We start from the raw sequence: 57,671 nt of genomic DNA on the forward strand, positions 1-57,671 counted from the left end.
AGGAATGTCATGGCTGATAATCAGGTTACTAAGGCTGAACTAGCAAGAAGACTGGGTGTTAGGCCTCAAAGTGTCGATTATATGTTGACACGGAAAAGTATTGATACAGATACGTTGTACAATGTTTCAAGGGCATTGAATTATGATTTTGCCATGCTATACTCTTTGCGTGAAGGACAGACAAATTGTGATGTGAAAGAATCCGTATATAATGTTGCTACCGCTAAAATACTGGTGGAGTTGGAATTGAAACCGGAAGACTTGGCGAGGTTGAATTTGAAAAAAAGAATCTCCGATGTGTTGAAATGATTCATGGATATATTTATAAATTTGTCTCAAAAGAATTTATTGGTTTTGATATAAGGTTGTAACGGTTTGCGGAGACAGGACGGCATATTCCTTTTGCATCTCTTGCATTTCTTCGTTGGTTGCATATACAAATACACACTTGCTATTGCCGGGATGTGTATTTCTTTTATACGTCCGTCCCAAGTGCGCCGAACCGAAGTCGCCGGAACGTAAGTGATAAATCCTTGCCGTTCCAGTTTCTTTTGGGTACTGAGTTCGGCGTGCGGGGCGGTCAGTACGATATACCACAAATGCGGTTTATTCAAATGGTTGATAATATATTGGAAAGTCATGGTTAGTTAGCTGTTACAACAAAGTTGAATATATGGAAGAACTGCGGTTGATTGCCGATACCGATTGGTAAAACGATATTGACGGAAGTCCGTCCGCCTCTCTTCAGATTTCGTTTACTGTATATTTTATTGACTTTTTTCCCTTTTATTAAGTTGGATGCAGTGACAGTCCGGGTTATTTCGGATTTTTCTTTGATAACATCCGTAGGGGTGCTATCGGCTGTAACAGAGTAGAAACCGACACCGGACGCTTTTCCATTAATGATAAAGCTGGCTTTTTCCCAGTTTATCCGTATATCCTTATTAGTATTGTTTTTGATGGTTATTTTCCACGCATTGCTTTCCGGGGTGAAACGGTAAATTATGCCGTCTTGGGTATATTCCAGTTTACCTGGCTGGTTTGCATACGATGAAAATGAGATTTTGCACTGTGCTTTGTCCGTATATTGTGCATACGACAATATCGGATAAAAAAGAAGTATCAGGAGTATAAAATGATTCTTGCGTTTATATTTCCAATAATCGAAATACAGCCATAGAATGATAGCCAGCAGACATACCGGTATCGCAATAAGAATGTACGTTATTAATGCCATACACTATTTATTATTTTTGTTTGTTGCAGTGGCAAAAATATTATAAAATAATTGATAAAACAACAATATCGTAAAAACAAATATACAAATTACTGTTAACGCGAAGTATATAAGACAATTGACTGAAGATGATTGGTTACGGATTATACGTTTCCGGCTTTTATACTGCCTATCTTTGTAAATGTATGATTTCTGCTAATTCCTGAACATTTTATTCTTTGCTCTATTATCATTTCGTGTATTTTTGCATCCGTAAAAGAGGTGACAGCCACCTGAAATTAACCTAATTCGATACAAATAGCGTATGAAACTTATTCTGCTTTCTCTTGTGTTCCTTTGTACGTTCCCTTTGGGGGCGCAGCAAGTCATTGGTTTTGAAGACCGGGTTCCCGAGGGTTTTACCTCTCCCGACAGGAAATCCCTTTCTTTATCAAACCGTTATTATAAAGAAGGTAAGAAAAGTCTTGAATGGAATTTCGGTCCCGGCTCGGTAATGAACATTGCGTTGGACGCTCCGCTGGCTTTGAACAATAAGACAGAGGCCACACATGGTATCACGCTGTGGATTTACAACGAGAAGTCACAGCCGGATTCATTACGCTTTGAGTTTCTCGATGCCGAGGGCAAAGTGTCCTATTGGTTTACGTATCGGTTGCAATCGCCCGGATGGCGTGCCTGCTGGATTGGATTCAAGAGCATGCGCGGCGATAAGGCGGACAAGTCAATCACCTCTTACCGTATAGTGGCTCCCAACCGTAAAAGCCGGGTGTTCTTCGACCGCTGGAAATTCCCGGAAAAGGCGATGAACCTGCGTACTACCCCCGATATGCAGATAGATTACAACAGCCTTGCCGTAGGGCGCGACCTTTGGCACTGGTGCCGCGTATGGGAGTGGAAGCAGTACGAATATGACATTCCCCGTCCGGCCAAGCTTACGGAACAACAACGCCGGGACCTTAAAACGATAGAAGAACGACTGAATGAGGCTCTGACACCGCCGGCCGCTTCTGCCGTGGCTGCCGCAGTGAAAAAAGCCGTGGCTACTTATGCAAAGGCCGATATCTATCCGTCGGGTTCGGGCTTTACGGGCGCGCCTTTACTGGCTCCCGACGAGCTGCATCGTGATAAAGGCGAACTTTCTTGGAATGACCTTGAAGCCATGCTTGCCGGATTTGCCTACGATGCTTATTGCAACAAATCCTATGAGGCCGAAAGCAATTACTTTGCCGTATGGGAGTATGCGATAGACCAGGGCTTTGCCTATGGCAGCGGTATGGGTACCAACCATCACTACGGCTACCAGATACGTAAGATATATACCACGGCTTGGTTGATGCGTAAAGCCATTCTGAAGTCTTCACGCCGCGACGACATTCTCAAAACACTGCTTTTTTGGTCTGCCCTGCAGGAGACGAGGCTCCCTTGCGCCGAGATACGCGATGAAATGCTCGACTCTTGGAACACCTTGTTGCAGCCCAAGTTGATTGCTGCCATGATGATTCCCGATGAATGCGGACGCGTACAGGCTTTGCGCGGTTTGTCCCGCTGGGTGTCCGGTTCGGTAAATTGTACGCCGGGTACGATTGGCGGTATCAAAGTGGACGGTACGACTTTTCATCATGGCGGTTTCTATCCTGCTTATACTACCGGAGCACTTGCTACGGTGAGCGATTATATTGCCATGACCGGTGGAACGGAATTTGTACCTTCGCTCGAAGCCCGTCGTCTTTTGGCGGGCGCCTTTACCGCCATGCGCAATTATTCCAATCTTACAGAGTGGAGTACCGGGCTTGGCGGACGCCATCCTTTCGGCGGCAAAATGGGTGGGGCGGACATCAAAGCGTTTGCGCAACTGGCTCTTTCCGGCGACTTATCCGGACAGGGCGGTGAGTTCGACCATGCGCTGGCTGCCGACTATCTTCGTTTGATGAATGGTAAGAACAGTCCGGAAGCCCGCTTCTTTAAGGAAAAAGACATTCAACCGGCCAAAGCTCCGCAAGGATTCTTTGTTTATAACTATGGCGCTGCCGGTATTCACCGCCGTGCCGATTGGATGGTGACGCTCAAAGGATTCAATACCAATGTGTGGGGTTCGGAGATTTATACGAAAGACAACCGTTACGGACGCTACCAAAGCTACGGTTCCGTTCAGATAATGGGTTATCCCTCACGTAAGGCGAGCGGGTATGTGGAAGAGGGGTGGGACTGGAACCGCCTGCCGGGTACGACAACCATCCATCTGCCCTTGGAATTGCTGGACAATCCCCGTACCGGTACTCTAATGGCGCGTTCTACCGAGAACTTTGCCGGAACTTCCTCTTTGGAGGGACGTCACGGTATGTTTGCGATGAAGTTGAAAGAGGCCGATTATAAGAATTTCACTCCAGACTTTGTGGCACGCAAGTCCGCTTTCTGTTTCGATAATCGTATCGTTTGCCTGGGTACGGGCATCAGTAACAGTAATGCGCAGTATCCTACGGAAACCACCCTTTTTCAGAGTGAATACCGTCCGGGCAAGGCGGCCATCTCCGTGATGGGAAAGGAGATAGACAAACCGTCATTCGGCGCAAAACTGGCGGGTAATCCCAATTGCTGGTTGCGTGACGGATACGGCAATCATTATCTTGTACCGGAAGGCCTTGTACGTGTGCAGATAGCCGAACAACAGAGTGCCAAAGATACGGATAAATCTCCGACAAAGGGCACATTTGCCAGTGCCTATATAGTACATGGCCTGGCTCCCCAAGACGCTGCCTATGCTTACAGCATTCTCATTCAGCCCACTGCCGGGGAACTTGCCGCAGCGCAAAAGGAGCCCGGTTATTCCATTCTCCGTCGTGACCGGCAGGCGCATATCGTTTTCGACCGTGCTTCGGGGGTAACGGGGTATGCCGCTTTTGAGGCTGTCAGTTTGCCGGAAGATGAAGTTGTTGCGGATATTGCTTCCGAAACAATGGTAATGCGCCGTACGGCAGAGGACGGAACGCTGATTGTCAGCGTTTGTGACCCTGACCTGCACATCAAGGAAAAAACATATACTACTCCCGAGCCCAGTGCGTCGTCTTTCAAAACTTTGCATCTGAGAGGCGCGTGGAGTTTGGCTGTACCCAATGAAAAGGTAAAAGTACAGTCGGCAGGAGATGTTACGGAAATAACCGTTACCTGCCGGCACGGACAGCCGGTGGAATTCCGATTGAAGAAATAACGGGTTTTCTTTAGGTATTTTGTTCACCCCTTTCGTTCTTCCTGTTTCTTTATTGATGCAAAACAGGATGCGAAAGGGGTGTTTACATTTTATCCCTTTTGCCCTTCACCTTTCACAACTCCCTGTTCATGCGGGATAGCGGGTGAACCCTTTGATTTTGTCCATTCACAATTTCCTCACAGCCTGTTGTCCAAGAATGCCACACCTTAGTAACCCAAACACCTCACCTTAACTCCTCGAATTGCAGGGGTTTGCTCCCCAAACCTTAGGGCTTTGGTGTGTTATGCTGTGGCGTTTCAGTTGCTAAGGTGTGGTGTTTGGGGTGTTAAAGTGAGGTCTTTTGATAACAACAAATGTCTCGTAAGATGAATAGATTCGTTTCATGTGGGAAATAATTTCGTCTCGTGAGATGAATAATTTTATATCGTGAGACAAATAGTTTCATCTCGTGAAGTCGATTTGTTTTTTAAGGGAGAGTTGTCGAACTGATTGGTGTCATTGGGTATTTACAGAATGTATTTCACTTCCTTCACCCGTTATCCCGTATGAATAGGGAGTTGTGAAAGGTGAAGGGGTAATCTGCAAAAAGGAAAAAAGAGGTTGTTTCTTCCGATGATAGTATCTTATCTTATGAGGATATTACTTTTTTGGAACAGGATAGATAACAAGAAGAGGCTGACCGTTATGTCAGCCTCTTCTGTTCTGATATTATAACCTTAAAAAGAATTTATTATTTCAATGCCGTAAGCCAAGCGGGTACATAACCCAAACGGCGGCGGAGTTGCGCCTCATAGAGAGAATAAGGCTCTACGCGACTGCCTTGGCTTTCGATACGTTTGTTTTGTGGTACATCACTGATGAATGTTTCGGCAAAATTGATAGAAGCGCCGTGGAAACCGACGATAACGGGCGGTACTGTTTTGCTCCATGCAGAATTTTTATCCCACCATACAAACTGATTGTTCCAATTGCTTTCATAGCCCGTGCGGGTAGCATTCATATTCCAAATGATTAAATCCCCTAAATGATTAGGAACTTCGTATCGGTCTCCACCTTGACGGCTGGGAATGAAAGCGCCTGTACAGCGGTCTATCAATGTGGCACGCGGTTGTGATGCGTGAGCTTCGTAGCAAGCATCATCTCCCCATTGTACATTCCAGATAACGGCTCCCATGCTTGGTTTGGATACGCCACAACCGTGATACTGTCCGGCATTTTCCATCCATTCAGCCAACTCTCCGGCTTTAGGAATTCGATAACCGCTACTATGGTCGTATACTTTACCTATAAATACGCGTGAAGAAGAGTTGGAGCGTACGGCTGAATGTCCGCGATTGCCACTGATTTCTATGTCATAGGCCGACACATTGGCGCAACTAACCAAAGAGGCTGCTTCACTGACACTGATAAAATTAACACGACGCATCCATGAGTCGGTCAGGCGTACTAAGTCTATAAGCTTGTATTCGCTGTCATAAGAACCATTGTTACTGCTACTTTCATGGTGCTGGAATCTCTCTTCCGCTTTTCCTTCAAAAGCGATGTCTTCCACCCCTACATTTTCATAATGTTTGTATTCTTTGATAACCCAATTATATTTGGCTTCCACTTCGTGCATGATAGGCTCTTTGAAAGTAACCTTATTACCATTGACAGAAACCACTTGATGTAAATCATATATCTCCGCTCCATCTTTCACGATTGAAGTTGCAGCGTTCAAATCGCTGATGGGGTGAGGGGCTATTTCTTTGGCAACAAATTCCGGGTCATTGTTTTTCACGTAGAGACATACCCAGTCACCCGCCTTGATTTTAGAAGCACTACCCACGGTTATTTCAAACCCGCCTTTGGGAGTATCGGCGGTAACCTCGGTAATGTCGGATTTCATGTCAACACCGGAATAGTTCTTTATTTCAATCATCGTGGGACACGTCCACATATCACCGGGAGTAGCCATTGTGTTTTTAGCATTCATCTTGAGCGTAGTAAGATTTCTACCTGCTCCTTTGATAAGGAAACCGCCCATAGTAAGGCTGATGCTCTGATTTACCTCTTCTTCGGTCTGTAAAATGTAATTTCCTTTCGGGAAATAGATAATGGCGTTCAGAGGCTTCTCACCTTGTACCTGCATACGAATGGTGGAAAAATCCGGATTTTTTTCATTGATGTTGAGCGTACGTTTTGCCCCTGCTGCTTCCAAAGCCTTTAAGAATGCTTCCCGATCTGACTTGTCATCATCAGGTATGGCACCATAATGGGTTACATCAAACACTTTATATCCGCGAGCTATCAGCTCCTCCATTTCCGGTGGCGCTACTTCTCCGTGCATATATCCCGCATACGAAAAGTCGAGCAGTACATTGTTCTCCGAACCGGACACAAACTCTTTCCATGCATTGCAATAGTCGGCGTCAAAAGTCGTGTTCAGCAACTTGGCTTCCAGTGTCACTGTACGTTGGTATTGCTTGGAAGACGTAATGATAATGTTAATATTCTGTGTCTTTGTGGCAGATGTTGTGGCCGGAGCCTTGATTGATAATTCATCGTTTTCCAGTGTCACCGTCCAGCCGTCGGGAGCTTTTATTCTGGTTCTCACTACATCGCTTGTCTCCACTTCGTACTTGCGTTCTTCGTTAAGGAAGAACGTCAGCCCGTCTTCTGCTTCGCTGCCTTTTACTTTGAGGTAGAAGTTACTGATGACAGGGAAATCCTTTAATCCTTTGTCCGCTCCCAAAGTAAGGGATAGCTTACCGGCAGTTTCGTTATAAACGATGTCACTGAAGAGCGAGCTTACTCCTGCGCCTTTACCGCCGAATGCAGCGATGCGGCTGCGTGAGGTATCGGACAGATAGGCATAAGTGGTACCGCCGTCACAGGTTATTTTCCAGAAGCCTTCGTTGTCAATCTGCAATTGAGGAGAACGGTAAGCGGCTTCTATATCTTCCAGCGAGTAGGCATTCAGCGTTTTGCCGGATGGGTCGGTGAAGTCGAGATAATTACTGCCGTCGAAGCTATAAGCCCAGTTACCCTTTTCGGAGATTGTGATAAGGGGGAAGAAAGCGTCTACCTCTTCTCCGGCGCCGATATTGTAGGCGTTACCACCGGAAAGTTCTACTTTATAGCCTGTTTCGATGGGAGTGATACCTACGGGAATCTCGCCGGACAGCAGACTTTGGTAGCAAAGAATGGAGGCATTCAGTCGGTCGACCGTACCTTCAAAGGCGGCTACCTGCTCTTTCATATACTCGGCCTGTGCTTGTTTGTCGGCATCGTCGTCGCACGACTGCAGCGGCAGTAGCAGCAGGCTGCAAACGGCGGGAAGTAAAAGTTGTTTGATGTTCATTTTTCTCATACTTATGTGTTAGATTTGGTTTTTTATTTCTTTTCGATAAAGTTGAGGTAACGGGGGAAACCATCTTCCAGCACTACTGTTACACGGGTTTGCCCGTCGGTGTGAGTTATGGACAGGGTTTCCGCAGCGCTTGTCTCATCCAAAGTCCATGTTCCGTGGAAAGTCAGTGTAGCGGTGGTGGGGGAGGATACCCAACCGAAGTATTTATCGGACTGCGGACGCAGGTCGGGGTTGCAGACAGCTATTGAAAGCTGCTTGCCTGTGATGCGCTCCAATAGCAGCAGCTCCGTGTCCGAGGCGAGCAGCGCACCTTCATTCAGCCCTGTGGCAGGGGCAAACAAAGCGTATGCGGTTGTGTGCGAAGGTGTGTGCTTCACGATGTGCAGTGAATCTTGCTGCTGTTTTACTTCGAAGATACCGCCTTTGCGTACAAAACGTTTGGCGTCGGCGCGCATGCGTTCGGCCGTAGTGGCAGGTACTACAAGGAACTGATATTTCTTTTGTGCGGGCTTCGCGCCGTGCAGAAGATATGCTTTGGCGGCTGTCATTGTTCCCATTCCTTGCTCGGTAAGGCCGAAAGAGGATGGAGTGGTCTGCTTGCCGTAGCGAACGATAAGCGGGTCGTTTCCGGCAGGGATGAAGTATCCGGTAGAGCATGGATTTACAATCCAAGTATCTTTGGAAGAGGCGATGCTCAGTGAATCGCCCTCTGCCAACGGTTTGCCGTTGACTATCGTTGAGGCCTTGCCGTCCGTAACGCTTTGAAACAAGTTGGTGGCTGTAATCCATTCGTCAGGATATTCACCTTGTGCGCTTACGCCGCTGCCCATGCTGAACAACATGCCGTCGATGGCAAAGACTGACTTGCAGAAAGAGAGGTGAGTGGGAACGAAACGTTGGCTGCCCCATTTGTCGTCCTGGTCGAAGGCGGCGGCGAACAGACCGCAATCACCCCATGCCAATGCACCTGCAAAGTTGGTGGTGTGCGACCATTGGTCGAAACGGTCGGCGTTGTTGCCGTTGGGCAACATTGATTTCCAGTCGGTGTAGTGTACGGTGGTGGTACCGGGCATTACGTTCCAGTCCCATCCGCCTTTTTCAGCGCTTTTCTTGTCCTTGTAAGGGTAGCCGGAAGCCGCTAAAGAGCCTTCATATAATACTTCCAATGTACCGTGCGATTGGTAACGTCCGAAGCGGTTGGTCTTGTTATAGATTTCGCCACCCCAGAAACGGGTGGTGGGGCAGCGCATGGTGGCTACCCAATTCGCCTGACGATAGACGCCGGCCGGACTGTAGTTGAATTGATAAAAGCCGTCCAGTTTTCGGGGAGTGACGCCTTTGTAATGGTCGGTTTTGAAGAAGGCGTTGTAATAGGCGGCAAGTTCCGGGTCGAATTCTTTGCCGTCCATATCTCCGCCAATCTCTACCAGTTCGCGGAAAAGAGCTTTGGAAAAGTTCACGTCCAGCCCGTAGAGCGGGTGACGTCCGGCGAGGCTGTTGGCGTAGAAATGTTCCGTATCGGATGCGGAAGACGTAGCCATAAGGTATACGCTTACGATTGCCTTACTCATGCGTTGGTATGCATCGCGGGTGATACGGAAAGCAGTGCCTTTCAGCCGTCCCATATATTCCACCCATGTGCGGTAGGAGTACATATAGCCGTTGTAATGTGTTTTGTGGTGGAAACCTGTACCGTCGGGTTTCAGGATGTCTTTTTCACCGGGTACATATTGCGTACATGCCGAGAGATAACGTGAGAATGAACGTAGGTCTTCCGCTGCTTGTGCATTGTCCGGGTTATGGAGTGCGCATACAAACAGATGCGGAAGCACGTTGTACAGATAGTCGGAGTTGACGGTACGTTTCAGGATAGCGTCTTTCTGGTTGAGTTTATAAAACTCCATCAGTCCTTTTACCGATTCAATCAGTCGTCCCTGTTGTTCGGGAGTACAAACCGGCAGGGCGGAAAGAAAATCGACGGGAACGACACGTACGTCTGTGTACGAGTTGTATGGAAATGCGGGAATGCGTTCTATTACTCCGTCGTTCAGTACTTTATCCAGGTAAGGAGAAAATTCGGAACCTTCGGGCAGGTTCTCTTGTGCAGCGTATGCCAATGCACGTATGGCGGCGGCGAGTTTGCGGGTATCTTCAATCTTTACCGTTTCCATTTTGGTGGTATCAAAGGTTTTTATGAAGTCGATAGCACGCTGTACTTCTGCCTTGGTGGCTTTTGCCGGTTTCAAGGGATATTTTTTACGTAATTTCAGCAAGTCTTCGATAGAGGTATCGGAGATATTGCCGGATTGGTGGGTAACGGCGGATGGGATACTGTTGTCGGTTGCTTCTGATGCCTGGGCATGTGGTTGTCCTGCCAGGGACAGAAGTAAAAATAAGCCAAGAAAATTCTTCATAATATCAGTCTTTTAATTTTGGTTGCTAAATTCGGCATTTTGAGGGATATGTGAGGTATAAAAAAATACAGAAAAGGGGAGATTATTGTTCAAGGGGGAGTCTGATTTTGTAAAGCCCTGCTTGAGCTTTGTAAAATGGCACTTTGATATTACAGAGTGACACCTTACGGGGCTAAAGTGGTACTTTGTATTGCGTATGGTTATGGCTTGTTTTTTGATGTTAGTGTAAGCAATGAGAACTGATTGTATTCTGTTATGTATCAGCTTTCATCCGGTATAAGTCATTCAGAGCGTATCGAAGAATCTCTTCTCCAAATATATGCCAAGAGAGCAGATTCTGCGCTACGCTCTGAATGACAGAATTTGAATGGGGAAGTTAAGGATAAATGTATATAAAAGTGATTATTTTATCGTAGGATAAGGGGATAACTTCTTTGAGTATGTGTGACAAAGAGGTATGAAGCTAAAAAATCCCTTGCCATGGGGGCGGCAAGGGATTTTGGTTAAGAGCTATAGCTCTTGGATAGAGATTTGATTAAGGTTGAATTATATTTGAGGTCTTTGTTGCTCAGGTATTTCTTCAAAAGCAATCGGTTCTAATTTTACGTCTTTAATATGGAAATTTACGGGATTTATACCTGTATTTTTATTCGACACAAATTTTAATTCCAATTGTTCGTAGGCCTCTGATATATCTGCTATTTCTTTAATATCTGCAGCGCTCGGGCTTCCGGCTGTACTTGTAGTTGCCTTAGTAAAATCAAAGAAAATTTCTTGGTCTATCCATTTTTGTTCATCAACATCTGTTTGGGTAGGCTTTGTCGCTCCTAAATTAGCACTCTTTCCCAATGAGTTACAGAAGAATAAATTACCATCATTTTTTGAATATGTTCTAATGAAAATACGCATTTCACCTCCAACTTTGTCTGCTCTTAATTTAAAGGTTAGTTTGTGGTAAGTTGGCTGAAACTTCTGTTTGTGATGATATCCAATACTGCTTTTGAACCAACTACCTGATGGAGTGCCTAGAGTTGTAAATGAAATATAGTTTTCGCCGTTCTCATTTACAAGTGTTGCTTGAATTTCAGCTTCTGTATTGTTAAGAGCATACCAAAAATCACCATCTTGGAAATAGTCTATGCTGGTTACAGTCTGAAAATCATTACTAGTTAAATCTGCAATAGATTTTGTGATAAGATTTTCTTTCAGTTCTTCTCCTTCTAAATCAATACCAGGTGTTGGTGCCCATGGATCAATATCGCCCTTAGGGAATTTGATACCTGCATTATTCTGACCGATAGTTACTTCCATTCTGAAATATTTACCCTGGGGATATGTTATATCTTTAGGGGCTTTAAACATATAATTTTTACCACTATTGACTCCATAAACTTCTAACAATGTACTACCTTGTGTCATTATTTGTTCGGGAACAATAGCACGGTAAAGATAAGTTCCTGTGTTTTCTGTATTTGCTACATAGGACATAATTACATCTTGTTTGTTGGTAGTATTTGTTATTATTTGTGTAGTAAGGTCAATGTTGGCATCGGTGATTACATTCTTTAAAACTACTTTTTGAGGAGCTGTATCACCTACTTTATCTCCAGCTATAAGTACCTCTACCATAGCATAAGCATGACTATAATTCAGAGTGATGGGATCACCGTTATAGGTACTTTCATTTACCTTTGAAATAAGTACGTCGCTTAAATCATAGCTACTGTTACCTTCACCTTGAGTAGACTGGTCGGGTAACACATTCAGACTAGCAGCTGCTGCTGTTATATTTGCTGTATAAGGATAATATGCATAAAAGGTATAATCAGTTCCTTCTGTTAATGTAATTGCATCGCTTACGCTAACAGCTTTCCATTCATTATTATTATAGGTGTATTTACGATTACTCTGTGTACCATCACTACTAACAGCAAAGATACCAACTTCATCGCCCTCTCTCCAGGAGATTGTACGGTTTTCTTCATTATGGGTAGTTATAGTACGTGTACCTGTTCCACCATTTATAGTCATTGTAAACTCGGCAGGCGTACCTTTCTTTACAGTTGTTTGAGGTTCATTATCTTCTTGACTGCAACCGGTAGCTATAAATGCCGCTGCAAGGCAAAATGTTAAATGTTTTAAAGTTCTCATATTATTAAATTATTTTTGGTAGTTAATTAATACTTTTGGTGATATGTGTAATGTGAATGAAGTATGAAGTCTTACTTAGAATACACTAAGATTGTGCTTCTTCACCTTCACCACTAATTTTATCTCCTTCTTCCCAACCTGCGATAGGTGAGGAAGAACTATCGATAGTATAGCCGGTGTTGCTGACAGTAACATCGAATACATACTGCATCCCACGCTCAAAACTACCTATGCTGCTACCGATAGTATAAGTCTTCTTCTTCAGCGCATCAGGCAACTTGTTTGCATTGATAGTGGCTACATATCCCTGTGTACTGCCGAGAGGCATAACAAATGCTTCTGTGGTGCGTGCCACGGTGGCATCGGTAGACGAGGAAGTACGCATACGGAACGAGGCTACACTTTCTGTATCGGCACTGAAACGTCCCTCGACAACATTGAAACTACCGATGGTAGGTAGGCCGTTAAGGTCTACTGTCACATTATCGAGCTGTTCCGCCGTTATATCTCCCTCCGCACGGAAGTAAAATACCAAACGGCTCAGGGCGGGAGCAAGGCGCATGGAAGCCACCGTATTCTCTTTAGTGAGCGAGTTGGCACGTCCATACAATAGGGAAGATGCTTTCATGTCTCCCTGTTTGTCCAACTTCAGAGGCACCATACCTTCGGTTTCGAATGTTTCCTGACGCGGATAGTAGATGGCTACATCCCATACATCCTCACCTGTTGTAGGAAAGTAGGGAATGGCGTCTACTTGGTCGGGCTGGAAATAGTCGTCATACGAAGTCGGTGTAGGGCTGTAACTGAGATTAGCGTGCGGACTCACCACTTCGCTGCTGCCGCTTTTCAGCACATATACGCCGATTTTGTCCTCGGGCTTGGTCCAGGTAGTTCCTTCCTGCTGGGTGTCATAGTTGGTGTACACCTTTGCTTCGATAATGAGAGGGTATGCCTTAGGGTCTGCGGCAGGTGCTTCATCATCGCTGCAGGCGGTCAATAAAGCCCCTGCAAGGAAAAGAAATATGAGTTTGTTTTTTATCATAACGGATACCGTTTCTTTATTTGATTGCGTGTTATTCTTCTATTTTCTTCAGTGATACGCCGTCTATCAGGACACTTGACGGTTCGGATGCACTGTTTTGGAAACAGATAGAGAAGTTCTTCAAGTCTGTGGGAGTAGCATCCTCCGTATCGTTCATGCTGAACTGGTAGATGCTGTTGGCCACTTTACCGAAGTTGAAGTCGAGCGTGTAGTAGGTCCACTTACCCGAAGGGTTCGCCTTGCCGAAACCACCGTAGAATTTGCGATCCGCTTTCTTAGGCTGGCTTTGTGTGCACACAAAGAAACGTTGCAGGTCTTTACCGTTGGCATCACGCAGACGGATGAATACTTTTACTTGTCCCATGTCTTCGGACTTAGCCCAGAAACCCAATTTATACATACCCGGTTCTACGCTGCCTTCGTAACGTTGTGCCACGAACGACTTGTACCAGGTAGTCAGTTTGGGGTCTACGGAAAATTCCAATACTTTGCCGCGCTGCTTGTCGTTGATGATGCGGAAAGAAGCTGCGGTTTCATCGTTTACGGCGCACCAAGTACCGAATGTCACGTTGTCTTTGCTGCCATATTCTGTAGTGAGGTCGGCGTTGTCGAATTCATTGTCCTTTATCAATTCTTGTGCTTGCAGTCCGGCTGCCATAACCAGCATACCGAAAACGCTTAAAATAATCTTTTTCATGATAATAATTATTTTTAGTGGTTAATAAAACGCTTGTTTGAATTATTGTGCGGGTTTCACTTCAACGGTTACTTCACGTACTGTCTGTTCCGAATTCCATTTGTTGGCATTGGTAACGATGAAAGTGGCGGTATAGGTACCCGGTTCGCTGTAAGTGTGCTGATAGATGCCGAGACGGGCGTTTGTTCCCTTGATAGGAGTACCACGGTCGGGCTCTACGCTATGCGGCGACAGCTTCTGGCTTACCATCCATACATCGATGTCGTAATCCTGGGATTCGTTGACTGTTATTTTTCCATCCGTTACGACGTATTCTTGCGGTTGGAACATCATACTGTAGTTGCTGACAGTGAAGTTGTTCTGTACCTTGGAGGTGACAAAATGCGGCGTGAAAACGAACTCTCTTACCATGTCTTCCACTACAATCAGGTTTTTGTCCGGTTCGCGCTTCACGAGTTTAAGTTCGGTGATGTCGATGCGGGGGCGGTTGTCGTAGCTATATGTCTTTGTAGGGTTGTTCGGAAGAGTATGTCCTTCGCTTTTTATTCCTGTGTGAGGCTCCGCCAGATAACGGAAAGCAAGGTAGAAATCCTTATCTTTGTATTGGCTGAGATTGACAGCGGCATACGGCAGTTTGGCTGTGGTACTGGTTTCCAAGATAACACTTTTCAGGTATTCTTCATTGACAGCCGGATCCGGATCGGTAAGGTCGTGCCATTCTTCGGGGTTGATTTCTCCCGAACCGTCGTAAGTATCGGAAATCATGACGCGCAGGATACGGTCGCCCAAATAGTCATAATTTTCGGCATATTGCATCTTGGCGGAGTATGAAAGTCCGAGACTGTCTACTTCGGGCAGCGTGGTACGGTCTCTGTTGGCATAACGGTCGTTTTTCTCGCCGGAGTAGAAAGCTATGTAGTCGGGATTTCCGTCGAATTCGAAGGTGACAGGCTGACCGGCATACACTGCATCGGGTGTTTGGACGTTTACACCGAATTCTACACTTTCGGTTCCATCGCGATCGCATGAGGAAAAAGTAGCGAGCAGGCATAACGCCAGCAGTTGCGCAAGGCGTTTACCGGAAGTGGGATTATTATTTGTTTTCATATCGTTATGAACTGTTATTTATCGTTTCTATTATATACTTTAATCGGGTTACCAGCGTTCGTTCTGCTTACAGATGGTATTGGTGCTTAACTCGCACTGCGGTATGGGCAGATACAAATTACGCTCGGATATATTGTAGGCAGGAACGGAACGTACGTCGCTACGCTCATAACCCACTGTGGCGCTGGAAGCACCGCAATTAGGGTTCTCTGGAGCGGTTTGGTCGTAGAGCATACGTATGCGGTCGAAATAGAACTGTTCGCCGCGGCGGCGCAATTCCATGTGCCGGGGCACTTCAAAGCAGAGTTCGCGTGTCTGTTCTCTGAACAGTAATTGCCGCATGTTCTCCTTGTTGTCGGTTCTACCGGCTTCTCCTTGTAGGAGAGTTCGTGCATTGGAACGTTCGCGTACGCGGTTGAGGGCTTTTATACACTCATCTGTGGGGCCGTTCAGTTCGTTTTCGGCTTCGGCAAACATCAGTAATACGTCGGCAAAACGCATGATGGGGAAGTTGATGGACGAATTGTTACGTGCCCACGGACGTACGGGGTCGTATTCGGCACGCCATTTGCCGGGGTTGCCGGTGCGGCCGTAGTTGTTGGCGCTTGTCAGGTTGGCATCGGTCAGGTAGTTCTTTTCTATTTTTCCGGTCTTGTCATTGGCTTTATAAGTGTAGTCGGCGAAAGTCCACCAACGACGCTGGTCGCCTTTGTCTTTGGCTACATTTACTTTGTATTCTCTTTCCGCATCTCTGTCACTTTCCAGACCGTCTTCCAAGTAGAGGCGGTATAGTATCTTGGTAGCATCGTACCAGGCGTATGCGTAAGGTACATCAGGGTCGGTGGTGACACCTTGCGATATACCGATGTACAAACCTACTTTACCGCATTCGTTACTGCGGTCCATGCCATTGCCGTAGAACTCCACCTCGAACATGCTTTCGCGGGCTTCGAGGTCGTAACGATTGGAACACATATTGATGAAAAGGTCGCGATAGCCTTGGTGAGCAGGGTCTGTTTCTCCGTAAAGGTGATGCAGATTGCTGTCTATAACTTTCTTGGCATAGGTACGGGCTTCTTCCCAAGTATCGGCATAAACAGGATAACCGGACTGCCAGATATAGGCACGCGCCAATAATGCCTGTACCGTGGTACGGGAGATGCGTCCCGGGGCGTTCAGCTCGTCAGCGGGAAGACAGCCGCTTTCCGCCGCTTTCAGGTCACGGATAATTTGTGCGTATATAGCTTCCTGCGGAGACTTTTCCAAGAGCTGCGTGGTGAGGTCGCGGGTAGGAGTCAGGCGCAATGGCACTTCACCCCAATAGGCAACGAGATTCATATAGTAGAGTGCACGCAGTGCGCGAGCCTCGGCAATATACATTTTCTTGTTTCTTGCGCTTCCGCATTGTTCGTCTGTACGCTGATTGATGAGGTCGATAAAATCGTTGGCGCGGTTGATGCCGTCGTAGAGGGCAAGCCAGCAGTCCTTGATATAACCGTCCGTATTGTTGTGCGTATAAAGATTGGGTTGGAGGTTATCTTTACCGTAGCTGCGGTTGTAGACGAGAATATCTGTTCCGGAGTCGAGGTCGCCCCACAAGTATTGTCCGTAAGTTCCCGCATAACCCAATACGTCGTATACACCGGCTAATCCGGACATACAAGAGGTTTCATCCTGATAGATGGTCTCCGCATCGGGATTGTCGTAAATTTCAGTGTCCAGGAAGTTGCATGAGGTGCAGAGTCCGGCACTTAGCAATATATATATCAACTTTTTCATGGTGTTTATATCTTTTTAGTTACTTCTGAATATCATATTACAAACCTAACTTCACGCCGAATGTATAGGAACGGGTGCGAGGGTAGGAGGAATAGTCGAAACCGCGTGTCATAGCCGAGTTACGGGTAGATACTTCGGGATCGTAACCGGTATATTTGGTCCACGTCCAAATGTTCTGTGCGGATACATATACACGGAGCGAACGTATCTTCAGGTTCTTCAGCATCTTGGTGGGGAAGCTGTAACCCAGCTGCACATTCTTTAACCGCAAGAAAGAAGCGTCTTCTATTTCTCGGTCGGTATTGATGTTGGTCAGGCTGCGGTTGGGAGCACACAGATAATTGGTGTAGTTACCTTCGGTAATGCTGCCGTCCGGGTTAACCGTACGCGGTGTCCAGTGGTTGGCGGCGGAAACAAGCTGGTTAGTGTGCTTGCTGTTGAGCGATTCCAGACGGGTACGGTTATAGTTGATAACGTCGTTGCCGTAAGACCATTGGAAGAATACGCTCAAGTCGAAGCCTTTCCACTCGAAGTTATTGGTGAAACCTCCGGTGTGGATGGGCAGACCGTGACCGATAATCGTTTGGTCTTCAGCCGTTACCTTACCGTCGCCGTTCAAATCTTTCAATTTTACGCTACCGGGCTGGATGTTGCTGCGAACTTCAGTATTATTGGGTATCTCAGGCTTCAATACGTATTGTCCGGGAGCCACTTCGTTGAAGTCTTCGTACTGATAGACACCGTCGTATACATAGCCGTACATCTCGGATAGCGGGTGTCCCACCTTACAGATATAGTTGTTAGTGGTTATCACGCTGCTGTAACGGCTCTCCTGTCCGTCGGAAAGTCCTGTGACTTTACTCTTGTTGAAAGAGATATTGAAGTTGGTGGTCCATTTGAATTTGCCCTTACCGCCTACAAAGTTTACGGTATTGATAGAAAATTCAAGACCGCGGTTGTTGATACTTCCGATATTTTGTTGTACGGAAGAGAAACCGAGCGAACCGGGCACTTCGGCGTAGAGCAACAGGTCTTTGGTGTCTTTGTTGTAGATATCGATTTCACCGTTGATACGGTTGTTGAAGAAACCGAAGTCCAAACCGATATTCGTTTGGTAGGTAGTTTCCCATTTCAGGTTTCTGTTACCTATCTGACTGTTGTAGATGGCTGAAGTGAGCATATTGTTGAATGCGTAGTTCTGGCCGGTGGCATAGAGCACGGAAGAAGCGTAGTCATTGTAAGTATTGTTGTTACCGGTAGCTCCCCAACCTACACGCAGTTTCAGGTTGGACACGAATGTATCTTCCAAATTCATGAACGGCTCGTCGGAAAGACGCCATGCAAATGATGCCGAAGGGAAATAACCCCATTTGTTGTAGGGGAAGCGTGACGAACCGTCGGCGCGGATGGTAGCGATCAATATGTAGCGTGACTTCCAGTCGTAGTTGAAACGCGCGAAGTAAGACATCAGTTTGCTTTCCACGCTGGTGGTAGTGATGGAGCGGGGAGTACCGCTATCCAACCCCCAGAAACCGAGGCTTTCCCATGTGATAAGTCCCGAACCGGCTCCCATCACCGTAGTGCGGTCACTGGAAAGAGAAGCTCCGAGAAGTCCTGCCAGATTGTGATCGCCGAAACGGCGTTTGTAGTTCAATGTGTATTCGTTGGACCAACTGTTACGGTCTTTGTCGGAGAAATTACCGTTTACACCGCTTGCGGAGTATTTGGGGTCTCCCTGATAAGTATCCGAGTTGTAGAACGTCCGGCGCACATCTTGTCTCCACGTATAGTTGAACGTGGCTTTGAAAGTCAGGTTCTTGATAATATCCCAAGTCAGATACGTATTCAGGTTCAGTTGGCGTGTACGGGTCTGGTCGTACGAGTTCTGTACGGTTTTCATGGGGTTGTACGGATAGTTTCCGCTCTCATCCACCATGTTGTTAATCAGGTCGTCTTTCTCATTGTAAGTAACCGGACGGTAAGCGAGTACCTGATAGAGGTAATATTGAGATGTACCGCCGCCCGACTGTGAGGGTGCCGAACCTTTGGACAGGTTATTGGCAAAGTTCATCGTTGCTCCGAACTTTACGGATTTGCTGATGTTCTGGTCGAGAGTAAGGCGCGCCTTTAAGCTCTCGTAAGAGGAGTTGATGATAACGCCTTGCTGGTTATAATAAGAAATACTCGAGCTATAACGGGTGTTTTTACTACCGCCGGAAAGAGATACATTGTGGCTTGTCATGGGAGCGCCCCGATATACCTCGTCTTGCCAGTTATAATAAGGTATGTAATCGTAATCGGCCAATGTGCGTTTACGTCCCAATGCTTCGCTATATCCGAAGTAGGTATCGTTCAGTTCTTTCTCGGTCAACATTTCGGTCTGCAACTTCATAAACTGCTTACCGTTCATGATGTCGAGGAATTGAGGCTGTTCCTGCCAGGTAAAGTAACCGTCGTATGTCACGCGGGGAGCACTCTCTTTACCGCGTTTGGTAGTGATGATAATTACGCCGTTAGCGCCGCGCGCGCCATAAATGGCGGTTGCGGAAGCATCTTTCAGAATGTCCATGGACTCGATGTCACTCGGGTTATAGGCGGCGGCGTTGGGGTCGTCGGTCGCAAAACCGTCGATAACATACAACGGAGAACCGTCGGAGTTGTCGGAAACCGTATTACTACCGCGGATAACGATGTTCGCTGCCGAACCGGGACGTCCGTCACCGCTTACCACTTGCACACCGGCAACACGTCCGCCTAATGCCTGGTCGAACGATGCGACAGGAGTTTTATTGAGTTCTTCCATGTCTACTTTCGCCACAGAACCGGCAAGGTCGCCTTTCTTGGCGCTACCATAACCGATGGCTACTACTTCATTCAGCATCACGCCGTCTTCTTTCATTACGACATCGATTACTTTATTCTTTCCTACCGGAATTTCACGGGTGGTGTAACCGATAAAGGAGAAAACAAGAATGGCTTTCTGATTAGGTACTTCAATCGAGTATTTGCCGTTTATATCGCTGATAGTACCGATTGTGGTTCCTTTTACAGTAATGTTGGCTCCGATAACTGTTTCTTTAGTCTCATCGGTAACCGTACCTGTAATTTTGATTTGTGCTTGCAGCGCAGTCAGCGAAAGCAGCAAAAAGAATAAAAGAGAACTCGCTCTTTTAAAGCTCACGGAATGGTTTCTTTTCATATTATCAAAAATAAGATTATCTTATGCTGTTTTTTAAATCCGGTGGCAAAGTTATAAATATATATAAAAACATTCTTCTATAATAGTACAGACAGAGTACATTTTCGTACAAAAATAAAATTGTACATAAAAAGAAAGCCACATCAGAGTATGGTGTAGCTTGTGTAATGACATAAATAAGGCACGAATCGTACAGAATACTACGGATTTTTATTCCTTATCCGTAAGATGCCGTACAATTCGTGCCGGAGTATTTCCTGACTTCTGATTTCAGACTTATACACTCATAAATCCGAAATCATAAATCAAGGAATCATTTGTCTTTTCTCAGTTCTGCAAAGATAAGTCCTTCCAGTTCTTCCGCCAGTTCCGGGTTGTCCAGAATAACTTGTTTGGCGGCGTCGCGTCCTTGTGCGATTTTGGTGTCGTTATAGCTGAACCAGGAACCGCTTTTCTTAACGATACCCAGTTCCGCACCCAGGTCGATGATTTCTCCTGCGCGCGAGATGCCTTCGCCGAACATAATGTCGAATTCTGCACGACGGAAAGGAGGAGCTACCTTGTTCTTTACAACTTTCACTTTGGTCTGCTTACCGATTACTTCTTCTCCGTTCTTGATAGCCTGGCTTCCACGGATGTCGAGACGTACGGAAGCATAGAACTTCAACGCGTTACCTCCGGTGGTTGTTTCGGGGTTACCGAACATTACACCGATTTTTTCGCGGAGCTGGTTGATGAAGATACAGGTTGTACGCGTCTTGCTTACGGCGGATGTCAGCTTACGCAGCGCTTGTGACATAAGACGTGCCTGCAAGCCTACCTTGTTGTCGCCCATATCGCCTTCAATTTCGGCTTTCGGGGTCAGGGCGGCTACGGAGTCTACCACAATGATGTCGATGGCGGAAGAACGAATCAGTTGTTCTGCAATTTCCAATGCCTGCTCGCCGTTGTCCGGTTGCGAAATCAAGAGGTTGTCTACATCTACGCCGAGTTTGGCCGCATAGAAACGGTCGAAAGCGTGCTCCGCATCGATGAACGCCGCGATGCCGCCCGCCTTTTGCGCTTCGGCGATGGCATGGATCGCCAACGTGGTCTTACCGGAAGATTCCGGACCGTAGATTTCAATGATACGTCCGCGGGGATAACCGCCTACACCCAATGCTACGTTCAGTCCGATAGAACCGGTAGGGATTACTTCTACTTGTTCGACGCTTTCATCGCCCATTTTCATGATAGAACCCTTACCGAAACTTTTTTCTATCTTATCCATGGCAGCTTGCAGTGCCTTTAGTTTTTCGCTTGCTGCCATATTATTTCCGTTTTCAAAATTAAGTTCGTCTTTCTTTGCCATATAAAATAAATAATTAGTGTTTAGTGGTTAGTGATCGGTGGTGAATGATTAATGAGCGGGATCGCACGGCATTAATCACTGACCGTTGCTCACTAATCTTTATTACAGGATTTGTGCGGCGTGGTCTTTGGTCTTTACTTCCTTGGGCGTGATGATACGCTCGATCACTCCTTCTTCATTAATGATAAAGGTGGTGCGGAAGGTGCCCATATATTTACGTCCGTACATGCTCTTTTCACCCCATACACCGAATTGTTCTACCAGTTTCTTGTCTGTGTCTGCAATAAGGGTAAAGGGCAGGTTGTTCTTTTCGATGAATTTTTGGTGAGACTTCTCGTTGTCTACGCTGACTCCGATAACTTCATAACCGGCCTTGCGCAAGTCGGCATAGTTGTCGCGCAGGTTGCAGGCTTGCGCCGTACAGCCTGAAGTTGAGTCTTTTGGATAAAAGTAAAGTACTATTTTCTTTCCTTTATAATCGCTCAGACGAATTTCTTCGCCTTTTTCATTGATACCCAGTATTTCGGGCGCTTTATCTCCTACGTTCATATAAATTAAAAATTAAGAATTAAGAATGAAGAATGAAGAATTACCATGCGGCGTGTGTTGTGCAACCAAATTCTTCATTTTTCATTCTTCATTCTTCATTAAACTAAATTTCCAGGTCTCCGTCAACTACTTCATGCCAAGGCAATCCTTGCTTGTTAAGCTGTTCCATGAACGGATCGGGATCGAATTCCTCCACGTTCCATACGCCCGGTTTTTTCCACAGGCCTTTGAGGAACATCATGGCGCCAATCATGGCGGGAACGCCGGTTGTGTAGCTCACGCCCTGCATGCCTGTTTCCTTGTAAGCTTCCTGGTGGCTGCAATTGTTGTATATATAATAGGTGTGTTCCTTGCCGTCCTTCAAACCGCGGATACGGCAACCGATGGAGGTTTCGCCTTCGTAATTCTCGCCCAAATCCTGCGGGTTGGGGAGTACGGCTTTCAGGAATTGCAGCGGAACGATTTTCATGCCGTTGTATTCCACCTCGTCGATACGTGCCATGCCGATGTTTTGGATAACACGCAGGTGCGTAAGGTATTCTTGTCCGAACGTCATCCAGAAACGTGCACGCTTGATGGTGGGGAAGTTCTTTACCAGAGATTCCAGTTCTTCGTGATAAAGAAGATAAGAGTCACGCGGTCCGATGTTCGGGTAGGTGAGCGCTTTATGGATTTCCAGCGGCCGGGTGGTTACCCACTCGCCGTTTTCGTAATAACGTCCGTTCTGGGTGATTTCGCGAATATTGATTTCCGGATTGAAGTTGGTTGCAAACGCTTTATGATGATTTCCCGCATTGCAGTCTACTATATCCAGGTATTGAATTTCATCGAAGTGATGCTTGGCGGCGTAGGCGGTATATATGCCGCTTACACCCGGGTCGAAACCACAACCGAGGATAGCTGTCAGTCCGGCGTCTTCAAAACGTTTTTTGTATGCCCATTGCCAGCTGTATTCAAAGTGAGCGACGTCTTTCGGCTCGTAATTGGCCGTATCCAGATAATTCACTCCGCTTTTCAGACAGGCTTCCATGATGGTAAGGTCCTGATAGGGGAGAGCCACATTTATGACGATTTCAGGTTTGAAACTATTGAAGAGCGCCACCAGTTCGTCCACGCTGTCTGCATCTACCCGGGCGGTTTTGATGTTAGGGTTACCGATTGCTTTCACAACGGCGTCACATTTGGATTTGGTGCGGCTGGCAATCATGATTTCTGTGAACACATCCGGATTTTGAGCCACTTTGTGCGCAACAACGGTACCTACACCGCCTGCACCGATAATAAGAACTTTACCCATTTCTTCTACTTACAAAAGTTTTAAATATGATTATCATTTTTTCAAAGAGCAAATATAAGGCTTAATTCTCAGATAAACATTAAAATCCTGCTAAATACTTTGGGGAAAGTACTGCTATTTCTAAACAAAGGGTTTGCTTTTGGGTTATTTTACATATCTTTGTTCCGTAAAAATTAACTTAAACAAAAAATAGCAATGAAGAAAGTATTTGTTTCCCTTTGTATGGCGGCTACTCTGATGGGGCTGTCATCGTGCGCTTCGACTAAAAATGCCGCAACTCTCTCTTCTCTGAGTGGCGAGTGGAATATTATTGAAATAAACGGCAGTGCGGTCGTGCCCGCTCCGAATCAGGAATTCCCTTTCATCGGTTTTGACACAAAGACCGGAAAAGTCTATGGAAACAGCGGTTGCAACCGCCTGATGGGCTCTTTCGACGTGAATGCCAAGCCCGGACAGATAGACCTGGGAGCGCTGGGAAGTACCCGTATGATGTGTCCTGACATGACAGTCGAAAAGAATGTGTTGGCCGCTTTGGGGCAAGTAAAGAAATATAAGCAACTGGGCAAAGAGAACATGGCGTTGTGCGGTTCTTCCAACCGTCCCCTTATCGTATTGCAGAAGAAGGAAGCTTCTTCCAAGTTGTCCGACCTGAATGGCAGATGGATAATCAGTGAGGCCGGCGGGCAGGCTATTCCTTCCGGAATGGAGAAACAGCCGGCTATCGAGTTTGACATTGCGGAAAAACGCATGCACGGTAATGCCGGATGTAACATCATCAACGGTTCTTTTGATGTGGATGATGCAAATCCTGCGGCCATTTCGTTCCCGAGAGTCATCAGCACTATGATGGCATGCCCTGATATGGAAGTGGAAGGCCGGGTCTTGAAAGCGTTGAATTCCGTTCAGTCTTTCGGTAAGCTGGCAGGCGGCGGTATGGGCTTCTATGACACGGATAATAACCTTGTGATGGTATTGGTAAAGAAATAACGGACTTTTGTACGTTATTCAATATAAGATTCCACGGATTTCACAGATTTATTTTATTCTTTATTCTGTGAAATCCGTGGAATTTGCGCTTAATCAAAGAAACAAACAGTAAGTGTTTCTTATTTTTACATATTCCCTTTTTTTCTCAGTCCGGCACGTATGCGGCTTAATGATTGCGGAGTGATATACAGGTATGAAGCCAGGTATTTCAGCGGTACATCCTGCAATAGTTCCGGGTTCTCTTCCATTAATGTAAGATAACGCTCTTTGGCGGTAGGCGGCGCCCCATAAGCCAGTGTCGAAGCGTCTACTGACAATATTTCACGTTCAAAAATCTTCCTGCCGAAGTTTGCCATCTCGATAGAGTGTGCGAACAGAGCTTCCAATTTGACTTTACTGATGCAATAGGCTGTACTGTCGTTTACAGACTCGATATTGACCTGAGACGGTTTGTCGTCCACATAGCCCCATGAAGAGAATGCGGCATCACCGGGACTGACGAACCATAAGGAGTTTTCCGTTCCGTCTGCCAGATAGTATGCCCGCCATATACCTTTCTTTATGAGGTAGAAATTAGAATTCCGTTCTCCTTTCTCTATTATGAGCTCTCCTTTGGAAAAAGCAACTTCTTCCATATGAGACAATAGCTCAAATAAACTTTTCTCGGGCAGTTTATACTTCTTGCAGAATTTCTTTAGCATGATTTCCATGCTGCAAAGATATTGATTTTTCCTTGCCATTTCTTTTCCTGCCTATATAAATAATGAGTATGAAAAGAGCGGTCAACAGTTCCGCCAGCGGGGTAGCCAGCCAAATTCCCGGTTTACCCAGCAACAGCGGAAGTCCGTAAAAGCAGAGTGTCAGTAGGATAAATCCGCGCAGCAGCGTGATGAAAGTGGCGTATTTGGCACGTTCCACACTCTGAAAATAGCCGATGGAAACTATGTTAACCGCAAAAAACACGAAACCGGATGCATATAGAGGCAAACCTTTCACTGCTATGTCATAGGCAGGATAACTCCGGTCGATGAACATGGCGACAATCTCCCGGCTGCAGAATATTGTAACCAGCGCAAAGCATATTCCGCAACCAATGGCTGTCTTTAAGGCGAGCAGGTAGGCTTGGCGTACACGAGGCGTCTCGTTGAGCCCGTAATTGAAGCTGATAATAGGCTGCGCCGACTGCGCAATGGCATTGTATACCATAAATATAATCGGGAAGAAGTAGCAGGCAATGCTGAATGCCGCCACACCGTCTTCTTTCAAATAATGAATGAATACAAGGTTGCCGACAAACATCATGCAGGCAATCGCCACTTCACACAGAAAGGCGGATGAACCCAGCCGGCACATATAACCCACATTGCGTTTCATCAGCTTCATGCTGTTGCGGCTGAGCTTCACCGGATAGAACCGCAGGGCACAGTTGCGCCGTGCGAGATAGACAATAATCATCAGCGCTCCCACCGTCGTTCCTATGGCACTTGCGAAAGCAGCGCCGAACATCCCCCAGCCGAAGGGGAAAATAAACAGATAATCGAGTATGATATTCAGAACGGCGGCAACTATATTGCACAACATGGCGAAGTTGGGCGAACCGTCCAGTCGCAGGAAAAACATTCCCGAATTAAGCAGGGCCGTAAAAGCGGAGAATGGCACGAACCAGCGCATGTATTCTACTGCCAAAGGTTCGAGCCGTTCCGAACCGCCTAACAGATGCACCACTTGCGGCGCAAACAGGCAAAACAGGGTGGAAGTGCATATCAGCAACAAGGAGGATACCACTATGGATTGTGTAATGTTGATACGTGCCATTTTGGGCTTATTGTGCGACAAGTGGATGGAAGCCACCACAGATGCTCCTACGCCGAACATCAGGCCGATACCGGTGGAGAATAACCATAGCGGCGCCACGATGTTAACGGCGGCAAGGGCATCGCTGCCTATACCTTTTCCCACAAAGATACCGTCGGTAATGACGAATAATGCGGAAAATATCATTCCCAGTACGGTAGGGAGCAGTAATTTGCGGAATAATGCCGCAATGTCCATGTTCTTGAAGTCAATGCTGTCTCTCATCTTTTCCATAATCTTCAGTCTTCTATATATTATTGTAATCTGTTTCTTCGTTTAAGAAGTCCGGCTGCTAATGTTTATTTGTTCCACCGTGGGGAAGTTTTCATTCCACCGTGGAGAAACTTGTGTTCCATCATGGAGAAGTTTCTGTTCCACCATGGTGGAACGAATAAATAGTAGCAATGCCTCTTTTTAGACAGTGTTTTGATTTCATTTCGGCTTTCCTTTGAGAAAGCCTGAAAAAAGAAAATCAAAATACTTGTCTTAACTGTCTCAAACACTCTCTTTTCTTTTTCGGGGGGCAAAAGTAGGACTTTTGAACGGGATAGAAATTAACAAATGGTAATTTCCGACAGAAAAAATATATTTAACTCTGCCAAACTGACAGACAAACTGTCACATTCATAAATCTGCCGCCTCCTTGAACAATTTGGCACGACGTTTGTCTTTTTATTGGCGTCTGCCAACGAGGCGGACACCGAAACTGAATAATAACAAATAAAATAATAACGATCATGGGAAAAATTATTGGTATTGACTTAGGAACAACAAACTCTTGCGTTTCCGTATTCGAAGGAAACGAACCTGTAGTAATTGCAAACAGCGAAGGCAAGCGCACCACTCCTTCTGTTGTGGCGTTTGTGGACGGTGGTGAACGTAAGGTGGGTGACCCTGCAAAGCGTCAGGCTATCACAAACCCGACGAGAACAGTGTTCTCAATCAAACGTTTTATGGGTGAGAACTGGGATCAGGTACAAAAAGAAATAGCCCGCGTGCCTTATAAAGTAGTGAAGGGTGACAACAATACTCCGCGTGTGGATATTGACGGACGTCTCTATACTCCGCAGGAAATCTCTGCAATGATTCTGCAGAAAATGAAAAAGACCGCTGAGGATTATCTGGGACAAGAAGTGACGGAAGCCGTTATTACCGTTCCGGCTTACTTCTCCGATTCTCAACGTCAGGCTACCAAAGAAGCCGGCCAGATTGCCGGTCTGGAAGTAAAGCGTATTGTGAACGAGCCGACTGCCGCAGCTTTGGCTTACGGTATCGACAAGGCGCATAAGGATATGAAGGTTGCCGTATTCGACCTCGGTGGCGGTACATTCGATATTTCTATCCTTGAGTTCGGTGGCGGTGTGTTCGAAGTATTGTCAACCAACGGTGATACTCATCTGGGTGGTGATGACTTCGACCAGGTTATCATCGACTGGCTGGTTCAAGAGTTCAAGAACGACGAAGGTGCTGACCTTACTCAGGATCCGATGGCTATGCAGCGTTTGAAAGAAGCTGCCGAAAAGGCAAAGATCGAATTGTCTTCTTCTACCAGTACGGAAATCAACCTGCCGTACATTATGCCGGTAGGCGGTGTGCCCAAGCATTTGGTTAAGACTCTGACGCGTGCCAAATTCGAGGCTTTGGCTCACAATTTGATTCAGGCTTGTCTTGAACCTTGCAAGAAGGCTATGAGTGATGCCGGTTTGGGCAACTCCGATATAGATGAAGTTATCCTTGTAGGTGGTTCTTCACGTATACCGGCTGTACAGAAATTGGTTGAAGACTTCTTCGGTAAAGTTCCTTCCAAAGGCGTGAATCCGGATGAGGTAGTAGCGGTAGGTGCTGCCGTACAGGGCGCTGTTTTGACAGACGAAATCAAGGGTGTTGTATTGCTGGATGTTACTCCGCTGTCTATGGGTATCGAGACTATGGGTGGTGTAATGACCAAGCTGATTGACGCCAATACGACTATTCCTTGCAAGAAGAGCGAAACATTCTCTACCGCCGCCGACAACCAGACGGAAGTTACTATCCACGTATTGCAGGGTGAACGTCCGATGGCTGCACAGAACAAGTCAATCGGTCAGTTTAACCTGACAGGTATCGCTCCGGCACGTCGCGGTATTCCTCAAATCGAGGTAACATTCGATATCGATGCCAACGGTATCTTGAAAGTATCTGCCAAGGATAAGGCTACCGGTAAGGAACAGGCTATCCGTATCGAGGCTTCCAGCGGTTTGAGCAAGGAAGAAATCGAAAAGATGAAAGCCGAAGCCGAAGCAAATGCCGAAGCCGATAAGAAAGAACGTGAGAAAGTTGACAAACTGAACCAAGCCGACTCAATGATTTTCACTACTGAAAATCAGCTGAAGGAACTGGGCGATAAGTTGCCTGCCGACAAGAAAGCTCTGATTGAAGCTGCCCTTCAGAAACTGAAAGATGCTCACAAAGCACAGGATTTGGCTGCTGTTGATTCTGCGATGGCTGAACTGAATACTGCTTTCCAGGCCGCAAGCGCTGAAATGTATGCTCAGAGCGGTGCTCAGGGTGGTGCACAAGCCGGTCCTGATATGAATGCCGGACAACAAGGCGGAGCTCAGGATAATGGCAATAAGCATGGGGATAATGTACAGGATGCTGACTTTGAGGAAGTGAAGTAAGTATCGGTAAACAACGATAACTACAAATAGGAATATAGGGTGTAGCTCAATGAGTTATACCCTATTTCTTTTTATATCACTTTTCTTTGACTTTATTTCTATGTCATCTTCATGCGGTGGCAATCACGATAGTGGATGGGGAAAAGACAAAGACGAGGATGAACGTAACTGAGCAATCCGTTGTGCAAAAATGGCAAAATGGCTTTGCAAACCGATTAAGAGTGGCAAGGGCAGATAGTATCTTATTTGTAATCATATAGAGCAATGCGTAAAGTAAATTTGACCAAACATCTTTGTTAATGCAATAAAGTGATAGACAGCTTTACATACGCCCCATTATGAGAACCTGCCGTTTGAAGTGCCGGAATCGTGGGTATGGTGTAGGTTGGAAAATATTGTATGCGAATTAAAATACGGAACTTCTGAGAAATCATCAAGTGTGGGTAAAATAGCTGTTTTACGAATGGGGAATATTACTAATGTTGGTACAATAGATTATTCGAATTTAGTGTATTCTTCGAATGATGAAGATATTGAACAATACTCTCTTGAAAAAGACGATTTACTGTTTAATCGCACAAATAGTAGTGAATGGGTTGGAAAAACAGCAATCTATAAGGAAGAACAACCAGCCATATATGCAGGCTATCTTATTCGTATTAGACCTTTATTGATTTCTCCTGACTACCTTAACACTGTAATGAATAGCGGTTATTATCATGATTGGTGTTATGATGTGAAAACAGATGCTGTTAATCAGTCTAATATCAATGCCCAAAAACTGTCGCAATTAATGATACCTATTCCTCCATTAAAGGAACAAGGAAGAATTGTAGCAGAGATGGATAAGTGGATTTCGTTAATTGACATAGTCAAGAATGGTAAAGGTAATTTGCTGACTGTAATAAAACAAGCCAAGAGCAAAATTCTTGCCCTTGCTATTCACGGAAAACTCGTACCGCAAGACCTGAATGACGAACCTGCCATAGAACTCTTAAAGCGCATAAATCCCAACTTTACACCTCGTGATAACGGGCATTATACGCAGTTACCTGAAGGATGGACAGTTTGCAGGCTTGAACAAATTACAAACTATGAACAACCTACTGCTTATATTGTAAACTCAACAACTTATGATGATTCCTATTCAACACCTGTTTTAACAGCAGGTAAATCATTTATTATAGGCTATACCAACGAAACTGCTGGTATATACTCAAATCTTCCTTGTATAATCTTTGATGATTTTACAACTGATTCAAAAAAAGTTAATTTCCCCTTTAAGGTAAAATCATCAGCAATGAAGATTCTAAAAATACACACTGATATTGAAGTTGATTATGTGGCAATGTTTATGAGCATTACCAAATTGGTAGGTGGCACTCATAAACGATATTGGATTTCTGAATACTCAAAATTAGAAATACCCATACCACCAAAGGCTGAACAAAAACGAATTGTTTATACAGTCCGTGAAATCTTTACACAATTAAATGAAATAATGGAGAGTTTATAGGCTCTTCATTATCATACACAAAGATATAAAAAACTTATTTATAGCCTCTACAATCCTTTGCTGCTCTTTGTAAGGTGGAATAGGTACATCAATCGCCTTGAACAGTTTCTTATTCAAATGCGGAATGGCAGAACCAACCTTATTCTCTCGCAATATCTCCCTATGTAAGTTGATAATTTGCAATACATACTCGGTATTCATATTCTCATTGATAGATAACAGTTTAAAAGTGCTACCTTGATAACCATCTATTGGGGTTCTGAATACCTCTCCAGAGTTCTCTCCGTCAACTAAAATCAAAAGAGAATTTGCTGCTATATATTTACCAGAAGTCAAAGTCTTGGCATTACGCTTACCACGCAAATATTTGACATCAAGATTTATTCGTTCTATACCATTTTGCTTATCACCATCAATTAACGAACATAACATTTGCATGGGTACAACTGTCCATCCTTCAGGTAACTGCGTATAATGCCCGTTATCACAAGGTATGAAGTCGGGGTTTATACGTTTCAGCAGTTCAATGGCTGGTTCGTCATTCGGGTCTTGCGGTACGAGCTTGCCGTGAATGGCGAGGTCAAGGATTTTGGCTTTGGCTTGTTTTATTATAGTCTGTAAATCGGCTTTTCCTTGTTCTATTTGGTCTATTAAAGCAAACCAATGTTCTATTTCTTTTGATATTCTCTCTTGCTCTTTTTGTGGAGGTATCGGAATACAAACATCATTAATAACAGCAACAGAAAGTCCAGGTTGGGCAGTAGCGGTGGCATATTGATTTAAGTTTAAAGCTGTCAATGTGTAATATGCCCACATTAAATCTACATCACAATATCTTTCCACAACAACAGCATGTTCTGTTGCGTAAAACTTTCCTTTAGCAATATTGATATTTCCACAAAGTGCTCCTTGCCTTCCGATGATTGAGAAATCTCCTTCTCTGTTATATGATGCAACAAATCCCCTAACGCCATTGCCGCCATAACATTTGTAAGGATGTAATTCTGTGGTGGTATCCTTAATATCTTTTGCTGTTATGTTTTTTCCTGCTTGAAGCGCAAACACCTCACCTAAAGTAGACAAACACCATCTATTAGGTAGCAAGTAGGGATAATGGGGCGTATCGGAAGTTTTTACCGACTTCTTACTCTTTTTAATTTTCCTCTCTTTTATCAATCGTCCTTTTTCAGCCTTGATTCGTTCAAGCAATACAGATGCAGGCTCATCGTTTGGGTCTTGCGGAACGAGTTTGCCACGAATAGCGAGGTCGAGTATCTTTTGACGTAATTTCTTTGTATCCATACCGATTAGTCTTTATCTAAGAAAAGGTTGCAAAACTCATTTAGTTGTTGTTGCATGCGCTCCTGTGGAATGAGGATACGTTTGTATTCTGCTATCATTGTTGGACTCATACTTCTGCTCATTGCGTATTCCACCACTACCTTGTCGGCTTCCGGGCAAAGGATAATGCCGATAGAAGGGTTTTCGTTAGAACGCTTTACATCTCTGTCGAGTGCTTCCAAATAAAATTCCAACTGACCGAGGTCGTGCGGATGGAATTTTGTCTTTTTCAATTCTACAGCTACCAATGCTTGTAAGCCACGATGGAAGAACAGCAAATCAGCCTTAAATGTAGATGCACCTATATTGAGACGATACTCTTGGTCCATAAAGATAAAGTCCTTTCCAAGCTCAAGAATAAACTGCTTCATGTGTTCTACCAAGCCTTTTCTAAGTTTGGATTCGCTATGTTTCTTAGGCAAGTTCAAGAAATCAACGAACAATGTGTCCTTAAACATTATAGGGGCATTGGGGTAAGCACCAAGTAAGCCTTTCGACATATTGTCTTTACTGCTCAATAAAGCTGTATATGTTTGATTCGATATACAACGCTGAAGTTCTCGCTTCACTAAATGTTCTTTATTGGCATAGAGTATATAGAACATCCGCTCTTCATTACTTTGGCATCGGCAAAGAATCTCTATATGATTGGTCAATGTGGTCAACTCCAATATTTTGGGCATCTGTCCAAATGTTGAATGGATAATTTGGGCAGATGTTGGCTGCACAATTACAGCCACCTCTTGTGTAGGTTGGCTTGCTTTTATTTGTGCAGTTCTTGGCTGCACAAATTCAGCGTTCAAATACTTCTCTACAGTGGAACTGAATGTTTCCGATGAATATTCATCATAGAACATCACCATATTGTAAATGCTTCTCCGACTATAGCCCTTGATGTCTGGACGCTGGGAACGGATATATTCGGATAACTGCGTTACAACCTTGCTTCCCCATTCCTCGCTTTTCAATTTGGCTGATACATATCCACCAACATACCACGCTGTAAACAATAGTTCGTTATTTACAGCTCTTGAAGCACGACCTTTATGTTGGAGAATGATGTCTATAACTTCTCCAAATTGCTGTTCCATTGATATGATTATCTTATTGTTTTCCATGCACTCAATCTTCATTTATGTTTGCGAGCAATTTTTCAAGTTCAGCTACAGCCACACTTATCGTTTGGCTTTTCTTTTTAATGTCTGCCATCAATTCTGCCAATGAACGGTCGTCCACCTCACCGCCTTGTTTTATCCATGTGATGTCGAGGCTTGTTTTGTCTCTGGCAATGATCTCATCTACCGAGTATTTGCGCCAACGCCCTTGCGGATTATTTTCTGCATCGTAGGTTTCTACCCGATTATTGTAGCAGGAGACAAAATCATCTAAATGATGGCGTTCCAGTTTATTGGTGGCAAGCGTGTGCTTTACATCGGTACGATAATCATAAAACCATATTTCTTTGGTAGGTTGCCCTTTGCTGAAAAACAGCACATTGGCTTTTACACCTTGGGCATAGAAGATGCCTGTGGGTAAACGTAATATAGTATGCAGATTGAAATCTTGCAATAAGCGTTTACGGATTGTTTCACCAGCTCCGGCTTCAAAGAGAACATTGTCAGGAAGCACCACGGCAGCACGTCCTCCGGTTTTGAGCATAAGCATCATGTGTTGGAGAAAGTTCAGCTGGTTGTTCTTGGTTTCCACATAGAAATCTGGACGGTTGATGTCCACAGAACCAGCAGGGCGAGTTCCAAAAGGTGGATTGGCGAGTATCACATCAACAAGGGTTGATGGCTCTTTTTCCAAAGAATCCTCACACACAATCGGACTACGGTCTGTGCCTATACCATGCAAATAGAGATTCATGGAAGCAAGTGTTACTACTAAAGGCGTATTATCCACACCATGCAAAGCTTTGTCACGCAAAAAATCACGCTTTTCTTTATTTGCAGACTGCCCTTTCATATAATCATAGGCAGTAAGCAGGAATCCACCTGTACCGCAAGCGGGGTCACAAACGGTTTCGCCCATTTGCGGATTGATGCAATCCACCATCGCTTGGATTAGCGGACGTGGCGTAAAATATTGTCCGGCACCACTTTTCTTGTCTTGTCCATTCTTTTCAAGAATACTCTCGTAGATAGCACCTTTCACATCACCATCCATGATGAGCCATTGCTCTTCATTTATCATAGTGATAACCTTTTTCAGATAAACAGGCTTGTCTATCTTGTTTTGTGCTTTGGTGTAAATAGTGCCTATTAAATTGTCCTGCTCGCTAAGCAGTTTAAGTGTTTCTTCGTATTGCCTGACTAGTTCTAATCCATCAAGAGAAATCAAATCGTTCCATTGATACCCAGTTGGAATTGCCGATTCCTCTCCGAACATTTCTACATTCTCGGTATCCATCTTCAAAAACAAAAGATAGGTCAGTTGGGTGATATAATCGGTAAATCCAACACCTTGTCCGGCAAGAGTTGTTGCCAGATTCCAGACTTTTTTGGTGAGCGATTGCTCTGTTGCGTTATTTGTTACCATAATTTATGCTGCTTTTCTTAATACTACAAATGTATAAAGCGACCGAAGTGCTTCATCTGCTTTCTGCATATTACCAAACGCCCGAATCATTTGGGCTGCATGGGTTGCATCATCTTCACGAATATCTCTGACTGTACAAGCACCGTTAGAAGCAATGTAATCCACTATACGACTGATTACTTCACGCTGCTTGTCGGTTATTTCACGTTGATTTTGCCCTAGCCATAGATTGAAATATTGCTTGGATGTAGTGACTACACTGTCCAACCTCTCAATTTGGCGGAAAGCAAAGCGTACCAGTTGTATGATGTTTGTCAAAGCATCACTTTCTTCTTTTGTTGTAGAACGCTTTACTTTGCCTGGAGAAAGAATGGCATACGAATTCCAAATTTGTTTTGGAGCAAAATGATTGTTTACCATTTTGAGTTTATGTTCCAAATCTTTCAACATTGAATAGGTTATCGGCTCGCCTTCATTGTTATAGATGATACGAAGAGCCTCTATCTCATCGTAGTATTCTTTACAAAACTCCTCAAATGCCTCTGTTGTGTTTTTAGCATCCTCAATGGAGAACCCTTTTGATATAAGCGTATCTTCTCCTGGCATTAGCGTATTGACAAATCCAGCTGCAAGAATGAGTAAAAACCTCCGTGCATCGGCATGATTAGCAAGTGGGGAAACCAATCCTTTACGCTCCAAATTAGGTTCTTCGGTGTTAACAAACGGTGGAAGAGTACTTTTTTCAAGCGCCTCGTATATTCTGGCAGAAAGTTCTTTCATATCATCATGAGACAAACGAGTAAATTCTTTTCGCTGCGAGTCATCCGCTTTATTGTAGATTCGGGCAAGCGTAGCTGCAAGCCGTTTGAGATATTCGTCAGGAATATAACCATGACTGATACGCTCTAAAAGTTCCTTTAGAGTGATAGTCTTTGTTGTTGGATCGTCACCTATGGGTTTCACCGTTTTCATACTTTCCGTCACACCTACTGCATCAACCAAATAGAAATAATCTTTACTGAAGGCATTCGGAGTGACATTACGCAATTGCTCATCGCCAATAGTACGCACTCCACGCCCTTTCATCTGAATATACAAAGGCAATGATTCCACATCACGCATGAACATTACCACTTCCAACGGTTTCACATCTGTTCCGGTAGCAACCAGCGTACAAGTCACGGCAATGCGGAAATCTTTGTCATTGCGGAATTGGCGTATCAGTTCATTGCTATCACCTGCCGAATAAGTAATTTTCTGTACGAAGCGATCGTCAGTTCTCCCAAATACCTCTTTAGCAATCTGCACTATATTGGTAGCATGGGCTTCATTGAGAGCAAATATCAATGTTTTGGGCAAATAATCAATATTCGGCTCACGTTGTGGATCGTTGAACAATTCGGTGTAAACAGCATCTCGATAAGTTGAAAGAATTAACTTTATCTGTGCCGGATTGATGACATTCCGATTAAGTTCTTTGTTTGTGTAGGTTTTGGTTTCTTTGCTACTCACCATCTTAACCTCACCGGTGTATCGCGTTTCTTCTTTGAATTTCTCACCCTCTAATATAGCACCACCTGTTTCTGTAACCTGTGTTTTTATTCTGTACACCCGACAATCCACATTCACGCCGTCGACAATACTCTTTTCCAATGTATAGTTAACAATGATATTGTAGTTGAAGAATTTCTTTGTCTCTTCAATCGGGGTTGCAGTCAAACCGACCAATCTTGCCGTATCGAAATATTCCAGTACTTTACGCCAATTTCCATAAATAGAACGGTGACATTCATCTATGATAATCATATCAAAGTAGTCGTGTGGTAAGTTCGGATTGGGTGGCAAGGTTACTTCTTCTATCGGTTCGTTCTCGTCATCATCCTCATTATCCCCAATATCTTCTCCTTTCAAAAAGGAGAACAGACGTTGTATTGTCGAAATAACTACGTTGCTATCAGAAGGAATGTAAGAAGAGCGAAGGCGATTGACCGTAAAAATAGTATTGAAAGCATCTCCGTTTTCGGTCAATCGAAAAGTACCAAACTCACCTTCAGCCTGCTTGCCCAGATTATTTCGGTCAACAAGGAATAACACTCTACGCATTGAAGTATAAGAAAGCATTCGGTAGGCAGTGAGACAAGCTGTATATGTTTTACCTGCTCCGGTGGCAAGAACCATCAATGCCCGATTTTGTCCACTACGGAAACTCTTTTCAAGTTCTGTTATCGCCTCGTATTGACAATCACGAAGCCCTTTCTTTCTCAATGCCGGTAGTCCTGCAAATGTATCTTCAATTCCTAACTTCTTAACCAACTCATGTGGCGTAGGGATAGACATTATCTGCTTGAAATATGAATCTTGTTCACGGAAATCGCAAAAATATAAATCTTTACCATTTGAAGTAAAAATGAAAGGCAATGGCTTTTGATAAGTTTGATAGATATTAGGAATATTTCGGGCATATAAGGTAGCCTGTTCACATACTTTATTGGAGAAAGCGTCTATATCTTCCCTTTTTGCTTCAAGTACCCCAACTGCCTTTCCGTTAACAAACAGAAAATAATCAGCTTCAAGATTACCTTTTAGCAGCCCCTCTCTTATAGCAACTGCTGTACAAGTTGGTTCGTAGTCTTCTCTATCAACCACTTTCCAACCTGCATCGGCAAACCATTGGTCAATCTTTATTCTCGCTTTTTCTTCAGGTGTCATATATTCCTATATTTTTGTATTATCAGAAGTTAATAGCATTATTCGTCATTCGTGTTTATGGGACTATTTATTGTTGAGACAACATGAATGTCTTGTATTCACGGACTATCAATTTTTTTATATCGAATTCAAGTAAGTCTGAAATCTTTAAAAGGCAAGCCAAGTTAGGTTGCGAAGTATTGGTGCACCATTTTGAAACAGTTGATGGATTTACATTCAGTTACTCTGATAATCACTTACTTGTTCGTTTCTTTTCGCATAAGACGATCTTCAGTCTGTTTATATCTTTCATATCATCCTTTTATAATGAGCGAAGATAGTAATTTTATTTCATTTATTTTTCATAGCTGAGGTATTTCGATAAGATATTCTTGTCGATTTCAATCTTATGCTTTCCTGTGGTTGTACGCAGATTCTTTCTAACGGTGTCAAATGTGGAGTTGGTATACCATTCGGCAAATGTAGCCATTACAAATGAGGTGGTCATATCTCTACCTATATTATATTTGGAAAGCAATATTCTAAGCAAAGTTTTTCAAAGAGATTTGAGTGGGGAAGGTGCGCTTCTTGATATGAATTTCGGTCACAGAAAACACTTGGCGGTTAGTTACAAAATAGTGAACAGATTCGCAAATTTGGTCATTCTCTGTTTCGTCCAAGTCAAAACGTTTAAATGTATCTCGTATCTCAGGATGGCATTTAACTTTGCATCTTCTTCCTTTTCTCTTTGTTGTTGGTATTGTTGTTGCTCATGCTGGTATTCAGTATGAATTATCTTTGAGGAAGTCAAATAAGTATCGGTAAATAACGATAATCAAGAATATAAAATAGGGTGTAACTCAGCGAGTTACACCCTATTTTTATTCTCTACAAAGAAAGCCCCAAGTCTGCTAAAAGGACAGCTGTTTCCGGTTCATTCTTTTCTGCGTCTTTGGGTTTCCATGCCATTACAAATCGCACGGATGCGGATTTTACTTTATAACCTCTTTCTTCCCACTCAGACAATATGCCCTGCATTTTTGATGATAACTTTGCCACAGGTTTATCGGTTAATGAGCTGTACAAAAAGAAATTACTGTAAATCAATGAATCTCCCCCTCTCAATGCCAAGACCTCTTGTTTTCGTTCTTTGAAGAAGTCCAAATAAACATCTTTATGAGAGAGCTGTAATACGATTTCTTCAGGCATATCATATTGTTGTTGGTCGATAAAATATCGGTCTGTACTTAAATGATTGAAGTAATCGCCATTCGTATGTATAAACAGCCGGTTTTTCGCGCGGGTTATTCCTACATAATATCGACGCATCAGATGAGAGTCCTTTATATAATCGTCGGATACGAGCATATACACGTCGTCAAACTCTCTGCCTTTTGCTTTATGAATGGTCGATACCACGACATCGGCTCCTGTTATGTCGCAAAAGTCTTCCACTGACGACTCAAATACAAATTCTTTGAAGTCACTGAAATATTTTGTCTTGTTGGTTTGTTCAAACTGCTCCACACACTGCTTTACATACATCAAACTTTGACTTCTGTCATAAGCGGAGAAGGTTGCACATTTGGCTTCCTCCCACAGTTCTTCTGTAATTAGCGGTGTGTTGATCCGTTTGTTTATATACCTCAGGAAAAATCTCATTTCGGCCATGTTCCAAAAGCGGAGGCCGTCCATTGATTGTATAAGTTTGCTGCTCACACCTTGCTTTCGTAAGAGCCCCATCAGGATAACAGCCTCTTCGTTTGTTTGGGTGAGTATACACGATGTGCCTTTGTCTTTGTGTCGGAGTAAGTTTTCGACAAGCGGCTGGTACATATACTTTGATTGATGGCGTGTCACTTCCACCCGGCCTTCCTCTTCTCTCATGGAGATGATAGGCGTACTTTTTATCCGTTTGTCAATGTTTTTTAGAAATTCGTTGGCAAAATTCACCGGGTGGTGCGCACTGCGGTAATTCTCGGTCATTTCGACAAATGTACTTCCGTTTTCTTGTGCCAGCCGATACATATAACTTGAATCGGAGCCGCGAAATTCATAGATGTTTTGGTCATCGTCTCCCACCGCTATCACACGCATTTCCTCGTTGTTAGCCATCAGAGCCTTTACAAGTGCGTGTTCTTCGGTTCCCATATCCTGAGCCTCGTCTATGACCAGCACTGTCTTGCCGATTTTATTTGGTTCTACTTCTCCTTGGTATATCATCTCGGCAGCTTTTGCAACGACATTTTTGGATTCTTCAAGATTTCCTATCCGTCCCAGAAGGTCGAAACAATAGGAATGGAATGTTTTTATTTCGACAAAATGGGCGGCGTTGCCTATCAACTCCATGAGCCTTTGTTTGAATTCCGTTGCGGCTGCTCTTGAAAACGTCAGCATCAGAAGCTGTTCGTGTTTTACATCCTCAAGTAGCAGAAGCGAGGCCAGTTTGTGGACCAATACCCGTGTTTTTCCACTACCGGGACCGGCTGCCACCACAATGCAACGTGAGTCCTTATCGGAAATAATTTCCATCTGCCGTTTGGATAATTGCCCAAACAATTGATTGTATTTCTGTGGCGTTAAGTTGCGCTGTATCTCGCTTACTCTGTCTCCTTTGAAGTATTTTGTGACAAACTTCTTGTAGTCCATTTGGAAATAGTCTTGAACATATTGCAAGGCCGCATGGTAATTTCTCACCATCAGATTGGCATATTCGCCTACAATATGCACTTGCTGGATTTTCAACTTGTAGAATTCGTTGAGCATCCGGTAGTCGTCTTGCTTATATCGCGATTTGTTGTCCTTTATTCTTTGGATATTCATGGCATTATAAAGTACCAAGAAACCACCTTCAAGTTTTAGCGCGCCAATTTTGGACAAGTACAGAAGCGCTTCTTCCACGTCTTCCAGCTGAATGTCGTCAAGTCCTCCGAATAGGGATTGAGAACTTGATTTTATCCGGTCTAAAAGTTCTACTACGGAGAACTGAATAGCTTTGCCCGGTACATTTTCCTTTTCTGCATCTGAAGCTGATTTGTATAGCCATTCCACGGTAAAACGGCTTATTTCCAATCGTTTCTCAAAGCGCCTGATGGTAGATTCCAAGTCTGCTTGGCGCCTTATTTCCATATTATGGGCCGCATCCTCTTTCTTACGTATATATCCCTTGACGGTAAGGAAATAGAGCAGCGTCCGAATGTCTTTTTCTTTGGATGTATTGATTCCGTCGTTCATGGCATTTTCATTCAGTTGCTTGCATGAGATTCGTAAAGACTCATCGGGAATATGTTTGAGGATGTATTGTTCGAGTTTTGCAAAGCGTTCGAGAAGCATTTGCGACTTTCGTTCCGAATCACCTGCATCCTGCAAATAGGCGGATATATCTTTGCTGTCTGCCAATATGCCTTCCTGCCGCATGCGTTCCACTACAGATATAACCTCTCTTTTACTTAGTCCCAATATATCTGCCAGATAGTCGATTCGTGATTCCGCTTCCGCATCCTGTGCTTTGGCGATGTACTTTTGAGATATCAACGACTTGATGATGCGGACTGCTTTTTCTATTTCGTCACTGCCAAAAAGTAGTGAGGCTGATATGCGTTGTCTTGCTTCGTCCATATCCTTCACTGTGATTCCCGTGGCATATACATGAGGTACATTGTTTCCTCTTACCAGATATCCGCTTTGTTCCAAAGCCGCTAATGCTGTTCGTACGCGGGTTTCGATGTCGGATACCGAATCATCCCATCCCGCTTGCCGGGCGATTTCCAATGCGGAACAGTTGACTTTCATGCGTTGTCTGGTAAGGTTTTTGACGGCTTTCCATACCTGTTGTATTTCACTGATGCTTAGTTTTGTTTGGTTTAACAATATAAAATGCTTGTCCAAATCATTGTCGCTATAAAGCACATAACAACGTGCGCTGAGGCCTGGGTCACGCCCTGCTCTACCTGCTTCCTGAACATAATTCTCCAGTGAATCGGAAATGTCATAATGTACCACAAGGCCGACATCTTTTTTATCGACTCCCATGCCGAATGCGGATGTAGCCACAATGATGTGTACCTGATCGTTCATGAAAGCGTCTTGGTTGGCTATTTTTTCATCAGCTTCCATTTTGCCATTGAAAGGGAGTGCCTTATAACCGTCGCGAGTCAATTTGGCCGCCAGCTCTTTGGTTCGTTTGGTGTGTGATACATAAACAATTGTCGGGCAATCGGATTCAGCTACGAGTTCTCTTAACTTTAAGTATTTATCATTGTCGCTTTCTAAATGTATGACGGAATAATGTAGATTTGTTCTTGAAGCCGTTGATGCGAATAACTCCAAATCCAAATTCAAGGTTTGTTTGAAATAGTCGCAGATGTCTTGTATTACTTTCTGCTTTGCTGTGGCCGTAAAGCAGGATACGGGTATCGGACTCTTGCATTGTTTCTTTTGCTGGTATTGCCGGATGAATTTGCCGATGTAAAGGTAGTCAACTCTGAAATCCTGCCCCCATGAAGAGAAACAATGCGCTTCGTCTATCACAAACCTTACGACGTGCCGGGCTATCAATATTTTCTCAATCGTTTTTGAACGAAGCATTTCGGGGGATATATACAGCAGTGAGGCTTCTCCGTCTTGCACTCTTTGTATGGACAGTGACCTTGTGATGGGGTCTAACATTCCATTTATGGTTACGGCGTCCGTGATACCTCTGTCGGCAAGATTGTCTACCTGGTCTTTCATTAAAGATTGCAGAGGAGAGATAACAACCGTGAGCCCGTGCATGGCGTGTCCTGCCATGAGTGCCGGTAATTGGAAGGTAAGTGATTTGCCGCCACCGGTAGGAAATATCGCCAGTAACGATTTACCCTTCACCGCTGCCTGGGCTGCTTGTTCTTGCAGCGGCTCGCCTTCGTATGTTCGGAAACGTTCATATCCGAAAAAGACTTTTAGATTATGGAGCACATCCAATTGCGTATGGCAGTAGTCGCAACCTTCCCGGCAATTGGTGTGGCGTAGGAGTTTTACAATAAATTCCACTTCCGGATAATTGTAAAGTACCCATCCGGGGGTGATGGAACGGTAATCCGTAGTATCAATCAGAGCCAATGCGTATGCCAATCCGCATGGGTATTGTTTGATGAGCATGTCAAGGTCGGCATGTTGGCAAATCTTTCCTGTATAAAGTTCTTTGATGAGTTCGGATATTCCTTCATGGGTATACTCCGCACTTACCATGCTGAGAAATCCGGTAAATTCTTTCTTGTCTTTCAGTAGCGATGCGAATAATATACGCTTTTCCTTTGGCAATGAATTCCAGCGTGCTATTTCATCCAGTAATAAATCTTTTGCTTTCTTACAATCATTCACCGGATTGTTCATCTGTTCGCTAATCAACTTGTCATCTTTCACAAGCTTATGGTAAGGGTGTTCCGGGAATAACAAAGGCGAAATATAAAGTGTATCGACTAAAATCCAGCGGCATGTCTTATCCGTGAACAGATATTTGGCGTCATGGTGAATGATATTGTGGCCACAGATATAGTCTATGTCGTTTAAGAAAATAAATAGCTCCTCTTTTGACGTTTTGTGGAATGTCGTGTCATCATGTTTGAGTGCTCCTATATCATGGATTTTATGATCTTTCAAACCTACTTCAACATCTACTATGGCATAATTTTGGATACTACATGGTACAGAGGTAGTTTTATTGCCGATGATATTATTCCTATCCTCGGTTTTCTTGCTTCCTATGAGCTTGCTCCATATTGACATATGTTCAATATAATAAATAGTTCTATAACTTGAATTGGTTATGTATCTGCATCGAACTTTTTTTCATTTATCTTTTCTTCAATACACTGTTCACCACCCTGATGGAAGACACGAGCTTGTTAGTGGAAGTGAATACATCTACATTCCACACATGAGATGAGCGTCCTTTATGTACGATGGTTGCCACAGCTCGCACGGTATCTCCTTCATGTGCGGAAGATATATGGTTTCCGCTGACTTGCATACCTACGACTATCTCATCGGGTTGGCAAGTTATCATGGAGCCGAGCCCGGCGACGGTTTCGGCAAGTGCGAGGGTTGCGCCGCCGTGTAGAATACCAAAAGGCTGGCGGGTACGGTGGTCTACGGGCATGGTTGCTTCTATGCGATCTTCCGAGGCGTAAGTGTATTGGATACCTAAATTGCCCATTAATGCATGATGTGCCCGTGCGTTTAACAGGTCAAGAGGAATTTCAGCGGCATGAACTTCGGCTAAAATCATTTTTTCGACGGCTTGGGCAACGCCGTCTTCTTCATTGGAAGCCGTTACGTAGTCGGCGCAAACTTTTACGGAATCTTGTGAATGCCCCATGGCTATGCCTAAACCGGCAATCTGGAGCATATTGACATCGCATACGCCGTCTCCGATAGCGATTACTTCTTCACGAGTTATGTCCAGATGCGACAATAAAGCGCCTAAGGTATTGGCTTTATCGATTCCGCAAGGTACGACTTCCAAAAAATAAGGTTCCGAACGAAAGACATCCAAAGTTCCGTCCAGACGTTTTTTCCAATGTTCTTCCAGTCCGGCCAGTGCTTCTTCATCATCGCTGACCAACATGCATTTGCATGGTGCGAAGTCTACAGCCGTGGAGAATTCTTCCTCCTTAATAACTTTCAGATTATTCAATTCGGCTTCGGCGCGGATATGTTCATTGTCGGGACTGTCTGTCAGGATAGTGTCATCATGATAAGTGAATATGGCGAAGCCATTCTTGCGCGCCTTCTTTTCCAGATAAGGCAGCATTTCCGGGTTGATTCGCCTCTCGAACAGGATTTCTCCGTTTTGAGCATTGATAATCTGACAACCGTTATAGGAAACAATAAAGCCCCCATAATGCCCCAGCTCAAGAGTTTTGGCCAGTGGCATGAGGCCATAAGTCGGTCTGCCGGAAGCCAATGCGATACGTACTCCCATTTGCTGCGCTTTGAGTAAAGATGCAAGAGTGCGTTTGCTGATTTCTTTTGCGTCGTTGAGAAGCGTTCCGTCCACGTCAAGAACTAATAATTTATATTTCATGGCGACTCGATTTTGGTTATGCTAACAAAGTTAATAAAATGACGGTTAAAACGAACGGATTTAATTTATTTTGACGAAACTTATTGTAACAGTTTCTGCAGGCGGAATTCCTTAGGAGAGATACCGGTATTCTTCTTAAAAAAACGACTCAGATAAGACTGATCGGCAAAGTGCAACTGTTCCGCAATTTCGGTAACGGATAGTTGCGGCTCATTTAAAAGAACTTTGGCTTCTGCTATCAGCTGCTCGTCTATCAGTTGCTTGGGAGTTTTTCCATTCATGTATTGAGTAGTGATTTCGTATAGATAGCGAGAAGTAATGCACAGTTGCTCTGTATAAAACGGAACCTGATGTTCGCAGGTGCTGTGCTCACGTATCAGTTGCATGAATTGGTGGCAAAGCATCTGTTTTCTGCTGTATTGCTTGTTGGCGGCCAGCTTCTCCGGAATAGTGTTGAACAGCCACATTAATAAGCTTTGCAGGAAATTAAATTCTTGTTGTTTTCTGAACTGGAGCGTATTGTCTTTGAAAAGCATTTGCGCTATATCCATCCATAATACTATTTCCCGCCATGTTTTCTGGCTTCTCTCATCTGCCGTGTGATGATAGTGCGGGTGTTCATGGGTATAGTTGAAATAGGGTGTGTCAATTGGTAATATGGCTTTTAAGAAAAGATCTTTGGGGAATAGGAGCATGCGTACGTTAAAATCTGCTGAGGCTTGTATTACCTGGATAAGGCTTCCTGTAAGAAAAATCAGTTCGGTCTGTTCATTAAAGGTATATTGTTGTACTCCTGTGGAGATGATACTTTGCCCCTGTGTACAGATTAAGTATATACCGCATTTAAAACGGTATGGACGCTGTTTCAGATACGATAAATCGGTTTCCTCATATCTGATGCTGGAAGTATCGGGTGATAACGGTTCGTACATGTGAATATAGTTCTTTTTTACGCAACAAATGTAGCTATATTCTATGATAATATCGTATATTGTTCCTAAAATGAAACGTTTTGTACAAGATAAGCCATAGCTTATCTTGTAAATATGGGGTAATTTTGCCGCCGATTTATAAAAGAGGAATAGGTAATGACAGGTAAACAAAATTCAAAAGGTTTTATATTGGTATTTCTGGGAATGTTGAGCGCTTTTGGCCCGTTTGTCATGGATATGTACCTGCCTACTTTACCGGCAATGTCGGATTTCTTCCAAACCACATCTTCAAGAGTGCAGTTGGGGCTTACTACAAGTATGGTAGGCTTAGCGACAGGCCAGCTGATTTTTGGTCCGTTAAGTGATAAGTATGGCCGTCGTTCTCCTTTATTGATAGCTATGGCCTTGTTCCTGATTTCTACCGTCGGCTGTATTTTTTCTCAAAATATATCACAATTCGTCGCGTTACGTTTTGTACAGGGAATTGCCGGAGCCGGAGGAGTTGTGATATCCCGGTCTATTGCCGCCGATAAATATTCTGCTCACGAACTTGCGGGGATGCTTGCCACTATCGGCGCTATTAATGGGATCGCTACGGTGGTTGCTCCGATAGGTGGCGGGGTACTGGCTGACTTTGGCGGCTGGCATGGTATCTTCTGGTTCTTATTTATATTAGGCGTTCTTTTGATTATCGGAAGTATGCGTTTTAGAGAGTCTTTGCCGGGCGGACAGAGGCAGAATATAAGGTGGGGAGATATGTATCGCCGTTTTGGTATTGTCTTGCATAACCGTCAGTACGTACGTTACATATTGCAGTATGGCTTTACGATGGGAGTTTTGTTTACCAATATAGCTTCCGCTCCTTTCATCATGCAGCAATATTATGGTCTTTCACCGATGTTGTTCAGTTTCTGTTTCGGGGTTAATGCCGTTGCCATGGTGATATCTTCCGCTTTGGCTGTTCGTTTCTCTACAATGGAACGGGCTTTACATGTAGGTAATCATGGCATGTTATTTATTTCTATATTACTTTCTGTGGCATTTTTCCTGGATTGTAATTTTTGGATTTACGAGATACTGATTTTCTGCCTGCTTGCGATGGTAGGGATGACTTTTACGGCTTCCAACACTTTGGCGATGGATTGTGAACGTAAAAACGCCGGAGTGGCTTCCGCTCTTTTGGGTGCGATAGGATTTGCTTTTGGCGGGATTGTATCGCCTTTGGTAGGTATGGGAGATATCAGAATGTCTACCGGCTTTTTATTCTTTATGGGGTCGTTATGTTCTTGCGTATGTGCTTGTTTTTCTTTCCACCGGTTGCCTTTCCACAAGAAGGCTCTGAATTTCGCTCCTTATAGAATAATAAATGTTTTTTTGCAGAAACTGTTATAAGGGGCTGAGTAATATTTATATTATATTCTTATCTTTGCCCGCGTTTTGTTCCGGTTCCCTATTCGGGAAACGGATGAAAAGGGAATCGGGTGTAAATCCCGAACAGTCCCGCTGCTGTGAGTTTCGCGTTGAATGTATCATTCTTTAGCCACTGTTTTAATTAAAATGGGAAGGCGATACATTAGAAATAAGTCAGAAGACCTGCAAAACAAAGTCAAAAAATTGTCCGTTCGAGGAAAGCGGACAGTGTACGTCGTTTAAAGATAATCTTTACTCTTTTATGATGTGGAGAATGAAGGTGCGGTTTGCCTGTATCGGTTTCTTTTGTATGGGCGGTGCTCTGCTTTCGGCACAAGAGGTGGCGAAAAAGGATACGATTACAGGAAAAGTGCACCAAATTGAAAAGGTGACTGTTACAGCACGGCGAATGCCTAATAAAGTAACTTCGGCTGTACCTATACAAACATTGTCGCAACAAGATATAAGCCGTCTCGGCATACAGAATATGGCAGATGCCGTACGTCGTTTTGCAGGTGCCAATGTAAAAGATTATGGTGGTATCGGCGGGTTGAAGACTGTTTCTGTGCGCAATATAGGGGCGGCGCATACGGCTGTCAGTTATGATGGGGTTGTTGTGAGTAATTCTCAGGCAGGGCAAATTGATATAGGGCGTTTTTCGCTTGATAATGTCTCAACCCTTTCTTTAGCAATAGGACAAACAGAAAATATGTTGCAATCAGCCCGTTTATATGCATCGGCAGGTGTATTGAGCATTGAGACTGAGAAACCGCATTTTGATGAAGGGCGCAGTGCTGCTTTCCAAGCTAGGATAAGTAGTGGATCGTTTGGGTATGTTACCCCCACGTTGCGTTGGTGGCAAAAAATAGGTAACCGTACGCGTTTGGCTTTGAATGCTAATTATATGCGTGCCGATGGAAATTATCCTTTTACTTTGGTCAATGGAAAGTATGTGACAGAAGAAAAGCGTAATAATTCAGATATTTATTCTTGGCAAGGAGAAGCAACGCTATATCACACTTTTAAAGATGGTGGTGAGGTGGACGTAAAAGGATATTATTTCAATTCCCGCCGTGGGCTTCCGGGGGCGGTAACTCTTTATAACCCGATTTCCGACGAAACGCTTTGGGATGAGAATACCTTTGTACAGGCGCGTTATAAAAAACACTTCTCTTCGAAATGGAGTTTGCAGGCACAGGCAAAGTATAACTATGGCTGGAATAGGTATGAGGATGAAGGGAAGGAATATGCGGACGGATATTATCAGGCTGTACATAGGCAGGATGAATATTATTTATCTGCAACGGCTCTATACCGTCCATTTAAGACTTTATCCTTGTCTTTGGCACAAGATGGGGCTGTAAATACATTACGTAGTAATCTGAAAGACTGCCCGTTTCCTACCCGGTATGCATCATTGACAGCTTTCAATATCCGTTACCAATACGGAAGAATCACCGCTTCCGGTTCATTGGTACATACTTTTATCACTGAAAAAGTGGAGGTTGGGAATGCTCCTGAGAATTTCCGTCGTTTGGCTCCTTCGGCTTCCGTGAGTATACAGCCTTGGATGGAAAAAACTTTTTTTCTGCGTTTTATGTACAAAAGCACTTTTCGTACACCTACTTTTAACGACTTGTATTATTATAGATTGGGCAATCGAAGTTTACGTCCGGAGAAGGCGAATGAATATAATGTAGGGATTACGTGGAGCAGTTCATCTCTGTCTTTTTTAGACTATATTTCTGTGACATTTGATGCCTATTACAATGATGTGACTGATAAAATTGTAGCTTTTCCCACTACTTATGCGTGGCGTATGGCAAACTATGGGACTGTCCGTGCTACAGGAGTAGACGCTACTTTGGCGATATCAGCGCCGTTAGCTAAAAATATAGATTTGATTATATCCGGCGGATATACTTTGCAGAAAGCAATTGACCTTACAGATTCGGATGCCAAAAATTATAAGGAACAGTTGCCTTATACTCCGAAGCATAGCGGCAATGTATCTGCGAGGTTTGAAATGCCTTGGTTTAGCATAGGTTACTCCGTCGTAGGTGTAAGTAAACGTTATTGCTTGTCACAAAATATTCCTGAAAATGAGATAGCTGGTTATATGGAACATACGGCCAGTATCTCTAAAGAGTGTGCTTTTAAAAAGTGTAAATTACAGCTTCAAGCAGAAATCATCAATCTGACTGATGAACAGTATGATGTGATAAAATATTATCCTATGCCGGGGCGTTCGTGGAGAGTGACAGGAACGTTTAAATTTTAAAATTAATTTAATTAATAAAGTGTTATGAAAGTAAGAAGTTTATTATTGAGTGTGCTGTGTATGTTGGCACTGAGTGTTTCATTTTCATCTTGCAGTGATGATGATGGGCAAAGTTGGGACGATAGCGGTTCAAAGATTGAATTACCTTATGTCCGTGCTTATTTCTTGAATGAAGGAACTATGGGACAGAATAATGCCGGTATAGCATTTTATGCTCCGAATAAAGACAACGATGTTATCGGTGATATTTATAAAGCACAGAACAAGGCTTCATTGGGAGATACCGGTCAGGATATGATAGAGTATGAAGATTACATCTATGTTTCTGTTTATGGTTCTAATTATTTGGCCAAACTGAATGCAGCATGTGTGGAGCAGGCTCGTGTTTCTTTTGTAGGTGATGCAGATTTGTCTGCCGGTATTCGTTATATTGCAGCTCATGACGGCTATATTTATGCGTCTTTCTATGGCGGTGTGGTTGCCAAAATCAATGCCAATACATTGAAAGTAGAAAAGAAGCTAACAGGATATGGTGATAATTTGGAAGGGGTTGCCATCTGTAATGATATGCTTTATGTAGCCAATGCTTATAAGATTGAAGGTGGAAACTATATTTATCATACGGAAGTTTTAGTTTTTGACTTGAATGCATTCTCTTTTAAAGAGACTTTGACGGTAGCCTCAAACCCTAATAATTTGACGGAAGATAATGACAAGGTATTTCTTATTTCTTGGGATTATAGCGCTGAAAGCCGGGTATTGCAGATGATAGATTCAAAAAATAATAATAAGGTGACTAATTTGGGATATGCCACTCACGTGGCCGTTGAAAACGATAAATTGTATTGTGTGGACTCTAGAGTGGATTACAGCAATTGGCCGGAAACTGCGGCAGTCAATACGTTTTATACTTATGATGTAAAGCTTGGCACTAAAAGCTCCGGTTCTTTCTTGAAAAATGCTCCAGAAGAGCTTTCTACAGCAGTTATCTACATGATAGCGGTCAACGATAGTAATGGTGATATTTATATCGGTACTACAGGACATAGTAATGTAAACGGTGATATTTACCGTTTCAGAAATGACGGTACATATATGGAAAAATTTGATTGTGGTGGTCAAAACCCAAATTCTGCTGTATTCTTTAATTAACAGAGACAATGAGGAGACTTGTATTATCAGTCTTGTTTTTAGTAGCTTTGCTTTTCTCTTCTTGCGGAGGGAGAAGTAAAGCTTCTTTAGCTTTAACGGCCGGTGACACCATCCCTCTGCGCTATGCCGACAATCTCACATTGGTGACCTATTCCGACTACACCGTCGCTACTTTGCGCAACCCTTGGGACACCCTGAAAACATTGCATACGTACATACTGGTTCCGTCATCCCAATCATTGCCGGCTCATTTACCCGAAGGTACGATTGTCCGTACCCCTCTCCGCAAATCGGTAATTTATTCTTCGGTTCATTGCAGCCTTATGGAGAGTTTGGGAGTTACGGGCAGTATCGGTGGCGTTTGTGACTTGAAGTATATCAAACTCCCGTCTATACAGGACGGATGCAGTAAGGGAGCTATTATTGACTGCGGCGACGGAATGAACCCTGATATGGAAAAGATTATTGAGTTACATCCCGATGCCATCCTGCTCTCTCCATTTGAGAATAGTGGTGGTTACGGACGCATTGAAAAACTGAATATTCCCATTATCGAATGTGCCGATTATATGGAAACTTCCGCTTTAGGCCGTGCCGAATGGATGCGTTTCTATGGATTGCTTTTTGGAGTTGCTTCCGAGGCCGACAGCCTTTTTGCCGAAGTGGATAGCTGTTATAGCCGGCTTAAAAAGAGTGCAGCGCTTTCGTCAGTGTCATTATCAATTGTTAGCGAACTGAAAAGCGGTTCTGCATGGTACGTTCCGGGTGGTCGCAGTACAATCGGACGCTTGTTTAATGACGCCTGCGGACGTTATGTCTTCTCGGAAGATAAACATAGCGGTTCCATTCCTTTGGCTTTTGAAACAGTTTTTGATAAAGCCGGAGATGCCGATGTCTGGACCATCAAATACAATCGCGACCGGGATATGACTTATGCTGATTTGAAAGCCGATTATATGGGTTATACAGGTTTCAAGGCATTCAAGACGAGGAATATTTACGGATGTAATACGGCGAAAGTACCTTTCTATGAAGAAACGCCTTTCCGTCCGGATTATTTATTGGCGGATTTGATACAGATTCTACACCCTGAAATAGGAGATTTAGGCGGTTTGCGTTATTTTTGCAAATTGAATGAGTAAAGGATGGAAATATGGTGTCGGATTAGGAATAGTAATAGTATTACTGTTTGTGGCTAATCTGTTGATAGGGTCGGTTACGATTCCTGTATCCGATGTATTCCGTATCCTGATGGGAAACGAAGGGGAAAAAGCAAGCTGGAGTTTTATCGTATGGGAGTCCCGCTTACCCCAAGCCTTGACGGCATTGCTTTGCGGAAGCGCATTGTCTGTTTGCGGGTTGATGTTGCAGACAGCCTTTAAAAATCCGTTGGCAGGCCCGTCTATTTTGGGCATTAATTCCGGAGCGAGTTTGGGAGTGGCCTTTGTGATGTTATTCTTTGGCGGGAGCATATCGGCCGGAACGTTCAGCCTGTCCGGTTTCTTTTCCGTATTGGCAGGGGCGTTTGTAGGAGCCATGTTGATAATGGGGCTTATCCTTTTCTTTTCTACGCTGTTAAAAAGCAATGTCATGTTGCTGATAACGGGTATTATGATAGGCTATATCGCTTCTTCCGCTATCGCTTTGTTGAATTTCTTTGCTACGGCGGAGGGAGTACAATCTTATATGATATGGGGATTGGGTAACTTCGGTGGCGTCTCTTTGCAACAAATGCCCGCTTTCGCATTGGTAACGGTAACCGGATTATTCGGTTCCTTACTACTGATAAAACCTCTGAACGCATTATTGCTGGGAGAGCGCTATGCCGAGAATCTGGGCGTAAATATAGGGCATGTACGTAACTGGCTTTTGGTTATAACCGGTTTGCTGACCGCCATAACCACTGCATTTTGCGGACCGGTTGCATTTATCGGTCTTGCCGTGCCTCATATAGCCCGTATGATATTGCGGACTGCCAATCATAATTCTTTATTGCCCGTTACTATTTTGAGTGGCGGGGCGGTGGCTTTACTTTGCAATTTGATTTGTGTTTTGCCCGGTGAGGCGGGGATTATCCCTTTGAATGCGGTTACGCCGATTATCGGGGCGCCGGTAATCATCTATGTTATCATTAGTCAGAGAAACCCGCAGCATTTCAATTGATTTTCTTCAACTATATAGGACTTTTTCTTTTAGAGCGCTCATAAATAGCGGCTCCCCATTGCATTTATGTTATTTCAATCGTTTGCGTGGATAACTTGCAGATTTCAAAGGATTAGATACTTTTGTATTATTTTTTATAGTACTTTTGCACCCGGTATTAGTTTTAATTTAAACAAAGGTTGCGATTATGAAATTACCTGAAGATCCGATGATGCTGTATAGCTTCATCAACATGAAATTGCGTGATTTTTATCCTTCACTGGATGCACTCTGTGAGGATATGAACGTAGAAAGAGATGAAATTATCCGGACGCTGAAAACGGTGGGATTTGAGTATAACCCTGCACGAAACAGATTCTGGTAATTCCGAACTTATAAACAGATGGATTAGGGCTGTGTCTTTATCAAGATGCAGCCCTGATTTTTTTGTTAATAAACAACAAATGTACCGCTCCTCATTTAACTTCGGCCTTTTTTCCCTTTCTAACCTGTAAAACCCGGATGAACTGATGATAAACGAAAACAAGATTCGGCAAATATATAAATCCAACCGCGAGCAAGGATTCCAACTGTTGGTGGAATGCTTTCAAGAACCGATATATTATTATATACGGCGTTTGGTGGTGTTGCATGAAGATGCGGAGGATGTATTGCAGGAAGTCTTTATTCAGGTATACAGGCATTGGGAGCAATTTCGTCAAGAGAGTTCATTGAGCACATGGATTTACAGGATTGCGACGAATGAAAGTCTTCGCTTGTTGAACAGCCGTAAGAAACGGGAAACGGTTTCGACCGAGGATGTTCAGGAAAACCTGATTTCTCAATTAAAGGCTTCCGATTATGTGGATTATGAAAATGAGTTGGCTGTCAAATTTCAGGAAGCAATATTGAGATTGCCGGAAAAGCAGCGATTAATATTCAACCTTCGCTACTATGATGAGCTTGATTATGAAGAAATAGCTCATATCCTCGATAGTAAGGCAGACACGCTTAAAGTGAATTATCATTATGCGAAGGAGAAGATTAAAGAGTACATACTAAATAATTAGGACTATGAAAAAAGAGTTTGATTTTGATGATATAGGAAAAAAAACACCCTATCGCGTTCCCGAAGGCTTCTTTGAGGAGATGCAGCGTAATGTGCGGAAACGTACTTGTGGCAGCAGGTTTCCGGGACACCGTTTATGGATAACCGTTTCTACGGGTGTCGCCATAGCTGCAGTATCAGTTGGCCTTCTGTTTATACCGTCCCATTTTTGGAAAGGCGAAAGAGGAACTTCCGATTTGCAGATATTGGATACCAAAAATTGTACGGCGGTAGTCCCTGCAGATAAATGGATTCGTGAAATGTCGGACGAGGAGCTGGAAGAGCTCGTCAGCTTCTCCGAAAGCGATATATTTTTAAATTAATAGTATTGTCTTAAAAAAGAAAGAATTATGAAAGCAAAATTTATTTACGTATTTTTGACATGCCTTATGATAGGCAGTCAACTCGGTCTCTCTGCTCAAAACCCAATGAATAAGGATAAGAAGAAACGTCATACACCGGAACAGGTCATGGAGCATCAGACTAATCAAATGGTAAAAATGTTGATGTTGGATGACGCCACTACCGCCAAGTTCATTCCGGTTTATCAGAATTATTTAAAAGAGTTACGCGAATGCAGAATGATGAACCGTGCAAAACAAAGAGCGGAAGGAACGGGTGTGAAGCCGGAACCCAAACCGTTGCTGACAGATGCCGAGGTGGAACAGCAGATAAAAGGACGTTTTGCCCAAAGCCGTAGGATTCTGGATGTACGTGAGAAGTATTATAATGAATTTAGAAAGATACTTTCTCCCAAACAGATTATGAAGATTTATCAAACGGAACAGAATAATGCCGATAAGCTGAAAAAAGAATTTGACCGCAGAAAAAAACAAACTGTTGCGCAAGGAAAGCAGAAACGTCCGGTACGTCCTGTTCAGAAGTCTTAGAGCCTGTTTAAAGAAGCTTATCGGTTTATATAAAAGTGTGTCATAGTATAAAAAGTATCGTTCTGCTTCTTGGACATAGCCAAAAATCTCCTCTCTGTGCATGCAAAGGGGAGGTTTTTTTGTATTTCCGGAAAGGCTGAGAGGTGAAATAAATATAATAGGATATCGGTTCAGAACTTCGCAGGGGAGAATTTGTTGTAGGGAAATGCAGATAACAAAACATATCCCATGCGGTTGTTTCAGAAAATAAAGAATTGGAAAACTGTTCGCGGCTGGCATATCTGGAAGTTGAAGCTGGTAGATGCGCGGCTCTATTTTGTCAGCATGATTGTAGGCTTGCTGACAGGCCTCATTGCGGTTCCTTATCATTATCTGCTCTATTATTTGCTGCATATCCGTAGCGACTTCTTTGCATCCCGTCCGGCCTGGTACTGGCATATCCCATTGTTCTTATCGTTTTGGGGAATTCTGATTCTTGTATCCCGTATGGTCGGCAGAATGCCTCTTATCGGTGGTGGCGGCATTCCGCAGACACGTGGGGCAATCAACGGCCGGATCACTTATAAGCATCCGTTCATAGAGCTGGTGTCCAAATTCACCGGCGGAATCCTTTCCGTTTCTGCCGGATTGTCATTGGGGCGCGAAGGGCCGTCCGTACAGATAGGTTCTTATATAGGCAGTCTCGTTTCACGGTGGACGCATATTCTGCAGGGAGAACGCAAGCAGTTACTGGCGGCGGGAGCAGGAGCGGGACTTGCGGCCGCCTTTGCCGCACCGCTGGCCTCTTCATTGATTGTGATTGAGTCTATCGAACGTTTCGACGCACCCAAGACGGCTATTACTACGCTGTTGGCCGGTGTGGTGGCAGGGGCTATTGCCAGTTTGGTTTTCCCCGTGAACCCTTATCATCTGATTGAGGTGTCGGAACCGGTTTTGACCTTTTTCGTCCAGATGAAATATTTTCTCATACTGGCTGTCATTATTTCCATTACCGGTAAAATATACTCTGCGCTTATGATTTCGTTTAAACGGGTATATTCTACGGTCAAGTCTCCGGTATATATCAAGATGTTTTATTTGGTACTGGTTGCTTACATTATCTCATTGATGCAAGTAAACCTGACGGGCGGCGGCGAACAATTCTTGCTGGAACAGGCGCAGAACGGCAGTACGGAAATAATGTGGGTACTTGCCGTCATGCTGCTGCATTTTGGTTTCTCGGTATGCTCCGTTTCTTCCGGTCTTCCGGGCGGAAGCTTTATTCCTACTTTGGTGACAGGCGGGTTGTTGGGGCAGCTTGTAGGGTTGATTGCTGTGAGGCACGGCATTATCGAGCCTCAAAATATCACTTACGTCATGCTGATATCCATGTCTGCATTCCTGGTGGCTATTGAGCGTACTCCGCTTACGGCTATTGTGCTGATAACAGAGATTACCGGGCATTTTGAGGTTTTCTATCCTTCGGTGGTAGTAGGCGGGCTGACCTATTATTTTACGGAACTGCTCCAGATGAAGTCCTTCAATGTCACTTTGTATGAAGATATGATTAACTCTTCCGATTTCCGGGAAGAAAAACGATATACTCTGTCAGTAGAGGTCATGACGGGTTCCTATTTTGACGGAAAATCCGTAAGCGAACTTTCCTTGCCCGAACACTGCGTTATCATCAATGTGCATAGGGACGGAAAAAACCTGGTCCCTGCGGAAACAAGTTTGATTCCGGGAGACCAGGTGCAGATTGAAATGGATTCGCAGGACATAGAGAAACTCTATGAACCGCTCGTCAGTATGGCGAATATCTATTAGGCCAGATTGCCTATTTCATCCAGATTCTTCTGAATGTCGTTGTCGGTCAATTCATAATTTTGCAAGTCACCGGCCAGGTATTTGTCGTACGACGCCATATCGATGAGGCCATGACCGGACAGGTTGAACAGGATAACTTTTTCTTCACCCGTTTCCTTGCATTTATTCGCTTCGCGGATGGTGGCTGCAATGGCGTGGCAAGATTCCGGCGCGGGAATGATACCCTCCACTTGTGCGAACAGGCAGCCCGCCTCGAACGATTCGAGTTGCTTGATGTCCATTGCTTCCATATATCCGTCTTTCAACAGTTGTGATACGATGACACCTGCGCCGTGATAACGCAGACCGCCGGCGTGAATGTTGGCGGGAGCGAAGTTATGTCCCAGTGTAAACATCGGCAGCAGCGGAGTATACCCGGCTTCATCGCCGAAGTCATATTGGAATTTACCGCGTGTCAGCTTCGGACAGGAGGCCGGTTCGGCGGCGACGAAACGTGTTTTCTTTCCTTCAAGGATGGTATGGCGCATGAATGGGAATGCGATACCGCCGAAATTGGAACCGCCGCCAAAGCACGCGATAACCGTGTCGGGATATTCACCAGCCATTTCCATCTGTTTCTCGGCTTCCAGTCCGATTACAGTCTGATGCAGGGTGACGTGGCTCAATACGGAACCGAGTGTATATTTACAGTTGGGAGTGGTGCGTGCCAGTTCGATAGCCTCGGAAATAGCCGTACCCAATGAACCCTGATGATTGGGATGGGCGGTCAGAATATCTTTCCCGGCACGGGTAGACATGGACGGTGAAGGAGTAACCTGCGCACCGAATGTTTGCATGATGCTGCGACGATAGGGCTTTTGTTCATAGCTGATTTTTACTTGATAGACAGCAGCTTCCAGACCGAAGAGGCGGGCGGCATAGGCCAGTGAGGCTCCCCATTGCCCGGCTCCGGTTTCGGTAGTGACATTCGTCACGCCCTCTTGCTTGCAGTAGTAAGCCTGCGGTATGGCGGAGTTCAGTTTGTGAGAACCCATGGGGCTGACACTTTCGTTCTTGAAGTAGATATGTGCCGGTGTGCCGAGCGCTTTTTCCAGTCCGTAGGCGCGTACCAGCGGAGTGCTTCGGTAGTATTTATACATTTCGCGCACCTGTTCGGGAATTTCAATCCACGTATCTGCCTGATTGAGCTCCTGGCGGCAAAGTTCTTTTGCGAAAATGGGATACAAATCTTCCGCTTTTAACGGTTGCTTGGTAGCGGGATTAAGCGGCGGCATGGGTTTGGTTACCATATCGGCTTGTATATTATACCAGTAACGTGGAATTTCGTCTTCCGGAAGAATGAATCTTTTTGTCTTGTTGCTCATAGTGGTTATAAATTAAAAGTGATTCAGTGTCCAAATGTAGCTATTATTTTTAAACCAATTTCTTTTTTCCATTGTTTTTTGTTTATGAAGGTAGATTTGTCTAAGTTTGCCACGTTTCATCAATTGGTATATTTATGAAGATTTATCATAAGTTTCTTTTGTATCAAAATAAGTGGATTCATCCTTATATACGTGTGGCGTTGGGGGTGATGACGACCCTGACCTACCTGGCATCCATCCTGTTGATTGTCGGTTTGGTGTATGAACATGGATTTACAATTTCGGTTGCGGAAGCTCACCAGTTGCAACGCCTGTATCATGGAGTGTGGATTGTCTTTCTGAGCGATATATCCTTGCGTATCGCATTGGAATATAAAGATACGAGGCAGACCTTTAGCAAGCTGACGTGGATATTGACTTTCCTGCTTTATCTGACACTGGTTCCGGTAGTTTTTCATCGTCCAGAGGTGGAAGGGGCCATACAGGCTGTCTGGGATTTTCTGAACGGCAGGATATATCATCTCGCGTTGCTGCTGATGCTTTCTTTCCTGAATCT

General features: G+C 44.1%; 38 protein-coding genes, 3 pseudogenes and 1 riboswitch (2 of these 42 running past the window's edge). Of the genes and pseudogenes, 16 read left to right on the plus strand and 25 right to left on the minus strand.

Annotation, left to right across the window (positions count from 1 at the left end):
• Positions 1–309: the 3' portion of a helix-turn-helix domain-containing protein gene (locus I2F54_RS08845; protein WP_009121475.1), read on the plus strand. Its footprint begins 36 nt before the window's first position; 309 of the gene's 345 nt are visible here — the last part of the coding sequence; its start codon lies off the left edge, out of view; it ends in the stop codon at positions 307–309.
• Between the two features lie 36 nt (positions 310–345).
• Here the strand turns inward: I2F54_RS08845 and I2F54_RS08850 are convergent.
• Positions 346–641 (minus strand): annotated as a pseudogene (locus I2F54_RS08850) (UpxY family transcription antiterminator).
• 2 nt (positions 642–643) lie between these two features.
• Positions 644–1,237, minus strand: a complete 594-nt coding sequence (locus I2F54_RS08855; protein ID WP_195501000.1) for a hypothetical protein — start codon at positions 1,235–1,237, stop codon at positions 644–646.
• Between the two features lie 304 nt (positions 1,238–1,541).
• Between I2F54_RS08855 and I2F54_RS08860 the strand changes: the two genes are divergently transcribed.
• Positions 1,542–4,442, plus strand: a complete 2,901-nt coding sequence (locus I2F54_RS08860; RefSeq protein WP_195501001.1) for a chondroitinase family polysaccharide lyase — start codon at positions 1,542–1,544, stop codon at positions 4,440–4,442.
• A 730-nt stretch (positions 4,443–5,172) separates the two neighbouring features.
• Here the strand turns inward: I2F54_RS08860 and I2F54_RS08865 are convergent.
• The 11 genes from I2F54_RS08865 to I2F54_RS08915 all read right to left on the minus strand — a co-directional run bounded on the left by I2F54_RS08865 (position 5,173) and on the right by I2F54_RS08915 (position 23,380).
• On the minus strand, positions 5,173–7,794 hold the full coding sequence (locus I2F54_RS08865) for a DUF4955 domain-containing protein (protein WP_195501002.1): 2,622 nt from the start codon (positions 7,792–7,794) through the stop codon (positions 5,173–5,175).
• Positions 7,795–7,817: 23 nt separating this feature from the next.
• Positions 7,818–10,208, minus strand: coding sequence for a polysaccharide lyase family 8 super-sandwich domain-containing protein (locus tag I2F54_RS08870; RefSeq protein WP_195501003.1), 2,391 nt, complete (start codon positions 10,206–10,208; stop codon positions 7,818–7,820).
• A 546-nt stretch (positions 10,209–10,754) separates the two neighbouring features.
• Positions 10,755–12,359, minus strand: a complete 1,605-nt coding sequence (locus I2F54_RS08875; protein WP_118467122.1) for a fimbrillin family protein — start codon at positions 12,357–12,359, stop codon at positions 10,755–10,757.
• Between the two features lie 85 nt (positions 12,360–12,444).
• Positions 12,445–13,401, minus strand: coding sequence for a fimbrillin family protein (locus I2F54_RS08880; protein WP_195501004.1), 957 nt, complete (start codon positions 13,399–13,401; stop codon positions 12,445–12,447).
• 31 nt (positions 13,402–13,432) lie between these two features.
• Positions 13,433–14,098 (minus strand): DUF4627 domain-containing protein, encoded by a 666-nt coding sequence (locus I2F54_RS08885; RefSeq protein ID WP_009121483.1) that lies wholly within the window; start codon positions 14,096–14,098, stop codon positions 13,433–13,435.
• Between the two features lie 42 nt (positions 14,099–14,140).
• The gene (locus I2F54_RS08890) at positions 14,141–15,205 is read right to left on the minus strand and encodes a DUF5017 domain-containing protein (RefSeq protein WP_195501005.1); all 1,065 of its coding nucleotides are present in this window, start codon (positions 15,203–15,205) and stop codon (positions 14,141–14,143) included.
• A 48-nt stretch (positions 15,206–15,253) separates the two neighbouring features.
• Positions 15,254–16,984 (minus strand): RagB/SusD family nutrient uptake outer membrane protein, encoded by a 1,731-nt coding sequence (locus I2F54_RS08895; protein WP_195501006.1) that lies wholly within the window; start codon positions 16,982–16,984, stop codon positions 15,254–15,256.
• A 37-nt stretch (positions 16,985–17,021) separates the two neighbouring features.
• Entirely contained in the window at positions 17,022–20,183 is a 3,162-nt protein-coding gene (locus I2F54_RS08900) for a SusC/RagA family TonB-linked outer membrane protein (RefSeq protein ID WP_087426257.1), read from the minus strand.
• Positions 20,184–20,496: 313 nt separating this feature from the next.
• Positions 20,497–21,534, minus strand: a complete 1,038-nt coding sequence (recA, locus tag I2F54_RS08905; RefSeq protein WP_009121488.1) for a recombinase RecA — start codon at positions 21,532–21,534, stop codon at positions 20,497–20,499.
• 102 nt (positions 21,535–21,636) lie between these two features.
• Positions 21,637–22,083, minus strand: coding sequence for a thioredoxin-dependent thiol peroxidase (bcp, locus tag I2F54_RS08910; RefSeq protein WP_009121489.1), 447 nt, complete (start codon positions 22,081–22,083; stop codon positions 21,637–21,639).
• Positions 22,084–22,186: 103 nt separating this feature from the next.
• The gene (locus tag I2F54_RS08915; protein WP_195501007.1) at positions 22,187–23,380 is read right to left on the minus strand and encodes a saccharopine dehydrogenase family protein; all 1,194 of its coding nucleotides are present in this window, start codon (positions 23,378–23,380) and stop codon (positions 22,187–22,189) included.
• 195 nt (positions 23,381–23,575) lie between these two features.
• Here I2F54_RS08915 and I2F54_RS08920 point away from each other — a divergent pair, with 195 nt between their 5' ends.
• Entirely contained in the window at positions 23,576–24,367 is a 792-nt protein-coding gene (locus I2F54_RS08920; RefSeq protein WP_022219610.1) for an META domain-containing protein, read from the plus strand.
• 125 nt (positions 24,368–24,492) lie between these two features.
• On the opposite strand, the gene I2F54_RS08925 is transcribed toward I2F54_RS08920, so the two are convergent.
• Together I2F54_RS08925 and I2F54_RS08930 are read right to left on the minus strand one after the other, a co-directional pair.
• Positions 24,493–25,077: a Crp/Fnr family transcriptional regulator gene (locus I2F54_RS08925; protein WP_022219611.1), complete on the minus strand. Its 585-nt coding sequence runs from the start codon at positions 25,075–25,077 to the stop codon at positions 24,493–24,495.
• The gene (locus tag I2F54_RS08930; protein ID WP_195501008.1) at positions 25,040–26,455 is read right to left on the minus strand and encodes an MATE family efflux transporter; all 1,416 of its coding nucleotides are present in this window, start codon (positions 26,453–26,455) and stop codon (positions 25,040–25,042) included. Before I2F54_RS08930 ends, I2F54_RS08925 begins: the two co-directional genes overlap by 38 nt.
• A gap of 503 nt (positions 26,456–26,958) precedes the next feature.
• Between I2F54_RS08930 and dnaK the strand changes: the two genes are divergently transcribed.
• Complete coding sequence (gene dnaK, locus I2F54_RS08935) at positions 26,959–28,881, plus strand: molecular chaperone DnaK (protein WP_195501009.1); 1,923 nt, start codon at positions 26,959–26,961, stop codon at positions 28,879–28,881.
• 346 nt (positions 28,882–29,227) lie between these two features.
• On the plus strand, positions 29,228–30,397 hold the full coding sequence (locus I2F54_RS08940) for a restriction endonuclease subunit S (protein ID WP_195501032.1): 1,170 nt from the start codon (positions 29,228–29,230) through the stop codon (positions 30,395–30,397).
• Here the strand turns inward: I2F54_RS08940 and I2F54_RS08945 are convergent.
• The 9 genes and pseudogenes from I2F54_RS08945 to I2F54_RS08980 all read right to left on the minus strand — a co-directional run bounded on the left by I2F54_RS08945 (position 30,392) and on the right by I2F54_RS08980 (position 44,962).
• A complete protein-coding gene (locus I2F54_RS08945; protein WP_195501010.1) occupies positions 30,392–31,699 on the minus strand; it encodes a restriction endonuclease subunit S in 1,308 nt (435 codons plus the stop codon). The two genes, I2F54_RS08940 and I2F54_RS08945, sit on opposite strands and share 6 nt — an antisense overlap.
• A gap of 5 nt (positions 31,700–31,704) precedes the next feature.
• Positions 31,705–32,856 (minus strand): PDDEXK nuclease domain-containing protein, encoded by a 1,152-nt coding sequence (locus I2F54_RS08950; RefSeq protein WP_118047358.1) that lies wholly within the window; start codon positions 32,854–32,856, stop codon positions 31,705–31,707.
• A gap of 4 nt (positions 32,857–32,860) precedes the next feature.
• Positions 32,861–34,279, minus strand: a complete 1,419-nt coding sequence (locus tag I2F54_RS08955) for a type I restriction-modification system subunit M (RefSeq protein WP_022217920.1) — start codon at positions 34,277–34,279, stop codon at positions 32,861–32,863.
• Between the two features lie 3 nt (positions 34,280–34,282).
• Positions 34,283–36,988 (minus strand): type I restriction endonuclease subunit R, encoded by a 2,706-nt coding sequence (locus tag I2F54_RS08960; protein WP_195501011.1) that lies wholly within the window; start codon positions 36,986–36,988, stop codon positions 34,283–34,285.
• A gap of 67 nt (positions 36,989–37,055) precedes the next feature.
• Positions 37,056–37,280: pseudogene (locus I2F54_RS16195) on the minus strand (helix-turn-helix transcriptional regulator).
• Between the two features lie 42 nt (positions 37,281–37,322).
• A pseudogene (locus tag I2F54_RS08965) lies at positions 37,323–37,766 on the minus strand (hypothetical protein); the annotation flags it as partial.
• Positions 37,767–37,855: 89 nt separating this feature from the next.
• Positions 37,856–42,730 (minus strand): RecQ family ATP-dependent DNA helicase, encoded by a 4,875-nt coding sequence (locus I2F54_RS08970; protein ID WP_195501012.1) that lies wholly within the window; start codon positions 42,728–42,730, stop codon positions 37,856–37,858.
• Between the two features lie 67 nt (positions 42,731–42,797).
• Complete coding sequence (locus I2F54_RS08975; RefSeq protein WP_009121511.1) at positions 42,798–44,030, minus strand: Cof-type HAD-IIB family hydrolase; 1,233 nt, start codon at positions 44,028–44,030, stop codon at positions 42,798–42,800.
• Positions 44,031–44,110: 80 nt separating this feature from the next.
• Entirely contained in the window at positions 44,111–44,962 is an 852-nt protein-coding gene (locus tag I2F54_RS08980; RefSeq protein WP_195501013.1) for a helix-turn-helix domain-containing protein, read from the minus strand.
• Positions 44,963–45,118: 156 nt separating this feature from the next.
• Between I2F54_RS08980 and I2F54_RS08985 the strand changes: the two genes are divergently transcribed.
• The 10 genes from I2F54_RS08985 (at position 45,119) to I2F54_RS09030 (ending at position 55,751) form a co-directional block, all read left to right on the plus strand.
• Positions 45,119–46,354: a multidrug effflux MFS transporter gene (locus I2F54_RS08985; RefSeq protein ID WP_195501014.1), complete on the plus strand. Its 1,236-nt coding sequence runs from the start codon at positions 45,119–45,121 to the stop codon at positions 46,352–46,354.
• 28 nt (positions 46,355–46,382) lie between these two features.
• Positions 46,383–46,577, plus strand: a riboswitch (cobalamin riboswitch).
• Between the two features lie 57 nt (positions 46,578–46,634).
• Entirely contained in the window at positions 46,635–48,653 is a 2,019-nt protein-coding gene (locus I2F54_RS08990; protein ID WP_195501015.1) for a TonB-dependent receptor, read from the plus strand.
• A 24-nt stretch (positions 48,654–48,677) separates the two neighbouring features.
• On the plus strand, positions 48,678–49,805 hold the full coding sequence (locus I2F54_RS08995) for a YncE family protein (protein WP_087412530.1): 1,128 nt from the start codon (positions 48,678–48,680) through the stop codon (positions 49,803–49,805).
• A gap of 8 nt (positions 49,806–49,813) precedes the next feature.
• Positions 49,814–50,947: an ABC transporter substrate-binding protein gene (locus I2F54_RS09000; RefSeq protein ID WP_195501016.1), complete on the plus strand. Its 1,134-nt coding sequence runs from the start codon at positions 49,814–49,816 to the stop codon at positions 50,945–50,947.
• A complete protein-coding gene (locus I2F54_RS09005; protein WP_195501017.1) occupies positions 50,940–51,968 on the plus strand; it encodes an iron ABC transporter permease in 1,029 nt (342 codons plus the stop codon). The genes I2F54_RS09000 and I2F54_RS09005 overlap by 8 nt, the downstream gene beginning before the upstream one ends.
• A 187-nt stretch (positions 51,969–52,155) precedes the next feature.
• Positions 52,156–52,332: a DUF4250 domain-containing protein gene (locus I2F54_RS09010; protein ID WP_009121519.1), complete on the plus strand. Its 177-nt coding sequence runs from the start codon at positions 52,156–52,158 to the stop codon at positions 52,330–52,332.
• A 145-nt stretch (positions 52,333–52,477) separates the two neighbouring features.
• Positions 52,478–53,017, plus strand: coding sequence for an RNA polymerase sigma factor (locus I2F54_RS09015; RefSeq protein ID WP_009121520.1), 540 nt, complete (start codon positions 52,478–52,480; stop codon positions 53,015–53,017).
• A 4-nt stretch (positions 53,018–53,021) separates the two neighbouring features.
• The gene (locus I2F54_RS09020) at positions 53,022–53,378 is read left to right on the plus strand and encodes a hypothetical protein (RefSeq protein ID WP_195501018.1); all 357 of its coding nucleotides are present in this window, start codon (positions 53,022–53,024) and stop codon (positions 53,376–53,378) included.
• A 27-nt stretch (positions 53,379–53,405) separates the two neighbouring features.
• Positions 53,406–53,945, plus strand: coding sequence for a hypothetical protein (locus I2F54_RS09025; RefSeq protein ID WP_022217931.1), 540 nt, complete (start codon positions 53,406–53,408; stop codon positions 53,943–53,945).
• Between the two features lie 228 nt (positions 53,946–54,173).
• On the plus strand, positions 54,174–55,751 hold the full coding sequence (locus tag I2F54_RS09030; RefSeq protein ID WP_195501019.1) for a chloride channel protein: 1,578 nt from the start codon (positions 54,174–54,176) through the stop codon (positions 55,749–55,751).
• Here the strand turns inward: I2F54_RS09030 and I2F54_RS09035 are convergent.
• A complete protein-coding gene (locus I2F54_RS09035) occupies positions 55,748–57,115 on the minus strand; it encodes a TrpB-like pyridoxal phosphate-dependent enzyme (RefSeq protein ID WP_195501020.1) in 1,368 nt (455 codons plus the stop codon). The two genes, I2F54_RS09030 and I2F54_RS09035, sit on opposite strands and share 4 nt — an antisense overlap.
• A 134-nt stretch (positions 57,116–57,249) precedes the next feature.
• Between I2F54_RS09035 and I2F54_RS09040 the strand changes: the two genes are divergently transcribed.
• Positions 57,250–57,671: the 5' portion of a TrkH family potassium uptake protein gene (locus I2F54_RS09040; protein ID WP_118047313.1), read on the plus strand. The gene runs 1,408 nt beyond the window's last position; the window shows 422 of its 1,830 coding nt (coding positions 1–422); its start codon is at positions 57,250–57,252; its stop codon lies beyond the right edge, outside the window.

Source organism: Bacteroides clarus (assembly GCF_015555825.1).
GTDB lineage: Bacteria > Bacteroidota > Bacteroidia > Bacteroidales > Bacteroidaceae > Bacteroides > Bacteroides clarus.

What these genes read in the sequence shown, in the direction of transcription:
- I2F54_RS08945 (WP_195501010.1), bottom strand. Translation starts at nt 31,699, where the DNA reads ATGGATACAAAGAAATTACGTCAAAAGATACTCGACCTCGCTATTCGT.
- I2F54_RS09025 (WP_022217931.1), top strand. Translation starts at nt 53,406, where the DNA reads ATGAAAGCAAAATTTATTTACGTATTTTTGACATGCCTTATGATAGGC.
- I2F54_RS08900 (WP_087426257.1), bottom strand. Translation starts at nt 20,183, where the DNA reads ATGAAAAGAAACCATTCCGTGAGCTTTAAAAGAGCGAGTTCTCTTTTA.
- I2F54_RS09010 (WP_009121519.1), top strand. Translation starts at nt 52,156, where the DNA reads ATGAAATTACCTGAAGATCCGATGATGCTGTATAGCTTCATCAACATG.
- I2F54_RS08960 (WP_195501011.1), bottom strand. Translation starts at nt 36,988, where the DNA reads ATGACACCTGAAGAAAAAGCGAGAATAAAGATTGACCAATGGTTTGCC.
- I2F54_RS08915 (WP_195501007.1), bottom strand. Translation starts at nt 23,380, where the DNA reads ATGGGTAAAGTTCTTATTATCGGTGCAGGCGGTGTAGGTACCGTTGTT.
- I2F54_RS08885 (WP_009121483.1), bottom strand. Translation starts at nt 14,098, where the DNA reads ATGAAAAAGATTATTTTAAGCGTTTTCGGTATGCTGGTTATGGCAGCC.
- I2F54_RS08860 (WP_195501001.1), top strand. Translation starts at nt 1,542, where the DNA reads ATGAAACTTATTCTGCTTTCTCTTGTGTTCCTTTGTACGTTCCCTTTG.
- dnaK (WP_195501009.1), top strand. Translation starts at nt 26,959, where the DNA reads ATGGGAAAAATTATTGGTATTGACTTAGGAACAACAAACTCTTGCGTT.
- I2F54_RS08925 (WP_022219611.1), bottom strand. Translation starts at nt 25,077, where the DNA reads ATGGAAATCATGCTAAAGAAATTCTGCAAGAAGTATAAACTGCCCGAG.
- I2F54_RS09015 (WP_009121520.1), top strand. Translation starts at nt 52,478, where the DNA reads ATGATAAACGAAAACAAGATTCGGCAAATATATAAATCCAACCGCGAG.
- I2F54_RS08995 (WP_087412530.1), top strand. Translation starts at nt 48,678, where the DNA reads ATGAAAGTAAGAAGTTTATTATTGAGTGTGCTGTGTATGTTGGCACTG.
- I2F54_RS08930 (WP_195501008.1), bottom strand. Translation starts at nt 26,455, where the DNA reads ATGGAAAAGATGAGAGACAGCATTGACTTCAAGAACATGGACATTGCG.
- I2F54_RS08920 (WP_022219610.1), top strand. Translation starts at nt 23,576, where the DNA reads ATGAAGAAAGTATTTGTTTCCCTTTGTATGGCGGCTACTCTGATGGGG.
- bcp (WP_009121489.1), bottom strand. Translation starts at nt 22,083, where the DNA reads ATGAACGTAGGAGATAAAGCGCCCGAAATACTGGGTATCAATGAAAAA.
- I2F54_RS08975 (WP_009121511.1), bottom strand. Translation starts at nt 44,030, where the DNA reads ATGAAATATAAATTATTAGTTCTTGACGTGGACGGAACGCTTCTCAAC.
- I2F54_RS08950 (WP_118047358.1), bottom strand. Translation starts at nt 32,856, where the DNA reads ATGGAAAACAATAAGATAATCATATCAATGGAACAGCAATTTGGAGAA.
- I2F54_RS09020 (WP_195501018.1), top strand. Translation starts at nt 53,022, where the DNA reads ATGAAAAAAGAGTTTGATTTTGATGATATAGGAAAAAAAACACCCTAT.
- I2F54_RS08880 (WP_195501004.1), bottom strand. Translation starts at nt 13,401, where the DNA reads ATGATAAAAAACAAACTCATATTTCTTTTCCTTGCAGGGGCTTTATTG.
- I2F54_RS08980 (WP_195501013.1), bottom strand. Translation starts at nt 44,962, where the DNA reads ATGTACGAACCGTTATCACCCGATACTTCCAGCATCAGATATGAGGAA.
- I2F54_RS08895 (WP_195501006.1), bottom strand. Translation starts at nt 16,984, where the DNA reads ATGAAAAAGTTGATATATATATTGCTAAGTGCCGGACTCTGCACCTCA.
- I2F54_RS08855 (WP_195501000.1), bottom strand. Translation starts at nt 1,237, where the DNA reads ATGGCATTAATAACGTACATTCTTATTGCGATACCGGTATGTCTGCTG.
- I2F54_RS09000 (WP_195501016.1), top strand. Translation starts at nt 49,814, where the DNA reads ATGAGGAGACTTGTATTATCAGTCTTGTTTTTAGTAGCTTTGCTTTTC.
- I2F54_RS09030 (WP_195501019.1), top strand. Translation starts at nt 54,174, where the DNA reads ATGCGGTTGTTTCAGAAAATAAAGAATTGGAAAACTGTTCGCGGCTGG.
- recA (WP_009121488.1), bottom strand. Translation starts at nt 21,534, where the DNA reads ATGGCAAAGAAAGACGAACTTAATTTTGAAAACGGAAATAATATGGCA.
- I2F54_RS08970 (WP_195501012.1), bottom strand. Translation starts at nt 42,730, where the DNA reads ATGTCAATATGGAGCAAGCTCATAGGAAGCAAGAAAACCGAGGATAGG.
- I2F54_RS08985 (WP_195501014.1), top strand. Translation starts at nt 45,119, where the DNA reads ATGACAGGTAAACAAAATTCAAAAGGTTTTATATTGGTATTTCTGGGA.
- I2F54_RS08870 (WP_195501003.1), bottom strand. Translation starts at nt 10,208, where the DNA reads ATGAAGAATTTTCTTGGCTTATTTTTACTTCTGTCCCTGGCAGGACAA.
- I2F54_RS08955 (WP_022217920.1), bottom strand. Translation starts at nt 34,279, where the DNA reads ATGGTAACAAATAACGCAACAGAGCAATCGCTCACCAAAAAAGTCTGG.
- I2F54_RS08990 (WP_195501015.1), top strand. Translation starts at nt 46,635, where the DNA reads ATGATGTGGAGAATGAAGGTGCGGTTTGCCTGTATCGGTTTCTTTTGT.
- I2F54_RS08865 (WP_195501002.1), bottom strand. Translation starts at nt 7,794, where the DNA reads ATGAGAAAAATGAACATCAAACAACTTTTACTTCCCGCCGTTTGCAGC.
- I2F54_RS08875 (WP_118467122.1), bottom strand. Translation starts at nt 12,359, where the DNA reads ATGAGAACTTTAAAACATTTAACATTTTGCCTTGCAGCGGCATTTATA.
- I2F54_RS09035 (WP_195501020.1), bottom strand. Translation starts at nt 57,115, where the DNA reads ATGAGCAACAAGACAAAAAGATTCATTCTTCCGGAAGACGAAATTCCA.
- I2F54_RS09005 (WP_195501017.1), top strand. Translation starts at nt 50,940, where the DNA reads ATGAGTAAAGGATGGAAATATGGTGTCGGATTAGGAATAGTAATAGTA.
- I2F54_RS08890 (WP_195501005.1), bottom strand. Translation starts at nt 15,205, where the DNA reads ATGAAAACAAATAATAATCCCACTTCCGGTAAACGCCTTGCGCAACTG.